Here is a 55,872-nt window from a genome sequence, read left to right as displayed (position 1 = left end):
TGAAACCCGCCGGCAGCGAAGAGCGCCATTGCGCCAGCACGCCGCGCAGCACGTCGCGGCGGAACGCAGCCTGCCAGAGCACCAGCGCGCCCGTCTGCATGATCAGGCCCGCGACCAGCGTCACGCTGGCGCGCGTGGCGAACGAACCGCTGTCCAGCGCCACGATGGCGCCGCGAAAGGCCACCGCCGACAAGGCGAAGAAAGCCCCGGAAGCGATGCCCAGCAGCGCCGGCCGCCAGTTGCTGCCCGCCCCCGCGCCAGGCTTCCACGACATGGCCACCACGCCCGCCGTCGCCACCAGGACCGCGCAGGCGCCCATGAGCGAAAGCGGGTCGCCCAGCACCACCACGGCGAAGATGGCGACCAGCACCGGCTCGGTCTTCACATAGACCGTGCTGAGCGCGAAGTTGCGCAGTTGCATGGTGGCCAGCATCAGCACGGTCGCCAGGATCTGCGCCGCGGCGGCGGCCGCCGAATACAGCAGGAAACGGCTGTCCAGGTGCGGCAGGGAGTCGCCTCCCACCGCCAGCACCCCGGCTAGGAACACCAGGGCGAACGGCAGGCCGTACAGGAAGCGGACTTGCGCCGCCCCGAGCGTGCCCAGCGTTTCAGTCAGCCGGTGCTGCATGGTGTTGCGCGCCGTTTGCGCGGCGGCGGCGATGAGCGTGGCGGGAATCCAGAGCAGCGAGATGTCCAAGGGCGTGGCCTGCGATCGATCAGCCGGCGATGATACCGCGCCGCCCTACCCTTCGCCCCGGTTGCGTTCGGCCAGGTAACGGCCGGGCGGCTTGCCCATGGCCTTCCTGAACATCGTGATGAAGGCGCTGACCGACTCGTAGCCCAGGTCCATCGCCACGCGCTGCACTGCCATGCCGGCGGACAGGCGCTGCAGCGCGACGATGACGTGCAGTTGCTGGCGCCAGCGGCCGAAACTCATGCCCGTCTCCGCCTTGATCAACCGGGCCAGGCTGCGCTCGCTCATCGCCACCTGCTGCGCCCACTCGGCCACGGTGTTGCGGTTCGCGGGGTCGGACGCCAGCGCGTCGGCGATGCGGCGCAGGCGGCTGTGCGCGGGCACGGGCAGGTGCAGTTGCTCGGTGGGCATGCGCCCCAGTTGTTCCAGCAGCACGCCCACCAGGCGGTGGGTCGGCCCGTCGGGCGGATAGTCGGTGGAGTCGGCCGCCAGGTACAGGATCAGTTCGCGCAACAGCGGCGAAATCGACAGCGTGCAGCACACTTCGGGCAACGGGGCCGTGTCCGGCTCGACGAACAGCAGGCAGACCTGGCCATGCTGCGACACCCTGTTGCTGTGCGCCATGCCGGGAGGAATCCAGACCGCGCATTGCGGCGGCACCATCCACAGGCCGGTGGGCACATGGCAGGTGACCGAACCCCGCAGCGCCAGGATCAACTGGCCCTTGCGATGCCGGTGCACCGGCTGTTCGCTGCGGCGCTGCTGCGCCGTCAGGTGCACCGCCACCACGGGCGCGACCGTGGCGTCCGGATCGAACTCGGCGAAGGCGGCTTCGAATGCTGGCATGGCGAACGTTTGGCAGATTTTGGCAATTTAATGTCATCTTATCCAAAGACAGACAGGCGCAAAATGCCTACAGTCCATGGGTATCGTTTCCGATTGCCGCCCCATGCTCCCGCTTTCCGCTTCGCATTCCGTGTCTCGCCAAGCCTGGCTCATCGCCGGCATCCTGCTGATCGCCTCCAACCTGCGCGCGCCGGTCACCGGCGTGGCGCCCGTGCTGGACATGATACGGACCAGCCTGGACCTGACCGCCGCCCAGGCGGGCCTGCTCACCACCCTGCCCCTGCTGGCCTTCGCCGCCGGATCGCCCATCGCGGCCCTGGCTGCCCGCCGGCACGGCCTGGAACGCACGCTGATGGCGGCGCTGCTGACCCTGGTGGCGGGCCTGTGCCTGCGGTCCTCCGGCGCGGTCTGGGCCCTGTTCGCCGGGACCCTGCTGATCGGCGGTGCCATCGCCTTCGGCAACGTGCTGCTGCCCAGCCTGCTCAAGCGCGATTTCCCCGGACGCATCGCCAGCCTGACCTCCGCCTATGCGCTGACGATGGGCGTGGCCTCGGGCCTCGCCTCGATGATCGCGGTGCCGCTGGCGCTCTGGTCCGCCGGCCCGGGGTGGCCGCTGGCCCTGCTCGCCCCCATCGTGATCGCCATCGCCAGCGCCCTCGTCTGGCTGCCTCAACTGCGCACCCCGGCTCCGGTCGCGGCGCCCGCCGGTCCCACCCAGGCCCGCCCCCGGCCGGTGTGGAAATCGGCGCTGGCGTGGCAGATCACGCTGTTCCTCGGCCTGAACTCGCTGGTGTATTACATCGTTTCCAGCTGGCTGCCCTCCATGCTGCACGACGCCGGCTACCCGCCGGGCTCGACCGGATCGGTCCATGGCATGTTGCAGATCGCCTCGGCCGTCGTCGGCCTGCCGCTGCTCGCGCTGGTGCGCCGCGTGCGCGACCAGCGCTGGCTGGCGGTCGGCTGCACGGGACTGTCCATCGCGGCCCTGCTGGGCCTGCTGGTCGCTCCATCGTGGGCCGCGGCGTGGGCCATCCTGTATGGCTGCGGCGGCGGCGCGTCCATCATCCTGGGGCTGGCATTCGTCAGCCTGCGTGTCGGCAACGCACAGCAGGCGGCCGCGCTGTCCGGCATGGCCCAGGCCGTGGGCTATTTGCTGGCCGCGGGCGGTCCCACCGCCATCGGCGCGGTACACGACCTCACGGGCGGATGGACGGTCGCGCTGCTGATCTGCCTGGTCTTTGCCTGCGCCCAGGCCGTGTTCGGCCTGTACGCCGGACGGCACCGCCAACTGGCCTAGGGCCCGAGACACATAACAGCTTTGATGGCCCGACGATAGGCGGGCCCGGCTCCTCCTTCTAAAGTGTGGCGTGAAAAGAACCACAACAGAGGAGATGTCCATGGGTTTTCATCGACGACGCGCCTGCCTGGCGCTGACGCAGGCGGCGCTCCTGCTGGCCGTGGCCGGCGGCGCGGGGGCGGCCGGATTTCCCGATCGCGCGCTGCGGCTCGTCGTTCCGTTTCCCGCCGGAGGCGCCGCCGACATCATGGCACGCGGCCTGGCCCAGCAACTGACGGAGCAACTGGGCCAGCAGGTGGTGATCGAAAACCGCGGCGGCGCGGGCGGCACGACGGCTGCCGAGGCCGTCGCCCACGCGGCCCCGGACGGCTACACGCTGTTCTTCGCCACCATGGGCACGCAGGCCATCAACCCCTCGCTGTACCCCAAGCTGCGCTACGACCCCATCAAGGATTTCGAATACGTCAGCCTGACCCACACCACGCCGCGCGTGCTGGTCGTCCATCCCTCGGTGCCGGCGAAGACCGTGGAAGAACTGATCGCGCTGGCGAAGGCGCAGCCTGGCGCGCTGACCTACGGCTCGGCCGGCAACGGCAGCTCCAGCCACCTGTCGGGCGCGTTGTTCGCATCGATGGCGGATGTGCGGCTGCTGCACGTTCCCTACAAGGGCAGCGCTCCGCTGCTGAACGACGTGCTGGCGGGACGGGTGTCCATGACCTTCGATTCGTACGCGGTGTATGCCGAGCACATACGCAGCGGCAAGGTACGCGCGCTGGGCGTCACCAGCCTCAAGCGCATGAGCGCGCTGCCCGACGTGCCGGCGATCGCCGAAGCCGGCCTGCCCGGCTACGACGTCTCGAACTGGCTCGGGCTGCTGGCCCCCCGGGGCACGCCGGCAGCGGTAGTGGACCGGTTGCACGGCGCCGTGGTCCGCGGCATGGCGGACGAGTCCGCGCGGCGCCGGCTGGCGGGCATGGGAATAGAAGCGACCTCCAGCACGCCGGCCGAATTCGTCGACATGGTCAGGGCCGAGATTCCCAAGTGGGAAGCCGTGGTGAAGAAATCCGGCGCGACGGTCGACTAGGGGCTGCCCAGCGGCTCAGGCGCCCCAGCCCACCGCGCGCATCGTCACGCCCATGTCCGCGGTGGCGCCCGGCGCGATTTCCAGCACGTCGTCCCAGACCCGGGCCGTCTCGATGCACAACATGTCGCGCCAGGCATCGGGACGGAACTGCGACAGGCGCAGCGATTTGTCCACCCAGGGGTTCCAGACCACGGCCGAACGCGAGCCCGCCGCGTGGATCTGGATGCTGCGCCGCCAGCCCGGATCGCGGATCTGTATCGGTCCGGACAGGCCGGTATAGATGCGGTCGGTTTCCCCCCGGATGGCCAGCGGCCCCTCCTGCACCTGCGAGCTCCAGCCCCTCAAGGTATCGACGTAGGCCGCGCCGTCCAACCCTTCGATCGCCACGTCGCGTGCGTCGCTCACGGCGAAATAGGTATGCAGCGCCTGGCTCAGGGCCAAGGTGTCCGGACCCAGGTTGCGGGTGGACAGGGTCAGCGTGAGCGCATCGCCCAGGCGGATATCCAGCGCCACGGCGGCCGGGTGGTTCCAGCCGCCGTGGCCGGCCGGCAGGTCCAGCCGCAGCCGCAGGCACGCGGCGTCGCCATCGACCCGCGCCCCGTCTTCCTGCCAGTCCAGCGCGCGTACGAAACCATGCGCCGGCGCGTCGGCGCCGGGCGCCAGCATCGCGCGGACCGCCTCGGGATTGCGGTCGAACTGGCCGAACCACGGCCAGCAGACGGGAATCCCGCCACGCAGCGACGAGCCGGTCCGGAATTCGGCCTGGTCGCTCAGCCATACCACCGGCGGCTGTCCGGTGGGTGCGTAGTACAGGACCTGCGCGCCCTGGCGCGCCACCAGCGCCTCGCCATGGGGAGAAACCAGGCGCCAGCACGGCAGGCTTTTGACGGTCGTGGCGACGACGGCCGCCGGACGGTGTGCGCTCATGCCTTCAATCCTCGTGCTTGTCGTGGGTGGCCGCGGCGCCCAGCTTCCAGTAGCCGGCCGCCTTGATCCATTCCTTGGGTAGCTGCCAGTTCTCGACCAAGACCTGGCGCACCCGCTTGGCCACGCCGGACTCGGCCGCGACCCAGGCGTACCAGTCGCCCTGCGGCTTGCCCAGCCCCGCCACGGCCTGCGCCAGCAGCTCGGGGCTGCCGGGCGCCACGCCGTCGCGATGGACCCAGCGGACGTCCACGTCGGCCCGCGTGTCGAACGACTGCTCCTCGGCTGCGTCGGCCACTTCGGCCACGACCACGGCGCGCGCGCCCGCGGGCAGTTCTTCCAGCCGGCGGGCGATGGCCGGCAGCGCGGTTTCGTCGCCCACCAGCAGATAGCCGTCGAACTCCCCTTCCATCACGAAGGAGCCGCGGGGACCGCCCACGCCCAGGTACTGCCCGGCTTCGGCGCGTGCCGCCCATTCGGCGGCGGGGCCGTCGCCATGCAGCGCGAACTCGATGTCGAGCTCGCCCGCCTGGGCGTCGTAGCGGCGCGGCGTGTAGTCGCGCGCCGCCGGACGGGGCTGGCCCTCGGGAAACACCATGCCGTTGGGCCCCGGCGTGGGCACCACCGGCCGCTGCTGGCCGGGCGCGGGAAAGAACAGCTTGACGTGATCGTCGTGCGCGGCGCTGGAGAAGCCGGCCAGGTCGTCGCCCTCCAGCGTCACCCGCAACAGGCGCGGCGTGACCTTGCGCACCGCGCGCACGCGCAGCAGGCGGAACTTCAGTTCGTGACGGACGCGGCGCACCGCGCGTTCGGTTTTTTCCATGATGGATCTTTCCAGAATGAGGTTGGAGGAGCGCCTACTTGCCCAGGATCTCGGCGGTGGCGCGTCTCAGGATGGCGGCGATGCGGATGGCCTCGCCGCCCTCACAGGCGCCTGCCTGGAGCAGCGCCTGCTTCAGGCCGTAGCGCGCCAGCATGAGGTCCTCGGGCGTGCCCGGCGCGATGGTGTCCAGGCCGTCCTCGCCTTCGAACACGCGGCGCACCTGCGCCATGCGGGCGCCCACCTTGGCGAGCTCGGCCAGGATGCGCTCGGCCTGCCCGCGATGGCGCGCCAGATGGGCGCTGCCTTCCTCGGTCAGGCGATAGCGCTTCTTCGTGCCTTCCACGGAGACCACCGCGTGGCCCACGTCCTCGAGGTAGGCCAACGCCGGATACACCATGCCCGAACTGGGGTTGTAGAAACCCGACGAGCGCTCGGCCAGTTGCTTGATCAGTTCGTAGCCGTGGCTGGGCTGCTCTTCCAGCAGCGCCAGCAGGATGAGCTGCAGGTCTTCGGCGGCGAGCTTGCGCCCCATGCGCATGCCCATGCCGCGTCCGCCAGGAGAAATCTCATTGCGTTGCATGACCGCCTCCAGCCCATTGCGGGCGGAATGGAATATCTAAAAACATATCTTTCGACATATCTTAAGACATAAAAAACAGGATGCCAAGACGGGAAACGCAGCTTGTGGGCTTATCCACCACTTCTGTGGACAAGCTTGGGGATAGCATGACGGGAGCGCGGCCGGAACCGCGTGGCGACAGGCTTGGAAACACTTGGCACAAAAGGCGGGCACCGGGCGCCCGCCTGGCCCAAAGGACATCATGCAGATAGACATCGTCAACGCGGAGGCCACCGTCTTCTCGGGCGAAGGCAACTACGTGCAGCTTCCCGGCAAGGACGGATCGCTGGGGATCCTGCCCGGCCACATCCCCCTGCTGACACTGCTCAAGGAAGGAATGATCACCATCCGGCGCGCCGAAGGCGATGAATACGTCTACGTGTCGGGCGGCCTGGCCGAAGTCATGCCTCGCGGCATCACGGTCCTGGCCGACACCGCCGTGCGCACCACGGGGCTGGACGATGCGCGGGCCGAGCAGGCGCGCGCCGCGGCGCGCGAGCGCATGCACGACCGCCTGGACGCCATGCGCTATGCCGCCGCGCGCGCCGAGCTCGTGACCAGCCTGGAATTGAAACGCGGCCGCTGAGCCGCCTCAGTCGGAAATGCTGGGCGCCCAGAAAACCTGGGCGATGGCGGGATTGCGGCCCAGCTTCTCGGTGACGCGGTCCAGGTCGCTGCCGTGGATGGAGGTGGCCATCAGCGTGGCCTTGATCTCGATCTCCTCGTCGCCGAAGGGCACGACCTCCAGGTCGGCCAGCGGATAGTTCGCCTCTTCCAGTTCGGCCTCCAGCGCCGTCAACGCGGCGCTGCGATGGGCCGTGCCGGTGATCACGTGGATGATGCTCGTCACCTCGGAGGACAGCACGTCCACCGGCTGACGATTGAAGGTATTGACCACCGGCCGCAGCAGCGTGTTGGCGGCCAGCACGAAGATCGTGGCCAGCACGGCCTCGGCGATGAGATCCGCACCCGCGCAGGCGCCGATCGCGGCCGATCCCCAGAGCGTGGCGGCGGTGTTCAGGCCGCGCACGTTGCCCTCTTCCCGCATGATGACCCCGGCCCCCAGGAACCCGACGCCCGAGACCACGTACGAGGCCACCCGCGCCGCGCCGTCCGAGCCCGCGATGCGCATGGCCATGTCGACGAAGATGGCGGCGCCCAGAGCCACCAGCACGTTGGTCCGCAATCCGGCGGTACGCTGCCGGTACTGTCGCTCCAGCCCGACCAGGGCCCCCAGGATGAACGCGCTCGTCAGGCTGACGAGCGTGTCGAGCAGATCCAGCGTCTGGATGTTGGCGATTGCCTTCATGGGACCTCGTGGGTTGTTCTTGTCGTCGACCGGAACGGGCCGGTGCCGCGCGTCCGGCCTTCGCAGGATAGCGCGGCCCCGCCGGCGTTTTTATTGCAGTTGTTCGTAATGCACACGCTGGATGTCGGGATGGCGTCCCAGGCCCAGGGCCACCGAGTTCAACGCGCCGCGCAGGTGCGGCGCGCATTGCAGCGTGACCGACATCCGGTGGATGTCGTCGCCGGACGCGGCGCTGGCCACGCGCATCTGCGAGATGCGCAGGTCGCGGGCCGACAATTCGGCGTGCAGGTGCTGGCGCAGCCTGTCCAGCCTCGGGCTGGCGCTGAACACCGTCAGGCGATAGGACTGGAGCTGCTTGCGCGGGGGGCGCGCGGCCTTGCCGCCCCATGCACTCAGGATATGGGCGAAACGCATGTTGACCTCCTGGCAGACAGGAAGACGGACCATGCCGCTCGGCATACGCGGGGAAGCTGCCCGGAGGCAGGAAAAAAGATGGGAGCCCTGGCAAAGGGACGACCGCATCCTGGCTTGGCAGGACGCGGCAGACAAATCTGCGGACCTGCTAAGCGGCGTTTGCCGGAACGGCTGAACTACTGCCGTCGTTATCCACGACTTGCCTCAAGAAAGATTGGAATCCTTCGATTTTAGCCCAGTCGCGGCCTAGGGACAACCCTAGGCGTCAAACGCTTTGCCTGCTTCAACCGCCTTCGGCATGCCGCGGAAACTGTTGGTAGACCATGCGTACCCAGTCCTGGATGTAGCGTTCGTAGTGCGCCGCGTCGTGTTGCCAGAGATTGTTCAGGGCCATGCCGCGCACCAGATTCAAGGACAGGTTCAGCGCCAGTTGCGCCTGCTCGCCGGAAAAACCCGCCTTCCGGAACACCTCCAGCCAAAGCGTGTTGGTCGAGGAGCGGTAGCGCTCCATCACGGGCAGGATCTTGCTCATCAGGTCCGGGTCGGTCCGCGCCACCATGATGACCTCGATCGCGGCGATGAACGGCCAGTCGAAGTAGACGCTCCAGCAGTCCTTGATGAAGCCCTCGATGGGGCGCTCGATCGCCTCGGGCGTATGGGCCTCGCGCTGGCCGCGGCGTATGGATTCCTCGTAGATCTCGGCCGTCGCGGCCACCACCAGTTCGGCCTTGGTCGCGTAGTGGTGCATCAGGGCGCCGTTGGACATGCCGGCGCAACGCGCCACTTCCTTGGTGGTCAGGCCGTTGTAGCCCGAGCGCATCAACACCTCTATCGTCGCCGCCAGCAGGCGCTCGCGCGCGTCGCGGCTGCGGTTTGCCTGCGTGCGCCGCGGGCGCGCGCGCGCCGGTTCGGTCTCGGGCGTGGGGGACATCGTCTGTGGGCGGTTGGGTGGCATCGCTCCCGGGCATCCTCGATACGGCCAAGGCCGCATCTTAGCCTCCCCTGCCGGCCGCGAGGCAGGCCTAGGGTTTTCCGCCACTTACAAACCGATCACTCTGTTTGTATAAATCTCCCCACGAAGCCATTCAAGACGAACGCAAAAGGAGACACCCATGTCCTTCGTGAAGAACGCCTGGTACGTGGCCTGTTGGAGCGACGAGGTCAAGGCCGGTGAACTGTTCACCCGCACCCTGCTGGACGAGCGGGTCGTGTTCTACCGCCGGCCGGACGGCACGCCGGTGGCGCTGCGCGACCGCTGCCCCCATCGCTTCATCCCGCTCAGCATGGGTAGGCTCCGTGACGACGTGGTCGAGTGCGCCTACCACGGCCTGCAATTCGACAGCAGCGGCGCCTGCGTCAGGAATCCTCACGGCGACGGCAGGATCCCCGCCGCGGCCCGCGTGCAGGCCTACACGGTGCACGACCGCCACGGCATGCTGTGGATCTGGATGGGCGAGGCCGCCGCCGACCCCGCGCTGATCCCCGACTACGGCATGCTGGACGAAGGCTCGGGCTATCGCACCAGCCGCGGCCGGCTGCACATCAACGCCAACTACGAACTGATGGGCGAGAACCTGCTCGACCTGAGCCACATCAGCTTCCTGCACGAAGGCCTGCTGGGCAGCCCCGAGCAGGTCCATGCCAAGCAGGAAGTCGTCCAGGACGGCGACCGCCTGCAATGCAACCGCTGGATGCCCAACGTATCGGTGCCCGGCGTCTTCGACATGCTGTTCCGCCGCGACGGCCAGCCGGTGGACATGTGGACCAACATGCGCTGGGATCCGCCCGGCTGCTTCCTGCTGGACACCGGCGTGCACGCGCCGGGGGAGTCGCGCGAACGCGGCGCCTGGTACTACGGCATCCACATCCTGACCCCGGAGACCGCCCGCACCACGCACTATCACTTCGCCGCCGCTCGCCCGCCCGGCCCCGAGCTGGATCCCGAGACCAACGCCCGGCTGGCGGAAATGCGCCGCATCGCGTTCGAGGACCAGGACAAGCCCATCATCGACGCGCAGCAGGATGCCCTGGGCGAGAACGATTTCTGGGACATGAAGCCCGTGCTGCTGAACGTGGACCTCGGGCCGGTGCGCATGCGCCATACGCTCGAACGCCTGCGCAAGGCCGAAGCCGCGGCCGCCCAGGCGCGCTGACCCGTTTTTTGCCGGCCGCGGCGACGTATCGCGGCCGCCTTCCCCGGCAGGCCCGCCCTGCCCCACCACCAGGAGACAGACATCATGCACCACCGCTTGCGCAGCGTGGCGGCCGCGGCCGCCCTGATCACGGCCTGTGGCGCCGCCCACGCCCAGGCGCCGATCAAGATCGGCTTCATGGGGGAACTGACCGGCCCGCAGGCCGCCGTGGGGCAGGACCAGCTCGACGGCTTCATGCTGCTGGTCGAACGCAACGGCGGCAAGCTGGGCGGCCATCCGGTCGAGATCCTGCGCGAGGACACCCAGCTCAAGCCCGACGTGGCCAACCAGGCCGCGCGGCGCCTGGTGGAGCGCGAGAAGGTGTCCATCGTCACCGGCATCTCGTTCTCGAACGTCATGCTGGCCGTGCACAAGTACCTGACCGACCGCGAGGTCTTCGTGATCGGCTCGAACGCGGGCCCCTCGCAGATCGCCGGGCCGCGGTGCTCGCCCTACCAGTTCATCACCTCCTGGCAAGGCGACCAGGCGTCCGAAGCGGTGGGCCAGTACGCTGCCGACAAGGGCTACAAGCGCGTCGTCGTCCTGGCCCCCAACTACCAGGCCGGGAAGGACACGGTGGCCGGCTTCAAGCGCTACTACAAGGCGCCGCTGGCCGACGAGGTCTATACCTCCTTGCAGCAGCTCGACTTCTCCACCGAACTGGCTCAGGCCGCCGCCCGCCAGCCCGATGCGGTATTCGCGTTCTTCCCCGGCGGCCTGGGCGTCAGCTTCGCCAAGCAGTATGCGCAGTCCGGCCTGCAGAAGACGCCGCTGCTGTCGACCTTCACCATCGACGCCATCTCGCTGCCGGTGCTGGGCGAATCCGCGCAGGGCATGATCAGCGGCGGCTTCTGGGCGCCCGATTTCGACAATGCCTCGAGCCGCCGTTTCGTCCAGGCGTTCGAGCAGCGCTACAAGCGCATCCCCTCGAACTACGCGGCCCAGAGCTATGATGCGGCGCTGCTGCTGGACGCCGCCATCGCCCGGGTCCAGGGCCGGGTAAGCGACAAGCCCGCCTTCATGGCGGCCTTGAAGCAAGCCGATTTTCCTTCGGTGCGAGGCGAGTTCCGCTTCAACAACAACCACTTCCCCTTGCAGGACATGCACGTGCTGCAGGCGGTCAAGGACGAACAGGGACGCATGACCCTCAAGACGCTGGCCACTCCCTTCCACAAGCAGCCCGACGCCTACCACCGGCAGTGCCCGTTGTCCTGACGCCCGGCGGCCGGCGTCCCGGGGATGTCGCGGCAAACCAACATTCACCCAAAAACGACAGCAACGGCAAGCCCGGCCGCCTAGACTATGCGAACTCTGGCGGCCGTCCCCCGGCCGCGGGCTGCCCGCGGGCCCGCATCGGCGCCCAGCGGCGTTGTAGAACCTGCGGGATCCGACATTGAAATCTCAGCTTTTTGCCCGCCTGGCCGGCGCCCTCGGCCTGTGCGCGGTGTTTGCCGCCTCCGCGGCACCTCCCCCCGTGATCGTCCTGAACTCGCTGGATGCCTCGGTCAGCATCCTCGATCCCTCGACCTACGCGGAGTTGCGGCGCGTTCCCACCGGCAAGGAACCCCACCACCTGTACCTGACGCCTGACGAGAAATCGCTGCTGGTGGCCAATGCCGGCAGCGACTCGCTCACTTTCTTCGATCCCGCCACCGGCAACGTGCAGCGCACGCTGACCGGCATCGTCGACCCCTACCAGCTCCGTTTCTCGCCCGACATGAAGTGGTTCGTGACCGCGGCGAACCGGCTCGACCACATCGACATCTACCAGTGGAACGGACAGGCCGGATCGGCCGACCCCAAGCTGGTCAAGCGCATCCCCGCCGGCCGTACGCCCAGCCACCTGACGATAGACAGCAAGAGCCGCAACCTGTACGTGTCGCTGCAGGACAGCGACCAGTTGATCGCCATCGACCTGGCCACGCAGACGCCGCTGTGGACCATTCCTTTGGGCAAGACGCCCGCCGACGTCTACATCACCAGCGACGACCGCTACCTGCTGGTCGCCCTGACGGGCGACAGCTACGTCGAGGTCTATGACCTGGCGGCCTCGCCCGCCAAGCTCGTCAAGCGCATCCCCACGGCGGCCGGCGCGCACGCCTTCCGGGCCCAGGGCGACGGACGGCACCTGTTCGTCAGCAACCGCGTGGCCAACACCATCAGCCGCATCGACCTGCAGACCCTGGCGGTGGTCGACGCCTATCCCGCCCCCGGCGGCCCGGACTGCATGGAAGTGCTGGCCGACGGCAAGACCCTGCTGGTCACCTCGCGCTGGGCCAAGAAGCTCACCGTCATCGACACGGCCACCCGCAAGGTCGTGCACCAGACCAAGGTGGGCCGCTCGCCCCATGGCGTCTGGACCCTGTCCCATGCGCCGCGCCAGTAGCCTGGCGCGCGCGGGCGCGGCCGCCCTGCTGCTGGCTGCCGCTGGCGCCCAGGCCGCGGAATGCGCCCGCCCGGTCTACCTGACCTTCGACACCGGACACATGGGCGTCGCCCCGCTGGTGGCCGAGGTGCTCGACCGCCAGCAGGTCAAGGCCAGCTTCTTCCTGGCCAACGAAAAGACCCGCGACGGCGGCACCAGCCTGGACGACCGCTGGGCGCCCTGGTGGAAGGCCATGGCGGCGCGCGGACACGTCTTCGGCTCGCACACCTACGACCATGTGTACTGGCTCGCCAACCTGCCGGGCGGCGGCTTTCGCGTCAAGCCGACCTTCGGCCCGCAGGCCGGACGGGTCCAGGCCATGAGCGTCGAGGCCTATTGCGCCGAACTGGACCGCAGCGCCGCGCGGTTCAAGGAAATGACCGGGCAGTCCATGCTGCCGCTGTTCCGCGCCCCCGGCGGCAAGACCTCGGCCGCCCTGCTCCGGGCCGCCGAAGACCGCTGCGGCTATCGCCACGTGGGCTGGGCCGACGCCGGCTTCCTGGGCGACGAGCTGCCCAGCGACAAATACCCCAACGCCGCGCTGCTGGCGCGCGCCTTGCGCAACATCCGTCCCGGCGATATCTTGATGGCGCACCTGGGCATCTGGTCCCGTCAGGACCCCTGGGCGCCGGCCGTGCTGGAACCGCTCATCACCGGGCTCAGGCAGAAGGGTTACTGCTTCGCCACGCTGGCCGACCATCCGCAATACCGGGCCTGGCTGGCCACGCATCACGTCCATGGAACTCCTTAGCGATCTTTTTTCCGGCATGCAGCAGTGGCTGTTCGAGACGCTCGTCCAGCCCCTGCTCTTTCACCTCGGTCTCGGCAGCATCCTCGAGGACGCCTACGACGGCACCATGTGGCTGCTGCTCGGCGTCGTGCAACTGATCATCATGCTGGCCGTGTTCGGTCCCCTGCAACGCTGGCGTCCCGTCGAAAAAATCGTCGACCGGACCTCGGTGCGGCTGGACATCCTGTACACCGCCATCCACTCGCTGGGCCTGTTCCGGCTGGTGCTGTTCTTCACGACCCAGCCGCTGGCCGACCACGTGTTCGGCCAGCTGCACGTGCTGGGATTCTCGCCCTTCCATCTCGACGAGATCTGGCCCGGGGTGACCGACCGCGCCTGGGTCAGCCTGATCCTGTACCTGCTGATCTTCGATTTCGTCGACTACGCCTTCCACCGCGCCGAGCATCGCTTCCAGTGGTTGTGGGCGCTGCACGCCGTCCACCACAGCCAGCGCCAGATGACCATGTGGTCCGACAATCGCAACCACCTGCTCAGCGACCTGCTGCGCGACGCGATGGTCGTGCTGGTCTCGCACCTGGTGGGCGTGCCGCCCGGACAATTCGTCATGGTCGTGATCATCACCCGGCTGGTCGAGAGCCTCTCGCACGCCAACCTGCGGACCGGCTTCGGCCGCATCGGCCAATATCTGGTAGTGGGGCCGAAATTCCACCGGCACCACCACGCCATCGAACCTCCGTCCCTGCCCGGCCGGCCCGAGGCCAACTACAACTTCGGCGTCCTGTTCCCGATCTGGGACATCCTGCTGCGCACCGCGCGCTTCGACGGCAACTACGGGCCGACCGGCATCAGCGACCAGCTTCCCGAGCACGGCGGCCGCGACTACGGCCGCGGCTTCCTGGCCCAGCAATGGCTGGGGCTCAAGCGGCTGCTGGGCGGCGCGCCCGGCCGGAGCTGAACGGGCCGACGATATAATCCCGGTTTCCAACGAGGACTTCCTAATGCTTGAACAGAACGCCTTCTCCCGTGAAGACCTGCTGCGCTGCGCGCGCGGCGAATTGTTCGGGAAAGGCAATGCGCAACTGCCGGCCCCCAACATGCTGATGATGGACCGTATCACGCACATCTCGGACCAGGGCGGCAAGTACGGCAAGGGCCAGGTGATCGCCGAACTGGACATCCATCCCGACCTCTGGTTCTTCGCCTGCCATTTCGAGGGCGACCCGGTCATGCCGGGATGCCTGGGCCTGGACGCCATGTGGCAACTGGTGGGCTTCTTCCTGGGCTGGCAGGGCAACCCCGGCCGGGGCCGCGCACTGGGCTCGGGCGAAGTGAAGTTCGTCGGGCAGGTGCTGCCGACCGCCAAGAAGGTGACCTACACCATCGACATCAAGCGCACCATCAACCGCACGCTGGTGCTGGGCATCGCCGACGGCACCATGAGCGTGGACGGCCGCGAAATCTACACCGCCGAGGGACTGCGCGTAGGCCTGTTCACTTCCACCGATTCGTTCTGACCGCACGGCCCGGAGCGCCCCTGCGCTCGGGCCGGCATTCCCCGGGGAGACTTTCCATGCTGTACGACGTTCGCACCTACACGTGCCGGCCCGGCACGATCAAGAAACAGCTCGAGCTCTACCAGGAACTGGGCTTCGAGGCGCAGCGCAAGCACCTGGGCGACCCGGTGCTGTACCTGCAGACCGAGACCGGCAACGTCAACAGCTTCACCCACATCTGGGCCTACCGCGACGCCGCCGACCGCATGGCGCGCCGCGCCGCGCTGCAACAGGATCCGGACTGGCAGGTCTACCTGAAGAAAAGCGTGGAGATGGGCAACCTGGTCTCGCAAGAGAACCACTTGATGGTGCCCACCCCTTTCTTCAAACCGTAGAGCTAGAGCCCCCCCCTACGCCCTTCGGGCGCCCCCCAGGGGGCGGCACTGGCGGACCGGCAAAGCCGGATCCGCTGTGCCCTGGGTCTGGGACGACAGCGAATACAAAACGGCCTTGCATCAGATGCGAGGCCGTTCTCGTTTGCGCTGACAAGAGGCAAGAACGCCAGTCCCCGCCAGCCCGTTGGTACCCCAGGATGCGGTGGATCCGGCTCCGCCGGTCCACCCGCATCGCCCCCTGGGGGGCGCCCGAAGGGCGTAGGGGGGGACCTCTACCTCTACCCCGATCGCTCGCGGAAGGTTTTTACGCTGCCTTCCGCGTCGACCTCTTCCAGGCGGACCTTGAATCCCCATAGCCGGGCCAGGTGCTTCATCACCTGGTCGGCATCCTCGGCCTGCAAGGGCCTCCCCCGCATCGTCACGTGGCGCAGGACCAGGGACCGGTCGGAATCCCGGTTGTAGCGCACCACCTGGATGTCCGGCACCTGCATGTCGCGGTTGTGCTGGTCCGCCAGCAGCCGGCGCACCCGCCGGTAGCCGTCGTCATCGTGGATGGCCTCGACTTCCAGCTTGGGGTTGGACTCGTGGTCGGCGATCGCGAAGAAGCGGAACTCGCGGATCAGGCGCGGCGACAGGAACTGCGCGATGAAAGACTCGTCCTTGAAGTTGCGCATCGCGAAGTCCAGCGTCTTCAGCCAATCGCTCCCGGCGATGTCGGGGAACCACTTCCTGTCCTCGGGCGTGGGGTTCTCGCAAATGCGGCGGATGTCCTGCATCATCGCGAAGCCCAGGGCATACGGGTTGATGCCGCCGTAGCCGCGCTGGTCGAAGCCGCGCTGCGCCACCACGTTGGTGTGGCTTTGCAGGAACTCGATCATGAAGCCGTCGTTGACCAGCCCCTTCTCGTGCATGCGGTTCAGCAGCGTGTAGTGCCAGAAGGTCGCCCATCCCTCGTTCATGACCTTGGTCTGGGTCTGCGGATAGAAGTACTGGGACAGCTTGCGGACGATGCGCACCAGTTCCTTCTGCCAGGGCTCCAGCGAAGGCGAGTATTTCTCGATGAAATACAGGATGTTCTCTTCCGGCTCCGGCGGGAACACCGCCGGCTTGCCCTCGCGCTCGACGTGGTCGCGCGTGGGCACGGTGCGCCACAGGTCGTTGTACTGCTGGCGCGCATACTCCTCGCGCTCGGCCTGGCGCTGCATCTCTTCCCGGTAGGAAATGGGATGCGGCCGCCGGTAGCGGTCCACGCCGTGGGCCATCAGCGCGTGGCAGGAATCCAGCGTGGCCTCGACGGCGCTGATGCCGTATTTTTCCTCGCAGTCCATGACGTACTTGCGGGCGAACACCAGGTAGTCCAGCACGCCGTCGGCCTCGGTCCACTGCCGGAACAGGTAGTTGCCCTTGAAGAAGGAATTGTGGCCGTAGCAGGCGTGCGCGATCACCAGCGCCTGCATGGCCATGGAATTCTCTTCCATCAGGTAGGCGATGCAAGGGTTCGAGTTGATGACGATCTCGTAGGCCAACCCCTGCACGCCACGCCGGTAGGCCTGCTCGTTGCGGATGAACTCCTTGCCGTAGGACCAGTGGGGATATCCGATAGGCAGGCCGACCGAGGCGTACGCGTCCAGCATCTGCTCGGAAGTGATGACCTCGATCTGGCTCGGATAGGTGTCCAGCCCGAACTCCCGGGCCACCTCGCCGATGGCTTCGTCATAGCGCTGGATCAGCTCGAAGGTCCATTCCGAGGTGGTCGAGATGGGCTGGACCGCCCGGGCGGGCGGCGCTTCGCGCGGCGGATGGACGGCGCTCATGCGGTCTCCTTCCTGAACAGGTCGTGCAGCACGCCGAATATCTCGCGCCGCTCGCGTATGCGCCGCATCGCGAAGTGCGGCGCCGTCTCGCGCTCGTACTCGGCCCACAGGCTGCTCTTGCGCATCTCGTCCACGTCGGGAATCTCGATATAGGCGTAGTAGCGCGTGAGCGGCAGCAGGTGTTCGGACAGGAAGCGGGCGCTCTTGGCCGCGTCCGCGCCGAAGGAATCGCCGTCGGTGGCCTGCGCCGCGTAGACATTCCAGGTGGCGGGCGAGTAGCGCTCGGTCACGATCTCGTGCATCAGCTCCAGGGCCGAGAGCACCACCGTGCCCCCGCTCTTGGGATCGTGGAAGAAGGTCTGCTCGTCCACCTCTTCCGCGTTGTCCGTGTGGCGCACGAACACCAGGTCGACGCGTTCGTACTTGCGCGACAGGAACAGGTACAGCAGCGTGAAGAAGCGCTTGGCGAGGTCCTTCTTGTTCTCGTCCATGGACCCCGAGACGTCCATCAGGCAGAACATCACCGCGCGCGCCACCGGCGAGGGTTCGACCACGCGATGCCGGTAGCGCAGGTCCAGCGAATCGAGGAACGGCACGCGCGCCAGCCGGGACCGGTGCACGTCGATCTCGGCGCGCAGGGCATCGAGCTCGTCTTCCGGGGCACCCGCCTCTTCCGACTCCTCCAGCTTCTGCTGCGCCTCCTGCAGCCCCAGCCGCGACCCGCCGCTGAGCGCGATGCGCCGCGACAGCGAGGTCTTGAGCGTGCGGCCCACGCTCAGCGTGCTGGGGGACCCCGTGGTGGTGTAGCCCGCGCGCCGCCACTTCTGCTGGTTGATCTCGCCCAGCTGGGTACGGACCAGGTGGGGAAGCTCCATGTCCTCGAAGAAGAGGTTCAGGAACTCCTCCCGCGACAGGCTGAACGTGAACGGATCCACCGAGTCGCCCTCGCCCGGCTCGGAAGGATCGCCATCGTCGCCGCTCCGGGGCCGGTCGATCTTGTCGCCCTTGGCGAATTCCCGGTTGCCGGGATGGACGATCTCGCGATCCCCGCCCCTGCCGTAGCGGAAGCTGGGTTCGGAGATGTCCTTGGCCGGAAGGTTGATTTCGCCGCCCTGGTCCATCTCTTCGATGGACCGTTCCTGGACCAGCTCGCGTACTGCCTTGCGTATCTGGTCCTTGTACCGCCTGATGAAGCGCTCCCGGTTGACAGCGCTCTTGTTACGGCCGTTGAGCCGCCGATCGATGAGTGAATTCATATTCACCTAGCTCACGAAGACTTCCTCACCCGCAAGTACCACTCGCACAGCAAGCGTACTTGCTTTTCGGTATAGCCTTTCTCGACCATCCGTTCGACAAAGCTCTCGTGCTTGCGCTTGTCCTCGACCGAGGCCTTGGCGTTGAACGAAATGACCGGGAGCAGATCCTCGGTGTTGGAGAACATCTTCTTCTCGATCACCTCGCGCAGCTTCTCGTAGCTGGTCCACGCGGGATTGCGGCCGCCGTTGTTGGCGCGGGCGCGCAGCACGAAGTTCACGATCTCGTTGCGGAAATCCTTGGGATTCGCGATGCCCGCCGGTTTCTCGATCTTCTCGAGTTCGGCGTTGAGCGCCGCGCGGTCGAAGCTCTCGCCCGTTTCCGGGTCGCGGAACTCCTCGTCCTGGATCCAGCAGTCGGCGAACGTGACGTAGCGGTCGAAGATGTTCTGTCCGTACTCCGAATACGACTCCAGGTACGCCGTCTGGATTTCCTTGCCGATGAATTCCGCGTAGCGCGGCGCCAGGTAGCCCTTGATGTGCTCCAGGTAGCGCCGGCGGATCTCGTCGGGATAGTCCTCGCGGCCGATGCGCTGCTCCAGCACGTACATCAGGTGCACCGGATTGGCGGCGATCTCGGTCTGGTCGTAGTTGAAGACGCTGGACAGTATCTTGTAGGCGAAGCGCGTCGAGACGCCCGTCATGCCCTCGTCGGTGCCGGCGTAGTCCTTGTATTCCTGCAGGACCTTGGCCTTGGGATCGACGTCCTTCAGGCTCTCGCCGTCATAGACCCGCAGCTTCGAATAGATGCTGGAGTTCTCGGGTTCCTTCAGCCGGGTCAGCACCGAAAACTGCGCCATCATGTCCAGCGTGCCCGGCGCGCATGGCGCCTCGGCCAGCGAACTGTTCTGCAGCAGCTTGCGGTAGATCTTGACCTCTTCCGACACCTGCAGGCAGTACGGCACCTTGACGATGTAGATACGGTCCAGGAACGCCTCGTTGTGCTTGTTGTTGCGGAAGGTCTGCCATTCGGACTCGTTGGAATGCGCAAGGATGATCCCGTTGAACGGGATGGCCGAAAACCCTTCGGTGCCCTTGAAGTTGCCTTCCTGGGTCGCCGTCAGCAAGGGATGCAGCATCTTGATGGGTGCCTTGAACATTTCAACGAATTCGAGCATGCCCTGGTTGGCCAGGCACAGCCCTCCCGAATAGCTGTAGGCATCGGGATCGTCTTGCGAGTAGCGGTCCAGCTTGCGGATATCCACCTTGCCGACCAGCGAGGAGATGTCCTGGTTGTTCTCGTCGCCCGGCTCGGTCTTGGCGATGGCAAGTTGCCGCAGCACCGAAGGCTGGAGCCGGACCACGCGGAACTGCGAGATGTCGCCGTCGAATTCGCGCAGCCGCTTGATGGCCCAAGGCGACATGATGCCGGTCAGGTAGCGGCGGGGTATGCCGTATTCCTTCTCGAGCTGGTCGCCGAAGCGGTCGGGGTGGAACAGGCCCAGCGGCGACTCGTTGACGGGCGAGCCCTTGAGCGCGTAGATGGGGTGCGCTTCCATCAGCGCCTTCAGGCGCTCGGCGATAGACGACTTGCCGCCGCCGACCGGTCCCAGCAGATAGAGGATTTGCTTGCGTTCTTCCAGCCCCTGGGCCGCGTGCTTGAAGAACGCCACGATCTGGTCGATCACGTCCTCCATCCCGAAGAATTCCTTGAAGGCGGGATAGCGCCGGATCATGCGATTGGAAAACAGGCGCGACAACCGCGGATCGTTGCGCGTATCGACCAGCTCGGGCTCGCCTATCGCGGCAAGCATGCGCTCGGCCGCACTGGCGTAGACCATGGGATCCCGGCGGGCGAGGTCCAGGTACTCCTCGAGAGAAAGTTCGGTTTCCTGCGTCTTGGCGTATTGAGACTTGAACCCTTCGACGATGTTCAGCACGGACAACCTCCAACAGCGAGTGAATGAGAACTGCCTACACGACTCTGTTGTTGTTAGTGCCGGTCGAGCCGGCTTCCGGTTCTTTCCTGCCGGATGAACTTCCTGCCATGCCCGGGGCCGATCGAAACCAGCAACTCCCGATCCTGCCTCGACATGTCCGATCTATTGCGAAACGCTCCTTGGGCGACCTCCTTGCAAACATCATACGGCGCATCCACACGGACGACTCGCTTTCTGTTGCGCACGCACGATATTTTTTTGACGCATCTCCTAGGGGTATACACTCCTAAGGCTGTGAACCGATGGGCAGAGTTCCGCAAACTGCGCGCCACGTTTCATCCCTTTCGATCGTCGCAACCCTATGCAAAATAAAATGCGGCGCACCTTTCCTACACCCTCGAAAATTTGCTATACTTTTTTTCTTTCGGGGCGTAGCGCAGCCTGGTAGCGCACTTGCATGGGGTGCAAGGGGTCGCGAGTTCGAATCCCGCCGCCCCGACCATATACAAGTTCTTGACCTGTATTTGTCGGAACCGAAGAAAAAGAGCCCGGTGGCCACAAGCTGCCGGGCTTTTTGTTTTGCCGATTTGTTTCCAGTCAATGCGAACGGAATCGTCCAGGAAAATGTGAAACTACCGTGATCCTGCATGGCATCCGACATTGCATTATTTTTTACAAAAACAATCAATAATTCCCGGGCGATTCGTCCGACCAATAACCCTCCTTTTGTCAGGGCCACGTCCGCCAGGCCGTCGCCCACGGCGTTGTAGTGCCCACTAGGGACATCCGCGCCCGGAGGCGGCGCTAGCGCGCGCCCGCCGCCCGCAGCGGCAACGCGGTCTTGTAGCGCACCTGCTTGAGCGCGAAGCTGGAGCGGATCTTCTCGACCTGGGCGATGGGCGACAACTGCTCCAGGATGAAGCTCTCGAGCGCCTGGATGTCCGGCACGGCCACCCGCAGCAGGTAGTCGGCATCCCCCGTCATCAGGTAGCACTCCATGACTTCCTCGCGGGCGCAGATGGCATCCTCGAATACCTGCAGCGCCTTGCGGTTCTGCTGCTTCAGACTGATCGAGATGAACACGTTCAGGTGCAGCCCCAGTTGCTGCGGGTCGAGCAAGGCGACGTACTGGCGGATCAGGCCGGCGGCCTCCAGCGCCTTGACCCGGGTCAGGCACGGGGATGGCGACAGATGCACCCGGCGCGCCAGTTCCACGTTGGAGATGCTGGCATCGGCCTGGAGCTCGGCCAGGATTCGCCGGTCGATGTCATCGAGATCGATCATGCTTGATTTCTTCCCCTTGAAAGAATTTTCTGCCGCTTATCCCGCTTATTCAAAGAATTTTCGGGGAAAAATTCCGGACCTTCAAGCGTAGAATTTTTCATGAAAAGACGAGGAGAGGCAGGCATGTACGACGAATCCCGGCACCTGGCGCGGCTGGACGGCCCGCGAGCCGACCCCGACCCCATGGAGACCGCCGAATGGCGGGACGCCCTGCTGTCGCTGCTGGAGACGAACGGACCTGAACGCGTACGGCAGATCCTCGACATGCTGGCGCAGGCGGCTGGCGATTCGGCGGTCGGGTGGCGACCGCCGCGCCATACCCCTTACGTCAACACCATCCCCGTCGAGGCACAGCCCCCCTTCCCCGGCGATCTCGCCACCGAAGAGCGGCTGGCCGCGCTGATGCGCTGGAACGCGCTGGCCATGGTGGTCCGCGCCAACCTCGCCCATGGCGAACTGGGCGGGCATATCGCCAGCTATGCCAGTGCCGCCGATCTGTTCGAGGTCGGCTTCAACCACTTCTTCCGCGGCGGCCCGGCCGGCCAGGCGGACCTGGTGTTCTGCCAGCCCCATTCGGCGCCGGGCATCTATGCCCGGGCCTTCCTGGAAGGCCGGCTGCAGGAAGCCGACCTGGCGCACTACCGGCAGGAGATCACCGCGCGGGCGCACGGGGCGCTCGGCCTGTCCAGCTACCCGCACCCCTGGCTCATGCCCGATTTCTGGCAGTTTCCCACCGGCTCCATGGGCATCGGCCCCATCAACGCCATCTACCAGGCGCGTTTCATGCGCTACCTTGCTCACCGCGGCCTGCTGGACACCGCCGGCCGGAAGGTCTGGGGCATCTTCGGCGACGGCGAGATGGACGAGCCCGAAAGCATGTCGGCGCTGACGCTGGCGGCGCGCGAGGGGCTCGACAATCTCGTCTGGGTGGTGAACTGCAATCTCCAGCGGCTGGACGGTCCGGTGCGCGGCAACGGCCGCATCGTCGACGAGCTGGAATCCCTGTTCGCGGGCGCCGGCTGGAACGTGATCAAGCTGCTATGGGGGTCGGACTGGGATGGCCTGTTCGCGCGCGACACCGGCGGCGCCCTGCGGCGGGTCTTCTCGCAGACGGTGGACGGGCAATTGCAGACTTTCGCCGCCAAGGACGGCCGCTTCAACCGCGATCATTTCTTCGGCCAGGACCCGCAACTGGCCCGGCTGGCGCAGGGCCTGACGGACGAGGAGATCGACCGCCTGCGGCGCGGTGGCCACGATCTGGTGAAGATCCATGCCGCCTATCACGCGGCCGCGCGCAGCACGGGGCGCCCCACCGTCATCCTGGCGCAGACCAAGAAAGGCTACGGCATGGGCGAGGCAGGCCAGGGCAAGATGACCACCCACCAGCAAAAAAAGCTGGACCGCGACGCCCTGATCGCCTTCCGCGACCGATTCTCGCTGCCACTGAGCGACGATCAGGCCGCATCGCTGGACTTCCTGCACCCCGGCGAAGACAGCGCCGAGATCCGCTATCTGCATGCCCGGCGCGGCGAACTCGGCGGCCCCGTGCCGGCCCGATCGCCGCAGGCCGATCCGGTGCCGGTGCCCCCGCTGGAACGCTACGCCGGTTTTGCCCTTCAGGCGGACGGCAAGGAAATGTCCACCACAATGGCATTCGTGCGCCTGTTGTCCAGCCTGCTCAAGGACAGCCGGCTGGGCCCGCGCGTCGTGCCCATCGTCGCCGACGAAGCGCGCACCTTCGGCATGGCGGCGCTGTTCCGGCAGATCGGCATCTACTCCAGCGTCGGCCAGCGCTACGAACCCGAGGACATCGGTTCGGTACTGAGCTATCGCGAGGCGCTGGACGGCCAGATCCTGGAGGAAGGCATCAGCGAGGCCGGCGCGATCAGTTCCTGGACGGCGGCCGCCACCAGCTATGCCGTGCACGGCACGGCGATGCTGCCCTTCTACATCTACTACTCGATGTTCGGCTTCCAGCGCGTGGGCGACCTGATCTGGGCCGCCGCCGACCAGCGTGCCCGCGGCTTCCTGCTGGGCGCCACGGCCGGCCGCACCACGCTGGGCGGCGAAGGGCTGCAGCACCAGGACGGCTCCAGCCTGGTCGCGGCGGCCGCCGTCCCCAACTGCCGCGCCTACGATCCCGCGTCCGCCGCCGAAGTCGCTGTCATCATCGACCACGGCATGCGGGCCATGCTCGAAACACAGGAAGACGTCTTCTACTACCTGACGCTGGGCAACGAGAACGCTCCCCAGCCCAGCCTGCCGGCCGAGGCCCGCGAGGGCGTGATCAAGGGGCTTTATCGGTACGGCGTGCACGGCCGGGGCGAGCCCGCCGTGCGTCTCTTGGGGTCGGGCGCCATCCTGCGCGAAGCCATCGCCGCCGGCGAGCTGTTGGCCGACGACTGGGGCATCGCCAGCGAGACCTGGAGCGCGACCAGCTACGCGGAACTGGCACGGGACGCGCGCGCGGCCGAGCGCTGGAACCGCCTGCATCCCGAGCAGCCCGCGCGCCGCAGCCACGTCGAACACTGCCTGGCGGGGAGCGCCCCCGTGGTGGCAGCGAGCGACTACGTGCGCGCCTGGCCGTCGCTGATCGCGCCCCATTGCCCCGCGCGCATGACGGTGCTCGGAACGGACGGCTTCGGCCGCAGCGATACCCGCGGCGCCCTGCGCCAGTTCTTCGAGGTCGATCGTTTCCACATCGTCCTGGCCGCGCTGCATGCGCTGGCCGACGCCGGCTCATGCCCTCGCGAACGGTGCGCGCAGGCCATCGCACGCTACCCGATACGGACCGATCCGCGTCCGGCGTGGGAGGCCTGACGCGCCGGAGATACACCGGCCCAAGCCGGACCGCGCCATTGTTTGCCTCGCCGTTCGCCGCCGTAATATTCTTTGCGGACGATGGAGCGGTCGCAAGAACGAGAATGGAAAAACTGGCCCTTAGCATTGCCCACGACCTGTACGGCGGCGTCCTTGGGCAAGAGGGATGGCATGCGGCGCTCAAGCGTATCCGGAACCTGACGGGAGCCGAATCGGCCTGCACGGTCATCCTGGACCGGCGCGCCCCGGCCGCCGCGGTCGGCGACCACAGCGGCGGGGACGAGCGGGCGTTCGACGAGTACACCAATCGCTACAGCCGCTACGACCCGGCGGAAAACGTGCGCCATCGGCTGCAACTGGGCAACTGGTACATCGACTGGCAGTGGTTCACCCGCCACGCCCTCGACCGTGATCCCTTCTATCAGGAATTCATGCGGCCGTATGGGCTGCGCTCCGTGCATGCCCTTCCCATCCTGAAGAACGGCGTGGCCGAATGCTGCCTTTCACTGCAATTCCCTTTGTCGCAGCCCGACACCGATGAGCCGTCCAAATCCCCGCTGCTGCGCCTGCTCGCTCCACACCTGCAACAGGCCGCGACGTTGCGCCATGAATTCCTGAACTTGCAGCAACGGGCCGAGCTGGCGCAGCAACTGCTCGACGATTTCAGCTTCCCGCTGCTGGCCACCGACGCGCAGGGCCGCGTGTATCTTTCCAACCGGGCCGGCGCGACCTGGCTTTCCCTGCCCGGCAATCCTTTCGGCGCCTCGGGCCTGAAGCCATCGCGGGCCGGGGCGGGTTCCCGGCTTGCCGAGGCGCTCGTGGCTGCCTGTACCCGGCGGACCCGGCTGGCCACCGGCGCCCATGTCGAGTTCGGCACGCCACCGATCCGCTACGCGGTAGTGGCCATGCCGCTGCCAGAACCGATGTCGTTCCCGCTGTCCACGTACGAGCCCCTGGCACTGGTAAAGGTCCATACCCACGATGCCACCCCCATCAGCGCGCATCGCCTGCTGCATGCGCTGTTCGGCATCCCGCACGCGGAATACCGGCTGTTGCTGTTGTTGATGCAGGGACACCACGTCAAGGAGTGCGCGCAGCAGTTGGGCGTCTCCCAGGAGACGACCAGGACCCAGCTCAAGTCGCTGTTCCGCCGGACCCAGACCTCGCGCCAGAGCCAGCTCATCGACCTGGTGCGCAAGCTGACCTACGGCCACATGGACTGAAACGCGTTATCGCGCCAGGCTGGTCTCGCGGGCGGACTGCAACAGGCTGGCGATGTCGGCCAGCTCGGCCCGGATGGCCTGCAGCTCGGGCTCCTCGATGGACACCAGCGCCACCTGGGGCGCCTCGTCCACGTGTCCGCGCGACTCGTCCAGGCGGTTGCGGGCGCCGCTGATGGTGAAGCCCTGCTCGTACAACAGTTCGCGGATGCGGCGGATCAGCAGCACTTCGTGGTGCTGGTAGTAACGGCGGTTGCCCCGTCGCTTGATGGGCTTGAGCTGGGTGAATTCCTGTTCCCAGTAGCGCAGCACGTGAGGCTTGACGCCACAGAGTTCGCTGACCTCGCCTATCGTGAAATAGCGCTTGGCGGGAATGGGCGGAAGAACGACGGGTGGCTCGATGCGCGCCATAGGACCTCTCAGGACGGATTCTGTTCGCGCAGCGCGACCTGTTCGACCATGCTCTTGAGCTTCTGGCTCGCATGGAAGGTGACGACGCGACGGGCGGCGATGGGGATTTCCTCGCCCGTCTTGGGATTGCGTCCGGGCCGCTGCGGCTTGTTGCGCACCTGGAAGTTGCCGAAACCCGATAGCTTGACCATGTCGCCGCGTTCGAGCGCGTCGCGGATTTCCTCGAAGAAGGTCTCGACCATGTCCTTGGCTTCACGCTTGTTCAGGCCGACCCGCTCGAACAGCAGGTCGGCCAGTTCGGCCTTGGTCAGGGTACGCGTATCGAGCCCGCCCTGCGGCAGGTCGGACTCGGGATCGGCGTCGAGGGAGTCCGGGGAAGCGTAGCTATCGGAAACGAGAGAATGCATAGACACGGATGGGAAGCGGTATCAAACCCTCAGCCGCGCGCCGTGCTCGGACTCGAGCGCGGCGCGGATACGGGCCAGGCACGCCTCGACTCGGGCGTCGTCCAGGGTTACCGAAGTATCCTGTAGCCAGAACCGGAAGGCAAGGCTTTTTTCCTTTTCTAACAAGGACTTATCCCGCCAAACGTCGAAAATCCGTGCATCCTGGACGACCGCCAGTTCGGGCTCCCTGGCCACCAGATGGCGCACCGTATCCAGCATCTGCTGTGCCGTCACCGCCTCGGCCACCCACAGCGCCAGATCGCGGATCACCACCGGCTGGCGCGAGATCTCTCGCAGCGACGGCAGCGGACGGACGGCGATGCGGTCGGCGTCCAGTTCGAACACCACCGGGGCGTGCGGCAGTTCCGCGCGTTGCAGCCAGCGCGGGTGCAGCTCGCCTATCCAGCCCACCGTCTCGCCGTCGATGACGATACGGGCGCTGCGGCCGGGATGCAGGGCCGGATGCGCATCGGGCACGAAGCGCGGCGCCTGGGTGGAACCGCCGGCCAGCAGGGCCTCCACGTCGGCCTTCACGTCGTAGAAATCGACCTGCCTGGTCTGCGTCCCCCACTGCTCTTCCACCGCCGGCCCGTAGGCCAGGCCGGCAAGGCGCATGGGCTGGTTCACGCCAGCCACCGCCAGCGGACCGTCGGCCACGGCCGCGTCGCGCCAGAAGACCCGGCCCAGTTCGAACACCCGCACACGGCTGGTCTTGCGGTTCACGTTGTATTGGGCGTTGGCCACCAAGCCGCCGATCAGGCTGCTGCGCATGACCGACAACTGGCTCGCGATCGGATTGAGCAGGCGGACGGGGTCCGTGTTGCCCGCGTAGTCGCGCTCCCAATCGGCCTCCACGAAGCTGAAGTTGATCACCTCCTGGTAGTCCAGGTCGGCCATCGTGTGGCGCAGCGCGTGGAAGGTGTGGCGCTCTTCCGGCACGGCGCGTACCGCGGCCCGCGCCAGCGGCGGCAGGTCGGGAATGCGCTCGAAGCCGTGGACGCGCGCGACTTCCTCGATCAGGTCTTCCTCGATCTCGATGTCGAAGCGGAACGACGGCGGCGTCACGACGAAGGCGCCGGGCTCGCGCACGAAGGGCAGCCCCAGGCGGGTGAAGATGCCGGCGATCTCGTCTTCCGGCACGTCCACGCCCAGGACCTTGTGGCAACGCGCCACGCGCAGGCGCACGGGCTTGCGCTCGGGCAGGTTGACCACCTGGTCGTCGACCGGGCCGGCTTGGCCGCCGCACACCTGCACGATCAGGCTGGTCAGGTATTCCAGGTCGGCGGGAATGTTGGCGTAGTCCACGCCGCGCTCGAAGCGATGGCTGGCGTCGGTGCTGAAGTTGTAGCGGCGCGCGCGGCCGGCGATGCTGGCGGGCCACCAGAAGGCGGCCTCGAGATAGATGTCGCGGGTCTGGGTGGACACCGAGGTGGCCTCGCCGCCCATGATCCCGGCCAGGCACTCGGGGCCGTTGTCGTCGGCGATCACGCCGACCTGCCCGTCCACCTCGACGGTCTGGCCATTCAGCAGCAGCACCTGCTCGCCCGGCTGCCCCCACCGCACGTGCAGGCCGCCGCGCACCTTGGCCAGGTCGAACACGTGGCTGGGACGGCCCAGTTCCAGCATGACATAGTTGGAAATGTCGACCAGCGCGGAAATCGAGCGCTGGCCGGCGCGCTCGAGGCGCCGCTTGATCCACTCCGGCGTGGGAACGGACGCATCCACGCCGCGGATGACCCGCCCTACGTAGCGCCCGCACAGATCCGGGGCATGCACGGTCACCGGCACGCGGTCGTCGATGGCGACCGCCACCGGATCCAGCTTCGGCGCGGCCAGCGGCGCGCCGGTCAGGGCCGAGACCTCGCGCGCCACGCCCAGCACCGACAGGCAATCGGCCTTGTTGGGAGTGAGCTTGAGCGTGAAGACCGTGTCGTCCAATTGCAGCCATTCGCGCACGGACATGCCGACCGTGGCATCCGCGCCCAGGTCCAGCAGGCCCGCGTGGTCCTGCGACAGGCCCAGTTCGCGCGCCGAGCACAGCATGCCCGAGGACTCCACGCCACGCATCTTGGCCACGCCTATCTTGATGTCGCCGGGCAGACGGGCGCCCACGGTGGCCAGCGGCACCTTCATGCCGACCGCCACATTGGGTGCGCCGCACACGATCTGCAAGGGCTCGCCCTGCCCCGCGTCGACCTTGCACACGCGCAGCTTGTCGGCGTTCGGATGCGGCTCGAGCGCCAGCACCTGCGCCACCACCACGCCGCTGAAGGCGGGCGCCACCGGCTCGGCTTCTTCGACCTCGAGACCGGCCATGGTCAATTGATGAGCCAGCTCGTCGGTCGAAATGGCGGGATTCGTCAGGGCCCGCAACCAGGATTCGGGAAATTGCATGTCTGTAAGTTCCCCCCTGCGCGCTTCGCGCGCCTCCCAGGGGCGCGCGCCAGCGCGCAGGGGGGCACCTCCCTTAATTGAATTGTCTGAGGAAACGCAGGTCGCCTTCGAAGAACTGGCGCAGGTCGTTCACGCCGTAGCGCAGCATCGTCAGCCGTTCCAGCCCGGAGCCGAAGGCAAAGCCGATGTAGCGTTCCGGATCCAGGCCGAAGTTGCGCACCACGGCAGGATGCACCTGGCCCGATCCGGAGATCTCCAGCCAGCGGCCCTTGTTGGGGCCGGAAGTGAACATCATGTCGATCTCGGCCGACGGTTCCGTGAACGGGAAGAACGACGGGCGGAAGCGCAGCACCAGGTCATCGGTCTCGAAGAAGGCGCGCAGGAAATCGGTGTAGACGCCCTTCAGGTCGGCGAACGAGATGTTCTCGTCTATCCACAGGCCCTCCACCTGGTGGAACATGGGCGAATGCGTGGCGTCGCTGTCCACGCGGTAGGTCCGCCCGGGGGCGATCACCTTGATGGGCGGCTGGTGGGCGCGCGCGTAGCGCACCTGCATCGGGCTGGTGTGCGTGCGCAGCAGCAGCGGCAGGCCCTTGTCGTCCTTCATGTCGACGTAGAACGTATCCTGCATCGACCGGGCCGGGTGGTTCTCGGGATTGTTCAGCGCCGTGAAGTTGGTCCAGTCGTTCTCGATTTCCGGGCCGTCGGCCACGTCGAAGCCGATGGAGCGGAAGATCTGCTCGATCCGTTCCCAGGTGCGGATCACCGGGTGAATGCCGCCCCGGCCACGGCCGCGGCCGGGCAGCGTGACGTCGATGGTTTCCTCCGCCAGGCGCGCATTCAGCCTGGCATCGGCCAAGGCCTGCCGGCGCTCGTTCAGCAGCCCCTCGATCCGGCCCTTGGCCTCGTTGATGCGCGCCCCCTCGGTGCGCTTCTGTTCCGGCGTCAGGCTGGCCAACCCCTTGAGCAGCGCCGTCAAGGCGCCCTGCTTACCCAGGAACCGGGCCTTTTCGTTCTCCAGCGCGTTGGGGTCGGACGCGGCCGCGAAGGCCTCCCCGGCTTGGCGTATCAGATCGTCCAGATTCTGGGACATGGCGGATTCGTATCAATAAGGGAAAAAATGGGTCGCCACAAACACGAACGGGGCTTCAAGAGAAGCCCCGTTCGGGTGTTGCACTCGTGGCTCGCGACGCGCGCCCGGACATGGCCGGCGTTCCGGCCACGCCCCGCGTACGTCGCTAGCGAGCTCAGGCGGCCAGGGCGTTCTTGACTTGCTGCACGATCGCGGCAAAGCCGGCCTTGTCGCGCACAGCCAGGTCGGCCAGCACCTTGCGGTCTAGGTCGATCGCGGCCTTCTTCAGGCCGGCGATGAACACGCTGTACGACACGCCATGCTCGCGCACGGCGGCATTGATACGCGTGATCCACAGCGCGCGGAAGGTGCGCTTCTTGGCGCGGCGGTCGCGATAGGCGTACTGGCCGGCGCGCATGACCGCCTGCTTGGCGACGCGGAAGACGTTGCCGCGGCGGCCACGGTATCCCTTGGCGGCGCTGATGACTTTCTTGTGACGGGCCCGGGCGGTTACCCCACGTTTGACTCTAGGCATTTGAAAACTCCAATATCAGCGGGTTGGGATCAGGCAAACGGCATCATTGCCCGCACGGATTTCACATCGGCCTCGTGGACCGCGGTGGAACCGCGCAACTGACGCTTGTTCTTGGTGGTTTTCTTCGTGAGGATGTGGCGCTTGAACGCCTGGCCCCGCTTGATGGAACCGCTACCGCGGACCTTAAAGCGCTTGGCGGCGCTTTTCTTGGTCTTCATCTTAGGCATGACTGCTTCCTGTACGTTTACATGCTCACGGGTGCCGGCGATATCCTGCCGGACTTGACGACCCGCATTCACTTGTTTTACCTGCTCCGGGTCCCTGCGGCGCACCGCCGGCGCGGGTTCTACCCCGCCTGGCGGATTTGAAGGCGTCGCTAGGAGGCCGGATTGCCCGGTGCCAGGAATTTCGCACCGGGATTCGCCGGGATGCCCCCACGAAGGGTACGGCCATCCCGGAAAACCAATGATTATACCGCGTTATTCGCCGGCTGCGCCCTTGCCCGCCGGCAGGGCCTTTTTCTTGGGGGCCAGCACCATCACCATCTGGCGGCCTTCCAGCTTGGGCATCGCCTCGACGGCGCTGATCTCCACCAGGTCGTCGCGCACGCGCTCCAGCACGCGCATCCCCAATTCCTGGTGAGCCATCTCGCGGCCACGGAAGCGCAGCGTGACCTTGGCCTTGTCGCCCTCTTCCAGGAACCGGCGCAGATTACGCAGCTTGACCTGGTAATCGCCTTCGTCGGTGCCGGGACGGAACTTGACTTCCTTGACCTGGATGATCTTCTGCTTGAGCTTGGCTTCGTGCTGCCGCTTTTGCTCCTGGTACTTGAACTTGCCGTAGTCCATCAGGCGGCAGACCGGGGGCTGCGCGTTCGGGGCAATTTCTACCAGGTCAACATCATTCTGTTCGGAAAGCCTAACTGCTTCGGCCAGCTTGACGATGCCAAGCTGTTCGCCGTCGACCCCAATCAGGCGCACCTCAGGTGCGGTAATTTCACCATTGATGCGATTCGGCTTGTCGGTAGCGATGTCTAAAACTCCTGAATTTGATTGAAACGGCCGCGTGCGGCGGGTTGCCCCGCCGCCAGCACGAGCCGTGCCCGGCCCCCGGAACGGCCAACCACGCGATCAGGACGGATTGGCCGGGGCTTCCGGGTTGCGGCGCTCGGCCACGTCGGCAGCGAGCCGCGACGAGAACACATCGATCGGGAGAACCCCCAGGTCGATGCCGCCGCGGGCGCGTACGGCCACCGATGCAGCTTGCCGTTCTTTTTCCCCCACCACGAGGATATAGGGAATTTTTTGCAAGCTGTGCTCACGGATTTTATAGGTGATCTTTTCACCACGCAAATCCGATTCCACTCTAAACCCTTGTTTTTTCAGGGTTTGCGCGACACTTTGGGCGTATTCGGCCGTGGATTCCGAAATATTGCAGACGACGGCCTGGACCGGCGCCAGCCAGGGCGGCATGGCGCCGCCGAAATTCTCGATCAGCATGCCGATGAAGCGCTCCATCGAGCCCAGGATGGCCCGGTGCAGCATGACGGGCGTCACGCGCTGGTCGTGCTGGTCCACGTACTCGGCGCCCAGGCGGCCGGGCATGGAGAAGTCCACCTGGATCGTGCCGCACTGCCAGTGGCGGCCGATGGCGTCCTTCAGCGTGTATTCGATCTTCGGGCCGTAGAAGGCGCCGTCACCCGGGCTGATCTCGTACTCGCAGCCGGAGCGGCGCAGGCTTTCGATCAGCGCCTGCTCGGCCTTGTCCCACACCTCGTCCGACCCGATCCGGCTCTCCGGCCGCGTGGCGATCTTGTACAGGATGTCGGTGAAGCCGAAGTCGCGGTAGACGCGCTGCAGCTGCGCCGTGAAGGCCACGCACTCGTCCAGGATCTGGTCCTCGGTACAGAAGATGTGGCCGTCATCCTGCGTGAAGCCGCGCACGCGCATCATCCCGTGCAGCGCTCCCGAAGGTTCGTTGCGGTGGCACTGGCCGAATTCGCCGTAGCGCAGCGGCAGGTCGCGATAGGAATGCAGGTTGGCGCGGAAGATCTGCACGTGGCCCGGGCAGTTCATGGGCTTGAGCGCGTAGTAGCGGTTCTCGGACTCCGTCGTGAACATGTTGTCGCGATAATTGTCCCAGTGTCCCGTCTTTTCCCACAGCGAACGGTCCAGGATCTGTGGCGCCTTGACCTCCTGGTAGCCGCTGTCGCGGTAGACGCCGCGCACGTATTGCTCGACCTGCTGCCAGATCGTCCAGCCCTTGGGGTGCCAGAACACCAGGCCCGGCGCCTCGTCCTGGAAGTGGAACAGGTCCAGCTCGCGGCCCAGCTTGCGGTGGTCGCGCTTCTCGGCCTCTTCCAGCATCGTCAGGTAGGCGTCCTGGTCTTCCTTCTTCGCCCAGGCCGTGCCGTAGATGCGCTGGAGCATCTCGTTCTTGCTGTCGCCGCGCCAATAGGCGCCGGCCACCTTCATCAGCTTGAACACCTTGAGCTTGCCGGTGGACGGCACGTGCGGGCCGCGGCACAGGTCGATGAAATCGCCCTCGCGGTACAGCGAGATCGTCTGGTTGTCCGGGATGGAGGCGATGATCTCGGCCTTGTACTTCTCGCCTATCGAATTGAAGAACGCCACCGCGTCGTCGCGTTTCCATTCCTCGCGGGTGACGACCTCGTCCTTCTTGGCCAGCTCCAGCATCTTGTTCTCGATGGCGGCCAGGTCCTCGGGCGTGAACGGCCGCGAGTACGAGAAATCGTAGTAGAAGCCGTTGTCGATGACCGGGCCGATCGTGACCTGGGCCTCGGGGAACAGCGACTTGACCGCGTAGGCCAGCAGGTGCGCCGTCGAATGGCGGATCAGGTCCAGCCCGTCGGCGTCCTTGCCCGTGACGATGGCCAGGCGGGCATCGCGGTCTATCGTGTGGCTGGTGTCGACCAGGGTGGGCTCGCTGCCTTCGTAGGTGATCCGGCCGGCCAGGGCGGCCTTGGCCAGCCCGGCACCGATGGACGCGGCGACGTCCGCCACCGTGACGGGGGCCGGGAACTCACGCTGGGAACCATCGGGCAGCGTTACCTTGATCATTGAAGCGACCTCGTAAGAGATGAAGAAAAACCCTTGGGCGAACCTGAAACAAAAAAAACGCGGCACCGGGCCGCGTTTCTTGCTTTCTGCAGGATCCCGGGCCCAGGGGGCCCGGCGGAACGGACGATGCGATCCAGGAAACCAACGCGGCTAGCCGGCGATGTTCCCCGAGGTAGTTCGATCGAGCATGGAAGCGATGCGCATGCCGTTGTCCGTTCGTGTTGCAGCAAGGGTCTACGTTGCCTGGGATTTTAGCACAGCGCCCCCTTGCGGCCCAGCGTGGAACTGCCCGCGCGGACGCAGGAAGAAGCCGTTGAGGCGCTGTTCCAGCACATGGGCGATCCAGCCCGAGGTCCGGCCCATGGCCCACAGCGCGCTGGCGGCGCCGGGCGGCAAGTCCCAGGCCGCGCAGGCCGCCACCAGGCCGAGCTCGATCCGAGGCGGCACGCCCACCCTGGCGTGGACCTCGTCCAGGAAGCGCAGCAGCGTCGCGGCGCGGCGGCCGGGGCGCGGGTGTTCGCGCGCCATGCGGATCAGCAGTGCCGCGCGCGGATCCCCCTGGGGATAGGATTCGATGCCGAAGGCCGACGAGCGCGCGCGGTCGCGCACCACTCGCGCCACCCAGGCATCGAGCTGGCCGCGCGTCCGCACGCCCGCCAGCGTGTCCTCGATGCGGTCGCAGCCGCCGGCCAGGCCCGTGCCGGACAGGGCCGCCAGCGCCGCCCCCACGCAGGCGTGGAGCTCCGCGCCGACCGAGGCCGCGATGCGCGCGCTGAACGTAGGCGGCGATAGCTCGTGATCCGCGCTCAGGATCAGCATCGCGTTCAGCGCCCGCAGCAGATCCGCAGCAGGCTCCTTCCCCATCGCCTCGGCCAGGTGCTGGGCCAGCGGCTTGGCCCCGGCCGGCGTCCGGCAGCGGCGCGGGTCCGAGAGCAGGCCGCAGCAGCCGGCGAACGCCAGCACGAGCTGCCGCGCCGCCGGGACCACCCCGCCGCCGCGCACCTCCTCGTCCACCGAGCCGCCACCCAGGGCCAGCGCCGCCGCCTGGAACACCCGGACCATGCGCGGCGTCTCGCCGGCCTGCGGCGCCAATGCCTCCAGCGCGCGGCGGGCTCCATCCGGCAGCGGCTGGGCCGGCCAGATACTGGCCCCCTCGGGCAGCACCCCCGTCCAAAGCAGCTCGGCCACGTTCTCGAACGCCCCGGGATATTCGACCAGCTCGGCCGCCAGGCGCCCCCTGTAGCGCGGCCCGGCCGGCGTGATTTCGGTGATGCCGGTATCGATCACCGGCTGCCCCCAGCGCAGCGCCGTCGCCGCCACCGCGCCGTGGCCCATCCTTGCCTGGCTGCGCGTGCGCAGCCCCTCGACCTCGTCGCGCAGGTAAAGGCGGGTCTTGCGGCCGGGCTGCGCGACCGGATGCAGCAGGCCGCGGCTGACATAGGTGTACAGCGTGGCAGCCTTGACCTGCAGCAGGCGGCACGCTTCCTTGGAATCGACGAAGCCGCCGGCCTGCCAGGGCTGTCCGGCCGCGCCGTTCTCTGATGGATCCATGGTGGTGAGGGGAGCTTCGGACACCCGTCGAATCGGCAATACATCGATTATGCAATCGAGATTGATTCGACGTAAATCGATCCATACACTCCGCTGCACATACCATTGCCGGCGGCACGCCAGCGCCGGCGCAGACAGGAGACTCACCATGACCCCGCGCATGCCCCGCCCCCGCCGGGCCTTCCTGGCCTTCGCCCTGGCAGCGGCCCTGGCCGCGTCGGCCCACGCCCAGCCCGGCGCCTATCCGTCCCGTCCCATCACCATCGTCGTGCCGTTCCAGGCCGGAGGCGGCGCCGACACCGTGGCCCGCCTGCTGGCCACGCACATCGCCGGCCAGTTCAACGGACAAAGCGTCATCGTCGACAACCGCGCCGGCGCCTCGGGCAACATCGGCGCCAACTACGTCGCGCGCGCCGCCGCCGACGGCTACACGCTGCTGCTGACCAACAGCACCATCACGATCAACGCCGCGCTGAACTTCACCCAGGGCTACGACGTCAGGAAAGACCTGCGGCCCATCGCCCAGCTCGTGTCCTCGCCGGTCGCGGTCGGGGTCAATAGCAGCTATCCCGCCCGCACCGTGGCGGAACTCGTCAGCCACCTGCGCGCGAACCCCGGCAAGGCCAACTACTCGTCCTGCGGCAACGGCTCGCCCCAGCACTTCGCCGGCGAGGCCTTCAACCAGGGCGCCAAGGTCGACATGGTGCACGTGCCCTACAACGGCTGCGCCCCGGCCGTCAGCGACGCGCTGGGCAACCAGGTACCCATCCTGTTCAGCACCATCCCCAACATGGCGCCCCATGCCAAGACCGGCAAGCTGCGCATGCTGGGCGTCGCCTCGGCCAAGCGCCTGTCGTTCATGCCCGACGTGCCGGCCATCGCGGAAACCCCGGAGTTCAAGGACCTGGACATCAGCGTCTGGTTCGGACTGTTCGCGCCCGCGGCCACGCCGGCCGACGTGCGCGGCCGCATCGAGCAGGCGGTGATGGCCACGCTCAAGGACCCCAAGCTGCGCCAGGACTTCCAGTCGCGCTACTACGAAGTCGACGCCCTGGGCGCCGACGGCATGGCCCGGCAGGTGGACAAGGACCTGTCCATGTACGGGCAACTGGCCAGGCGGGCCAACATCAAGCTGGAATAGCCGCGCCGCCGCCCCTCTTCTCTTTTACTTCTCTCGTCAGGTATCGCCATGTCCACCCCTACCCCGACCGCCGGCTCGCTGCAGCAAGTGATCGACGATCTCGTCGTCGCCAACCGCGTACTGGCCAAGTACAACGTGCTGGACGGCTTCGGCCACGTCAGCGTCCGCCATCCCGAACGGCCCGGCCATTTCCTGCTGTCGCGCTCGCTCGCGCCGGAACTGGTCACCGCCGCCGACATCATGGAATTCGACGCCGAATCCGAGCCCGTGGCCGGCGAAACACGCACGCCCTATCTCGAACGCTACATCCATGGCGAGATCTATCGCGCCCGGCCCGACGTGAACGCGGTGGTCCACAGCCATTCGCCTTCGGTCATCCCCTTCGCCAGTTCGTCGGTGCGGCTGCGGCCCATCTATCACATGGCCGGCTTCCTGTCGGGCGGCGCGCCGGTGTTCGACATCCGCTGCTGTTTCGGCGCGACCGACCTGCTGGTGCGTAACCGCGAACACGGCAAGGAGCTGGCCAAGACCCTGGGCCGGCAGAACATCTCGCTGATGCGCGGCCACGGCTTCGTCACCGTCGGCAGCGACGTGCGCATCGCGGTCTATCGCGCGATGTACACCGAAAGCAACGCGGCCCTGCAACAGAAGGCCATCGGGCTGGGCGGCGAGATCACCTACCTGGACGAAGAGGAAGCCTTGAAGGCCGACACCATGATGGCCGGCGTGATGTTCCGCCCCTGGGAGCTGTGGAAGAAAAAGGCGATGGAAGGCTGAGTCCCGGCCGGGCGGCGCATACCGCCCGACCGGAATCCCTTCGCCTAGGCCAGCGTCGGGAACGGCAGGCTGCGCAGCCGCTTGCCGCTGAGCCTGGCCACCGCGTTGGCCACCGCCGGAGCCACCGGCGGCAAGCCCACCTCGCCCATGCCGCCCGGCGCATTGTCGGTCGGCATCACCTTCACCTGCACCGCAGGCGCCTGGTTGGCCCGCAGGAGCGTGTAGGTATCGAGGTTGTGCTGCTGCACCTGCCCGCCCTTGTAGACCAGGCGCTCGCCCAGCGCCGCCGACAGGCCGAACAGCGCCGCGCCCTCGACCTGGGCCCGGATGTTGGCCGGACTGATCGCATGGCCGCAATCGACCGCGGCCCAGATGCGATGCACCACCGGGCGGCCTTCTTGCAGCGACACCTCGGCCACCATCGCGATGAAGGTGTTCCAGGCATCCGAGAAAGCCAGGCCCAGCGCGCGGCCGGCCTCCCGATCGCGGCCCCAGCCGGCCATCGTGGCGGCCTCGCGCAGCACCGCCTGCGCGCGCGGCTGGCCGGCGGTCAGGTCCAGCCTGTACTGCAGCGGATCCTTGCCCGAGGCCGTGGCGATCTCGTCGATCAGGGACTCCATGGAGAACTTCGTGTAGCCGGCTCCCACCGCCCGCCAGAAGCTGACGTCCACGCCGCGCTGTTCGCGGCCGTGCTCGATCAACTGATCGGCGATACCGTAGACGCCGTCGGCGCCTTCCATGACGGGCGAATCCCGCCCACCCGACTTTTCGTAGGCGGCGGCCGCCGTCCGCGCCATGATGCTCTCGGACACCAGGCGATGGCGCCAGCCGATGATGCGCCCCTGCGCGTCGACGCCCGCCACCAGGTGCTGGGCCGTCATCGGGCGCGGCCGAGCCCGCAGGAAATCGTCCTCGCGGGTCCAGATGACCTGGATGGGCACGCCGGGCATGGCCTTGGCCAGCAGCGCCGCATGCAGGCTGTAGTCGGCCTCGGCGCGCCGGCCGTAGCCGCCGCCCAGCAGCGTGATGTGGACCGTGATGTTCTCGGGTTTGTAGCCCGCGCCCGCGGCCACGATGCCGATCACGCCCGACGGCGACTGCGACGGCACCCAGATCTCGATGGCGTCGCCCTGCGCGCGCGCCGTGCAGTTCATGGGTTCCATGGTCACGTGGGCGACATGGTCGGTCGTATAGGTGGCGCGGAAGACACGCGCCGCCCCGGCGATCTTCGCCGCCGCGTCGCCGTGCTTGTGCCAGACCGCGCCCGCTTCGTCCAGGCGTTCGGCGCGCGCGACGAATTCCGCCAGCGCGGCCTCGCTATCGTAGGACCGGCCCTTGGCCTGCTCGCTCCACTTCACCTCCAGCAGCTCGCGCGCCTTCCGGGCCGTGGCGAACGAGTCCGCCACCACCGCCACCCCGCCCGGCAGGCGGACCACTTTCCGGACCCCGGGCACCGCCAGCGCAGCCGCATCCTTGACCTCCAGCGGCTGCTCGCCCTGCACCGGCGTATGCAGCACCGCGGCCCACAGCATGCCGGGCAGGCGCACGTCGATGCCGAAGCGGGCACCGCCGCCGGACTTGTCCGGCACGTCCACCCGCGGCAGCTCCTTGCCTATCAGGGTGAAGGCGGACATGGGCTTGAGCATGCTCTTGTCCACCTTGGGCAGCGTCTGCGGCGCGCGCGCCCCCTCGACCAGTTGGCCGTAGGTCATGCGGCGGCCGCTGGGGCCGTGGACCAGGGTGCTGCGCTCGGCGCGGATCTCGGCGGCGGGCACTCCCCATTTGTCGGCGGCCGCCTGCGCCAGCACCAGCCGGGCCTGCAGGCCGGCCAGGCGCAGCGCCTCGTAATAGCCCTTCACCGTGCGCGAGGAGCCCGTCACCATCGCACCGCCGAAACCGGGATTGCCGAACCGCCGGGGATCGGCGGGCGCCTGCTCGACCCGGACGGTGCTCCAGTCCAGCTCCATTTCCTCGGCCAGGATCAGCGGAATCGCCGTCATCGTGCCCTGCCCCATTTCCGAGGCGGGCGAATAGACCACGGCGCTATTGTCCGGCGACAGCGCGACCCATGCCACCGGGCTGAAACGGACGGTGGCGGCTGCCGCCTCGGGCAGCAGGCCAGCCAGGCCGCCGCGCGCGGCGCCCCAGCCTCCCAGCACGATACCGACCGCGGCGGCGCCCGAGCCGGCGATGAAGGCGCGGCGCGTGAGCTTGTTCGTTTCCATGGCGCCTCCTATGCCGCGGGTTTCTGGGCGACGCTGACCACCGCGTCGGCGATCTGGTTGTAGGTGCCGCAGCGGCACAGATTGCCCGCCATGCCTTCCAGCACCTGTTCGCGCGACATCGGCCCGTCCGCGCCCGCCAGCATGCCGGCGGCGGTCATCATCTGTCCCGACTGGCAGTAGCCGCACTGGGGCACCTGGTGCGCGATCCACGCCTGGCGCAGCGCCTGGCCGGCACGGGTCTCCATCACCCCCTCGATCGTGGTGACCGACGCGCCCTTCACGGCCGCCGCCGGCAGCACGCAGGAACGCGTGGCCTGGCCGTTGAAATGCACGGTACAGGCGCCGCATTGCGCCATGCCGCAGCCAAACTTGGTACCGGTCAGTTGGAAATCTTCCCGCAGCACCCACAGCAGGGGCTTGTCGTCGGCGACGTCGGCCGACACCTGCTTGCCATTGAGCATGAATTCGATCACGGACTCCTCCTTGGATGTTCCTGGCTACGCTGGGCCAGGCGGCGCGGCCGGGTTTCTGCGAGCGGCCGCTTCGGTCCCATGCTAGCGGATAGGTGGCGTAAATTCCACGATTTTTGAACGTGCTCATCTTCATCAATAGCGCGGCCGCTATGACCCGTCGCTCGATCATCGACGTGAATCTCCGACGTCAATGCCTCTATTCAAAAATACAAAATTTTGTATAATTCATGCATGGTAAATCCCAAATCCGTCGAGTTCCGAGGCAGTGCCCTTGACGACCTCCGCGCGTTTCCGCTTGGACCTAGACGCGAGGCCGGCCATCAACTTGATCAGGTACAGAATGGCCAGGAGCCGGACGACTGGAAACCCATGCCCACCGTGGGCCAAGGTGTAAGGGAGATCCGGATTCGTGACGCAGCAGGAGCGTTCCGGATCATATACATTGCCAAGTTCGCTGATGCCGTTTATGTCCTTCACTGCTTCCAGAAGAAGACAGAAAAAACCAGCAAGGCGGACTTGGAATTGGCGTCCAAGCGTTACCGCGATTTGTTGAAGGAACTAAGGCTATGAGCAATCAACGCTTTACCAGCGTCTGGGATGCGATCGAGGACACCCCGGAAGAAGCGGAGAACATGAAGTTGCGCTCGGTCCTCATGACAGCGCTGAAGAACCACATCGCCCGCACCGAGATGAGCCAGCAGCAGGCCGCGAAGCTCTTCGGTGTAACCCAGCCGCGGGTCTCTGATCTGATGCGTGGCAAGATCAACCTGTTTGGCCTCGATGCTCTGGTGAACATGGCGACGGCCGCCGGGCTGCACATCGAGATGCGGATCCTGGAATCCACCTGACCCCAAAACAGAAAGGCCCGGCACGAAAATTCGTACCGGGCCCCTGGAATCTGGTAGGCGCGATTGGATTCGAACCAACGACCCCCACCATGTCAAGGTGGTGCTCTAACCAACTGAGCTACGCGCCTGCTGTTTGTGCAGCGAAGAATTAAATTCTACATGGTTTTTTTCATGAGTGTCAAACAGTGATCGCCTCACGCGCTGCCGCACAACAGCCGGGTCAACGTACGCGACTCTTGCGACACCAGCGCAGCGATTTCATCGACCTGTTCTTTCCCCAGGCGGGCGCTGGGACCGAAAACCACGATCGCCCCAGCGACCTTGCCCGGTTTATCGAAAAAGGGAGCGGCGATCGACACCGCGCCGCGTAGCAGTTCTTCCTTGCTGACGGCATAACCATGGCTGCGAACGAACTCCAGCTCCGCGCGATAGGCATCGAAGTCCACGTCCACCCCTGCCAGATAGTCCTTCAGCTCCTGCGGCGTCATCTCCATATGCGCCAGGATCGCATGGCCGCTCGCGCCGAAAACCAGGCGTTCCCGGTGTCCGATCCCGCGCTTGAAACTCAGCGCGTGTGCACTCGGAAACTCGGCGATGCACAGGCGGTAGTCGCCCTGCCGCACGAATAACGCCACCGTCTCGCCCGTCAGCTTCCAGACGTTGCGCAGTACCGGCTCGGCCAACTCGGCCAGATTCAGCGACGCCGTCCAGACATGGGACAAGTGCGCAACGGCGGGGCCCAGGTTGAACTTCTGCGGATCGCCCGAGGAGACCAGAAAACCGCTGTCTTCGAGCGTGTAGAGCAGGCGGTAAAGCGTTGGCCGGCTCAGGTCGACCCGGTCGAGCAATTCGGTTGCCGTCAGCTCCGGATCCTGCACGGTGAAGGCCTTCAGGATGTCCAGCGCTCGGCTGACCGCGCGGACACTTTCGTTCTGGCTCGTGGATGCCGGTTTTCTTTTTATTCCCATTATTCGATGTTCCCCCGCTCGTTCGCGGATACTTGTTTTGTCCTCTGTACGGACAATTATCTCAGAAATTGACAGTTCCAATAATTGTCCATAAGATAAATATTGAGTCCGTTATATGGACAAAAAGGAGACGAAATGAGTAGATTGGAAGGACGGGTAGCCATCGTCACCGGCGGCGGACACGGCATCGGCAAGGCCTATGCCCACCGCCTGGCGCAGGAGGGCGCGGCGATCGTCGTTGCCGAACTGGATGGCGAGGCAGGTTCGGCCGTCGCGCAGGAATTGGTCGCCGGCGGCCACCGAGCCCTGGCGATCCAGACCGACGTTTCCAACCCGGACAGCGTGAAGCGCATGGCCGCCTCGGCGGTCGAGCATTTCGGCAAGATCGACATCCTGGTCAACAACGCGGCCATCTTCGCCACGGTGCCGATGTCGCGCGCGGCCTTCGACCAGATCAGCATCGAAGAATGGGACCGCATGATGAGCGTCAACCTGAAAGGCGCCTGGCTCGCCAGTCTCGCGGTCATCCCCCACATGCGGGAACGGAGCTACGGCAAGATCATCAACATCAGCTCCAGCACCGCCATCAAGGGTTCGCCCGGCCGCATCCACTACGTGGCATCGAAAGCCGGCGTCCTGGGTTTCACCAAGACGCTCGCCAACGAAGTCGGCGCCCACAACATCTGCGTCAACTGCGTGGCTCCGGGCAGCACGCTCTCGGAAGAAAGTCCCGACGCGGGCACGCTCAAGATGCGCAACGACGCCGCCTCCGTACGCGCCCTGAAACGGGTCCAGGCCCCCCAGGACCTGACCGGCGCCGTCGTGTTCTTCGCCTCACCGGACAGCGACTTCATCACCGGCCAGACCCTGGTCGTCGATGGCGGCAACTGCCTGCACTGAACCCGCGCAGACGGGGCCCCGGCGGGCCGGTCTTCGCGCAGCACCCGCCGACTCGACCACGGAAAGGAGACAAACGTGAAGAAATTGCTTGGTTTCATCCTGCATGCCGCGCTGCTATCGGCGCTGGTTCCCTCGCACGCCCAGGAACCCCCCTCGAAAATCCTTACCATCGTCGTGCCCACCACACCGGGCACGGGCAGCGACATCGCCGCACGGCTGATGGCGCCCAAGCTGTCGCAAGCCCTCGGCCAGGCGGTCGTCGTCGAGAACCGCACCGGCGCCAGCGGCACGATAGGCATCGGCGCGGTCGCCAAGGCGGCACCAGACGGCAACACCATCCTGTTCGTGCCGAACACGATGGCCATGATCAGCTCGCTCTACACCAACCTGACCTGGGATCCGGTCCACGATTTCGCGCCGGTGGTCCGCATCGGCAAGATGCTGGTCGCGGCCGTGGTCAACCCGGCCCTGCCGGTGGAAACGATCGGCGATTTCGTCGCGCTCGCCAAGAAGAAACCCGGCCAGCTCAACTACGGCACTCCCGGGACCGGCACTCCCCATCACTTGCGCACCGAACAGCTCCGGCAGATCACCGACATGGACGTCGTGCACATTCCTTACAAAGGCTCCGCGGGCGCTGTCACCGACCTGATCGGCGGCCAGGTCCAGTTCGCCCTGTTCCCCCTGCATTCCGTCCTGTCGATGACCGCCTCGGGCAAGCTCAAGATGCTCGCAACGACGGGAGACACACGTTCGCAGTGGACTCCCAACGTCCCCACCTTCCGCGAAAGCGGCATCGCCGGCCTCAACAATTACGACTGGCTCGGCGTATTCGTCCCCCGCGCGACGCCCCAGAAAACCGTGGACCGGCTCAGCCGGAAACTGCTCGCACTGCTCGACGATCCCGACATCAGGAAGGAACTGCTCGCGCGGGGCATCATCCCGACGCCTGGCGGGCCGAGCGAGCTTGCAACGCTGCTCTCGTCGGAGCTCGACGAATGGCGGCACGTCATCAAGACGGCCCACATCTCCGCCGAGTAACGGCAATGCACAGCGATCATCCGCGGCCCCGCCGCGATTCCAAAGGAGCTTAGACATGAGCGCCACACAGCGTCTCCCATCATCATCGTCCGCCGGTCCCGAGATACACCCGCTCTCGCCGGCGCTGGGCGCCCGGGTCCAAGGCGTCGACGCCTCCCGCCCCCTGCCGGCCGCAACGCTGAAGCGGCTGCTCGAGGCCTGGCACGCCCACGGGGTGCTCTACCTGCCCAACCAATCGCTCGACGAACTCGAGCAGGTCCGGTTCGGCGAAAACTTCGGCGAACTGGCCACGACGCAGGGGGAATACGCGATCAGCAAGGGCCATCCCGCCATCATGTACATCACCAACGAGAAACAGGACGGCCAGTACATCGGCGCCCTGCCCGACGGCGAAATGTTCTTCCACTCCGACATGTGCTACGTCGAGAAGCCGTCGATGGCGACCATGCTGTATGCCATGTCCATCCCGAAAACAGGCGGCAACACGCTGTTCGCCAACATGTACAAGGCGTTCGATGCGCTTCCCGCCGCCACCCGCCAGCACCTGGCCGGGCTCAAGGCCGTCAACAGCTACGAGCCGGGGACCAGCGCGCCGACGGCAGCAATGCGCCTGAGCAGTTCGCGGGCGTCGGACCAGGTCCGCTCCTATGCCCAGCCCGTCGTGTGCACGCACCCCGTCACGGGCCGGAAGGCGCTTTACGTCAACCGCCTCATGACCGAATACATCGTCGGCATGCCCCGGGAGGAAAGCGACGCGCTGCTCGAGTCGCTGTTCGACCACCAGGAACAACCCGAATTCATCTACGAACATACCTGGACGCCGGGCGACCTGCTGATCTGGGACAACCGCTGCATGCTGCACGCCCGCGGCGACTTCGACGCCAGCGAACTGCGCAAGCTGCGCCGCATCACAGTCAAGGGCGAGAGGATTTCCTGATGACCCAAGCACTTACCGCCCCTCCCCTGCCCAAGCGGCTCGCGCTCTACTATGGGGGCAAGTGGCACGAACCGGCCGGCGGTTATCGTCCCACGTTCAATCCCGCGACCGGAGAAATCCTGGCCCAGGCGCCGGAAGCCAACGCCGAGGACATCGCCGCCGCCGCCGAGGCCGCCCACCAGGGTTTCCTCGCCTGGTCCCGGCTGCCGGCGGCCGAGCGCGGCGCGCGGCTGCGCGAAATCGCGCGGCGGGTCCGCGACCACGCGGACGAACTCGCCCATCTCGATGCCGCCAATTGCGGTAACCCGATCCAGCGCATGCGGCCGGACGCCCTGAACGCCGCGGCGCAGATCGACTATTACGCCGGCCTGGTCCACGAGCTCAAGGGCGAGACCATACCGACCGCGGATCGGGGACTGAACTACAGCATGCGCGAACCGCTGGGCGTGGTGGCGCGCATCGTCGCCTACAACCACCCCCTGATGTTTCTTGCCGGCAAGATGGCGCCCGTCCTGGCGGCGGGAAACAGCGTGATCATGAAAGCGCCGGATCAAGCGCCGCTATCGGCCCTGCGCTTTGCCGAGATCATCGACGGCATCCTGCCGCCGGGGACCTTGAACATCGTCACCGGCGGCAGCGACTGCGGCGAAGCCCTGGTGCTTCATCCGACGGTCAGGAAGGTTGCGCTGATCGGCTCGGCCGGCACCGGTGCCGCCATCCTGCGCAATGCCGCCGACAAGATCATGCCGGTCACGCTCGAGCTCGGCGGCAAGAACCCCCTGGTCGTCTGCCCCGACGCCGATCTGGAAACCGCCGTGCAGGGCGCGATCAACGGCATGAATTTCACCTGGGCGGGCCAGTCGTGCGGCTCCACCTCGCGGCTGTTCGTCCACGACTCCCTGTACGACGCCGTCCTCGAGCGCCTCTGCGCGCAGCTTCCCAAGCTGCATCGCTGCGGCCTGCCGACCGACCCCGCCACCACCATGGGCTGCCTGATTTCCGAGGCCCAGTTCGACAAAGTCATGTCCTACATACAGCTGGGCATTTCCGAAGATGCCCGCCTCGTCGCCGGCGGCAAGCGGCCGGACGACCCGGCGCTGGCCAAGGGCTGGTTCATCGAACCAACCGTTTTCGCCGACGTCACGCCGGCCATGCGGATCTTCCGCGAAGAAATCTTCGGGCCGGTGTTGTCGGTCATCAGATGGAGCGACGAAGACCAGCTCATCGCCGACGTCAACAGCGTCGACTACGGCTTGAGCGCATCGATCTACACCCGGGACCTGGCTCGCGCGCACCGCCTGGCGCAGCGCATCGAAGCGGGCTACATCTGGATCAACACCAGCAGCGCCCACTATCTGGGCGCCAACTTCGGCGGCTACAAGAAATCGGGGCTGGGGCGCGAAGAAGGCCTGGAGGAACTATTGTCCTACACCCAGGTCAAGAACGTGCACGTTGCCCTGTAGCACGCCGGGGCGCGCGCCCCGGCACCGCGTCACTCTTTGATGTTCGCATCCTTGACGATGCGCTGGTAGCGCGCCTGCTCTTTCTTGACGAAGTCGCCGAACTGCGCCGCGCTGCCGGTTCCCGGCGCCACGGACTGTTCGGCGAACTTGGTCTTGACCTCGGGCAATTGCAGCACCTGGTTCAATTCCGAATTCAACCTGGCCACCACGCTCGCCGGCGTGCGCGCAGGCGCGAACAGGCCGATCCAGGCCGTCATCGCCATGCCCTTCAGGGCCGGCAGCTCGCCGATGGCAGGCACGTCGGGCAGCGTGGGCAGGCGCTGAGCGGTGGTCACGGCCAGGCCCTTCACCTTCTTCGCAGCCACCAGCGGCACCGCCGAACCCGAGGCCAGGATGGCCAGGTCGACCTGATTGCCCAGCAGGTCGGTGGTGGCCTGGGCCCCGCCGCGGTACGGCACGTGGCGCAGGCGCACCTGGGCCTGCTGCTGGATGATCTCCATGGCAAGGTGCAGCACCGTGCCTATGCCCGAGGTGGCGTAGGTCAGCGTGTCGGGCTGGGCCTTGGCCATCTCCAGCACCTTGGCGAAGGAGTCCGCCGGCAGGCCCGGGCGGCCCATGATGACCATGGGCTGGGTCGCGATGAGTCCGATGGCGACCAGGTCGCGCGCGGTGTCGTACTTGACCGACTGGGGATTGACGTACTGCGCGATGGCCGCCGGGCTGTCCACGCCCAGCAACAGCGTGTAGCCGTCGGGCTCGGCCTGCGCCGCCCGGTAGGTGCCTATGGTTCCTCCCCCACCGCCGACGTTGTCGACGATGACCGACTGCCCCAGGCGTTCGCCCAGCTTCTGCGCCACCAGGCGCGCGATGCCGTCGGTGCTGCCGCCGGCCGTGAACGGCACGATCAGGCGAATGGGCTTGGCCGGCCAGGGTGTCTGGGCCTGCGCGGTGGCGGCGCATCCCAGCGCCACGGCCGAAACAAGGAAAGCACGTCGTATGGTGGTCATGGTCGTCAGGCAGCAGAGTGGGAGGGAGTGGCCGGGGTGCGGAAATGCTGCCGGTGCAAGTCGTCGAAGCGGCGATTCCAGTCGGCGCTCCAGGCCTTGCGCTGGCCCGCGTCCACCCAGGCGCCGGCCAGGCCGTTCAGCATGAAGTCGCGCAGGTCGGCGACGGGGAACTCGAAGTCCTCGACCATCATGGTCCAGGCCTTGGTCTGGGTGATGTTGTGCAGAGTGGGATCGTCGCTGTTGGGATGGATGCGCAGGCCCATCGCGCGCATCTTGCGAATGGGATGGTCCAGCGCCCACCGGTCCGGCGGCAGCGTGCGCAGGTAGTACGAATTGGCGGGCACGACCGCGAACACGATGCCCGATTCGACGCAGCGTCGCGCCAGTTCCGGCTGGTCGACGACCGTGTAGCCGTGGTCGATGCGATCGACCTTGAGCACGTCCAGCGCGGTCTGCACGTTGGTCCACGGCAGGCCGTACTCGCCGGCGTGGGCGGTGGTCTTGAGGCCCGCGCGGCGAGCGTCGGCGTAAGCCTGTTCGAACCACTCCGGCGGGCCGAGCGCCTCGCGGTAGTCGATGCCTATGCCCGGCACCTCGTCGCGCCGGGCCGCCACCATCCATTCGACCATTTCCACCGCGGCGGCGGGCGGTGCCTCGCGGTCGATGGCCGGCACCAGGCGCCCGACGATGCCCAGGTCGCGCTCGGCGTCGTGGATGGCGCGCACCATCGCGTCCTGGATGGCGGCATAGGAAAGGCCCGAGCCGCGCACCGAGCCCGTGGGATTCCAGAAGAACTCCGCGTACAGCACGTTGTGCGCGCGGGCATCCTCCAGGTATTCGCGGGTCACGCGGTAGAAATCGTCCAGCGTGCGCAGGCCGTAGTCCTCCAGCGCGCGCAGGCCGGGGATCGCGCCCTGGCGCTTCTCGCCGTGGGCATACAGGCCGTCGATCTGCTCGCTGGACAGCCCGCCCTTGCCGCCCGCCAGTTCGTGGAAGGTGGAACGGCGCAGCGCGCCCAGCAGGTGGCAGTGCAGCTCGGCCTTGGGCAGCGCGTGACAGAAGGCGCGCACGGCCTCGGTGGAAACTCGGGGTTCGGTCATGTCCGGCAACTCCATCCAGGCGGGGTCAATCCCCCGCGTACAGGTCCTTGTACAGGAAGGGATCGGGCTTGCGCGCCAGCATCGCGACCACGGTCGCGGCGATGCCTTCCTTGCGCCCCAGGAAACCCAGGGCCTCGTTGGTCTTGGCCTTGATGTTGACGCACGCCCCCGGCACGCCCAGGTCCTGGGCGATGTTGGCGGCCATGGCGGGCGCGTGGGGGCCGATCTTGGGCGCCTGGGCGTGGACCGTCGCGTCGACGTTGATGACCTGCCAGCCCGCTTCGCTTACCCGCTGCATCGCGGTGCGCAGCAGCAGCCGGCTGTCGGCGCCGGCATAGGCGGGATCGGTATCGGGAAAGTGGCGGCCGATGTCGCCCAGCCCCGCCGCGCCCAGGATGGCGTCGGTGACCGCGTGCAGCAGCACGTCGGCGTCGGAATGGCCCAGGAGGCCATGCGTATGCTCGATCCGGACCCCGCCTATGATCAGCGGCCGCCCTTCGACCAGGGCGTGCACGTCGTAGCCCTGTCCGATGCGGTAGGGATAGGTGGTGGGATCGATGTCCTTGTCTTTGTTCATGATGCGTCCAGCAGTTTTTCCATCAAGGCGAAATCCTGGGGCCAGGTCACCTTGAAATTCGACAGCGTGCCCGCCACCAGGCGGGGCGCCAGCCCCAGCGCCTCGACCGCGCTTGCCTCGTCCGTCACGGCCAGCCCGCGCACCGCGGCATGGGCCAGCGCGCGGCGCAACAGGCCGGCTCGGAACATCTGGGGCGTCTGGGCCTGCCACAGCCCTTCGCGCGGCACGGTGCCCGCCACGCGGGGCACGGCGCCGCCGCCCTGGGTCTTGATGGTATCGGCCACCGGCATGGCCACCAGCCCGCCGACCTCGTCGTCCAGGCAGGCGTCGATCAGCGCCCGCAACACCTCCGCCGGCAGGCCCGGACGCGCGGCATCGTGCACCAGGACCCAGTCGTCGGCCTCGGCCCCGCAGCGCGCCAGCGCATTGGTGACGGTCTCGGCGCGGGTGGCGCCGCCACACGGCAGGCAGGCCACGCGTGGCAATCCCTCCAGCGCGGCGCCCGCCAGGGTGTCGTCCGGGCCGACGGCCACCACCACCTGCCCGATGCGGTCGTCGCGCAACAGTGCCTGGACGGCATGGCGCAGCATGGGCCGGCCGCCCAGGAGCCGGTATTGCTTGGGCCGCACCGGCGCGGCGGCCGCCGGATCCGGCGCGGGATCGGCGGCGCGCGCCCCCACGCCACCGGCCGGCACGATGGCGATCAAACGGGAAATCGGTCTCATGGCTTCTATAATACGGAATTGCCGCCACGCCCGCGCCGGCCCCTGGGCGACGCTCTTTCCGCGAAACCGATGTCCCTCCCAGCCAGTACAGCCTCCACGTCTTCCCCTTCCGCCAGCACGCCCGCCGCCTGCCTGCCCTCGGCGTTGACGCAAGCCGTGCTGGCCGCGCTCAGGCCCGGCGAACGCTATGCCCAGCCCCGCCCGCCGGGAGCCGGCGATGCCTGGCTGCTGGCCGACCTGGCACGCCGCGCCGGCAAGCCGCTGGCGGTGCTGACGGCCGACCCGCTCGACGCCCAGCGCCTGGCCGAGGAAATCCGCCTGTTCTCGCCCGGCCTGCGGGTGCACCAGTTTCCCGACTGGGAAACCCTGCCCTACGACGCGTTCTCGCCCCACGAAGACCTGATCTCCGAGCGCCTGAAGGCCTTGCACGCCCTGCTGCGCCAGGACGTGGACGTCCTGACGATACCGGTCACGACCGCGCTGTACCGGCTGGCCCCGCCCGCGTTCCTGGCGGCCTACACGTTCTCGTTCAAGCAGGGCGACCGGCTGGACGAAGCCGCGCTGCGGGCGCAACTGACGCTGGCCAACTACACGCACGTCACCCAGGTGACCGCGCCCGGCGAATTCTGCATCCGCGGCAGCCTGATCGATCTCTTCCCCATGGGCTCGGCCCTGCCCTACCGGCTGGACCTGTTCGACGACACCATCGAGTCCATCCGCAGCTTCGACATCGACACCCAGCGCAGCCTGTATCCCGTCAAGGAGATCCAGATGCTGCCGGGGCGCGAGTTCCCGATGGACGAGGCCGCGCGCAACGAATTCCGCGCGCGCTTCCGCGAGGAATTCGAGGGCGACCCGTCGCGCGCCACGCCCTACAAGGACATCGGCAACGGCATCGCCTTCCCGGGCGTCGAATACTACCTGCCGCTGTTCTTCGACGAGACCGCGACGCTGTTCGACTACCTGGGCGAGCAGACCATCGCGGTCACGCTGGGCGACGCCGAGGACACCATCCGGCGCTTCCTGCAGGACACCTCCAGCCGCTATGAATTCCTCAAGAGCGACCGCGAGCGTCCCATCCTGCCCCCGTCCCGGATCTTCCTGGATACCGATGGCCTGTTCGGCCACCTGAAACGCTTCGCCCGCCTGGCCCTGGCGGGCGATCGCCCGCACCCCGCCTTCACCGCGCCGCCCGAGGTCGCCGTGCAACGCAAGGCCGAGGACCCGGTGGCGCGCCTGCGCGCGCTGGCGGCCCGGCAGGACCAGCGGGTGCTGCTGTGCGCCGAGTCCGCGGGCCGCCGCGAGACCATCGCCCAGATGCTGGCCGAGTTCGGGCTGGATCCCGAGCCGGTCGAATCCGTGCAGGACTTCCTGGGCCGCGCGTCGTCCTTCGCCATCGGCATCGCGCCGCTGTCCTCGGGCTTCGGCCTGGCCGACCCCAAGCTGCTGTTCCTGACCGAGAGCGACCTGTTCCCGGGCCACGCCGTCCGCCGCGGCAAGCGCGGGCAGGAGCGCGCCAGCAACGTCGAATCCATGGTGCGCGACCTGTCCGAGCTGCGCGTGGGCGACCCTGTCGTCCACGTCCAGCACGGCATCGGCCGCTACCAGGGCCTGGTCAGCATGGACATCGGCGAAGGGGAAATGGAATTCCTGCACCTGGAGTACGCCGGCGGCAGCACGCTGTACGTGCCGGTGTCGCAGCTGCACGTCATCGCCCGCTACAGCGGCGCCGATCCCGAGACCGCGCCGCTGCACCAGCTGGGCTCCGGCCAATGGGAAAAAGCCCGCCGCAAGGCCGCCGGCCAGGCCCGCGACGCCGCCGCCGAGCTGCTGAACCTCTATGCCCGCCGCGCGCTGCGCCAGGGCCATATGTTCAAGCTGCCCATGTCGGACTACGAGGCCTTCGCCGAATCCTTCGGCTTCGAGGAAACGCCGGACCAGGCCGCCGCCATCCAGGCCGTGATCCAGGACATGACCTCGGGCAAGCCCATGGACCGGCTGGTGTGCGGCGACGTGGGCTTCGGCAAGACCGAGGTGGCGCTGCGCGCCGCCTTCATCGCCGTGGCCAACAGCAAGCAGGTCGCGCTGCTGTGCCCGACCACCCTGCTGGCCGAGCAGCACGCCCAGAACTTCGCCGACCGCTTCGCCGACTGGCCGGTCCGGGTGGTCGAGCTGTCCCGCTTCAAGTCGGCCAAGGACATCAGCGCCTCCATCGAGCAGATCAACGACGGCCGGGTCGACATCGTCATCGGCACGCACAAGCTGCTCTCGGACAAGGTCAGGTTCAAGAACCTCGGCCTGGTCATCATCGACGAGGAGCATCGCTTCGGCGTGCGCCAGAAGGAAGCGCTCAAGGCGCTGCGCGCCGAGGTCGACGTGCTGACGCTGACCGCCACGCCCATTCCCCGTACGCTGGGCATGTCGCTGGAAGGCATACGCGACTTCTCGGTCATCGCCACCGCGCCGCAGAAGCGGCTGGCGATCAAGACCTTCGTGCGGCGCGAGGATGGCAGCACCATACGCGAAGCCCTGCTGCGCGAACTCAAGCGCGGCGGACAGGTGTACTTCCTGCACAACGAGGTCGAGACCATCCACAACCGCCGCGCCAAGCTCGAGGAACTGGTGCCCGAGGCGCGCATCGCGGTCGCGCACGGGCAGATGCCCGAGCGCGAGCTGGAGCAGGTCATGAAGGCCTTCTACCAGCAGAAATACAACGTGCTGCTTTGCACCACCATCATCGAGACCGGCATCGACGTGCCCACGGCCAACACCATCGTGCTGCATCGCGCCGACCGCTTCGGCCTGGCCCAGCTGCACCAGTTGCGCGGCCGCGTGGGGCGTTCCCATCACCAGGCCTACGCCTACCTGCTGACGCCCGGCGAGGACGCCATCACCAGCAACGCCAGGAAGCGCCTGGAGGCCATCCAGGCCATGGAGGAACTGGGCTCGGGCTTCTACCTGGCCATGCACGACCTGGAGATACGGGGCGTGGGCGAGGTGCTGGGCGAATCGCAATCGGGCAACATCCAGGAAGTCGGCTTCCAGATGTACACCGACATGCTGAACGAGGCGGTACGCGCCCTGAAGAACGGCCGCGAACCCGACCTGAACGCCCCCCTGTCGGCCACTACCGAGATCAACCTGCACGTGCCCGCCCTGCTGCCGCAGGACTATTGCGGCGACGTGCACGCGCGCCTGGCGATCTACAAGCGCCTGGCCAACTGCGAGGACGCCGCCGACATCGACACGATCCAGGAAGAGCTGATCGACCGTTTCGGCAAGCTGCCCGAGGCGGCGCGCGCCCTGATCGAGATCCACCGGCTGCGCCTGGCGGCCAAGTCGGTGGGCGTGATCAAGATCGACGCCAGCGAATCGGCCGCCGTGCTGCAATTCGAGCCCAATCCTCCCATCGATCCGATGCGCGTCATCGGCCTGGTCCAGAAGAACCGCCACATGCGGCTGTCGGGCCAGGACAAGCTGCGCATCGAGATCAAGGGCGCCGACCTGAAGGCACGCGTGGACGCCGTGCGCACGGTACTGCGCTCGCTGGTCTGAACCCGTTTCCCCTTCCCATCCCCTGCCCATGACCCATCTCGTTATCCAGGCCCCCGACCTTGCCCAGGCGGCCATCGAACACGTCTCGGCCCTGGCCCGCGCCCGGCGGATCGTCGAGCTCGCTCCCGGCGCCGTCCGCCTGACCGAGGCCGACGACACGCCCGCGGCGCGCGCCCAGGTCGCCGCCTACTGCCAGGAAGCCCGCGTGGACTGGGCCTACGTCGAGCCCGGCGCCCGGCTGGCCGACTGGAAGGTGCTGGCCATGGACATGGACTCGACCCTGATCAACATCGAGTGCATCGACGAGATCGCCGACATGGCCGGCCTCAAGCCGCAGGTGGCGGCCATCACCGAGGCTGCCATGCGGGGCGAGATCGCCGACTTCAGCGAAAGCCTGACCCGCCGCGTGGCGCTGCTCCAGGGACTGCCGCTGGAGGCGCTGGAACAGGTCTATGTGGAACGGCTGCGGCTGAACCCGGGCGCCGAGCGCCTGCTGCTGGCGGCGCAGCGGGTGGGCATCAAGACCCTGCTCGTGTCGGGAGGCTTCACCTGGTTCACCAGGCGGCTGCAGCAGCGGCTGCAGTTGAACGAGGCGCACGCCAACACGCTGGAAGTGGAGAATGGCCGGCTCACCGGCAAGGTGCAGGGCGCCATCCTGGACGCCGACGGCAAGGCCCGCCACCTGCGCGAATTCGCCCAGCGCCACGGCGCCCCGCTGTCGCGCGCGATCGCCGTGGGCGACGGCGCCAACGACCTGAAGATGCTGGGACTGGCCGGCCTGAGCGTGGCCTACCACGCCAAGCCGGTGGTGCGCGAGCAGACCAGCCGCGCGCTGAACGTCTGCGGACTGGACGGCATCCTGAACTGGTTCGAGGATACCCTGGGCTGATCCGCGGCCGCTTCTGTTGTAGTGTTACGGTCCAGCCCCATTTTCAGGATTTGCCCGCCATGTCACCACGCCCAGCCAAGGCCTCGGCGGATGCGCCCCGCACCCGCGATGCCGAGCGCACGCGCCAGATCATCCTGGAGGCCGCGACCGCCGAGTTCGCGTCGCTGGGCCTGGGCGGGGCCCGCATGGACCGCATCGCCGAACGCGCCAAGGTCGACAAGCGGCTGATCTACTACTACTTCAACAACAAGGACGACCTGTTCCTGGCCGTGATGGAACGCGCCTATGCCGCGATCCGCCAGGCCGAACGGGAATTGCACCTGGAGGCGCTCAACCCTCCCGACGCGGTGCGCAGGCTGGTCGAATTCACTTGGCACTACTACCTGGAAAACCCGGAGTTCCTGTGCCTGCTCAACAACGAGAACCTGCACCAGGCCACGCACCTGAAGCGTTCGTCCCAGGTGCGGGACATGCACTCGCCCTTCGTGCAGTGGCTGGCCGACATCCTGGAACGCGGCCAGGCGCAAGGCCTGTTCCGCGCCGGCGTCGATCCGGTGCAGCTCTATATCTCCATCGCCAGCGTGGCCTATTTCTATCTGTCCAACCAGTACACGCTGTCGGAGATCTTCGGCCGCGACCTGATGGCGCCCGCCGCGCTGGACGAGCGGCTGGCCCACATGGTCGATGTCATCCTGGGCTACCTGCGCCCCTGACTCCCCTGCCCTTCACCAGCGGCGTCCCGGTGGCCGCATAGACGTGCCGTACCACGTCCCGGGCGCCGTCGTCGAAGCGGCGCCGTGCGGGACGGTCGAAGAAGGCCGCCAGGGCCGGCTCCGCCGCCTGCTCCGGCGCGGCGAAATCGAAGATTTCCAGGTAGCGCCCGGGGTCGCGGACCTGGCGAAACAGCCGGTATCCGGTGCAGCCCGGAATCTCCGCGCTGGCCCGCCCCTGCTCCAGCCCGTCGGCCTCGGCCAGGGGACGCGGCGCACGGAAGGCACGCAGCAGCACGGCGCCAGGATCCGGATGCCCGCCATGCGCCACCGACGCCAGGCGGGCCAGGTTCTGCCGGATGCGGTCCTTGCCGAAGAAAGTCCATATCCGGCCCGACCACGGCGTCGGATGCGTCACCACGTGCTGGAAGCCGGGACTGTCCTCCACGCTTTCATCCCGCGTCTCATAAAGCGCCAGGAACTTGGGGAACGCGTCGTCGCAATAGTAGCGGCGCCCGCTGACGAACCCGTCCAGCCCGACCACCTGGGGTATGTGCTCCAATTCGTACCACGCATGGAACTCTTCTTCGCGATGCGGCGGCACGTGTAGCCAGACCGCGATCAAGCCGGTTGCCTGCATGATCATTCCATCCTGATGTTGGCATGGGTGATGACGCGCTGCCATCTCTGCAATTCGGTATCGACCAGCCTGGAGAAGGCCTCGGGACCGTCATTGGAGGGGTCGGCGCCCGCCGAAGCCAGCTGGGCCCGGACCTCGGGCAGCGCCAGCGCCTTGCGCAGTTCCGCGTTCAGCCGCTCGATTACCGGGCGCGGCGTGCCCGCCGGGGCGATCAGGCCGTACCAGGCCACGACCTCGGCCCCCGGCAGTCCGGCCTGCGCCACGGTGGGTACTCCCGGCAGCGCCGGCGAGGGTTCGGGCCCCGCCACCGCCAGCGCGCGCAACTGGCCCGACTTGATGAACGACAGCACCGGCGGCACGCCGCTGAACAGGATCTGCACGCGCTGGGCCAGCAGGTCGGTCAGCGCGTCCTGGTTGCCCTTGTAGGGCACGTGCACGATCTCGACCTGCGCCAGCGATTTGAACAGCTCTCCGGCCAGGTGGTTGGTGCTCCCCACGCCCGACGACGCGAAATTCAGGCCGCCCGGGTGCGCGCGGGCATAGGCGACCAGTTCCTGCAGGCTGCGCGCCGGCACCGAGGGATGCACCAGCAGCACGTTGGGACTGCTGGCGATCACGCCCACCATGGCCAGGTCCTTGCGGGTGTCGAACGGCATCTTCGACCCGTACAGCGCCGGGTTCACCGTCATCGGCCCCGTCGTCCCTATCCCTATCTGTCGCATCCCTGACGATTATATAGACTCCCGCCGCTACCCCCTGTTCATGGCTCGTGCCGTTTTGCAAGCCCTGATTGAGGAACATGAGCAAGCC

General features: G+C 67.0%; 53 protein-coding genes and 2 tRNA genes (1 of these 55 only partly in view). 24 read left to right on the top strand and 31 right to left on the bottom strand.

The window, feature by feature from the left end; translation table 11 throughout:
* Together ABD104_RS25250 and ABD104_RS25245 are read right to left on the bottom strand one after the other, a co-directional pair.
* Positions 1-697: the 5' portion of an EamA family transporter gene (locus tag ABD104_RS25250; protein WP_087840221.1), read on the bottom strand. Its footprint begins 212 nt before the window's first position; the window shows 697 of its 909 coding nt (coding positions 1-697); the start codon lies at positions 695-697; its stop codon lies off the left edge, out of view.
* A 45-nt stretch (positions 698-742) separates the two neighbouring features.
* The gene (locus ABD104_RS25245; protein WP_087840222.1) at positions 743-1,540 is read right to left on the bottom strand and encodes an AraC family transcriptional regulator; all 798 of its coding nucleotides are present in this window, start codon (positions 1,538-1,540) and stop codon (positions 743-745) included.
* Between the two features lie 130 nt (positions 1,541-1,670).
* On the opposite strand from ABD104_RS25245, the gene ABD104_RS25240 reads away from it, so the two are divergent.
* Together ABD104_RS25240 and ABD104_RS25235 are read left to right on the top strand one after the other, a co-directional pair.
* Positions 1,671-2,837 carry an MFS transporter gene (locus tag ABD104_RS25240; protein WP_243724353.1) on the top strand — a complete coding sequence of 389 codons (1,167 nt, stop codon included), beginning with the start codon at positions 1,671-1,673 and terminating at the stop codon, positions 2,835-2,837.
* 100 nt (positions 2,838-2,937) lie between these two features.
* Entirely contained in the window at positions 2,938-3,921 is a 984-nt protein-coding gene (locus tag ABD104_RS25235) for a Bug family tripartite tricarboxylate transporter substrate binding protein (protein ID WP_087840224.1), read from the top strand.
* Positions 3,922-3,936: 15 nt separating this feature from the next.
* Here the strand turns inward: ABD104_RS25235 and ABD104_RS25230 are convergent, their stop codons facing one another.
* Genes ABD104_RS25230 through ABD104_RS25220 form a run of 3 tightly spaced genes read right to left on the bottom strand, consistent with a single transcriptional unit; the run spans position 3,937 to position 6,248 of the window.
* Positions 3,937-4,848, bottom strand: coding sequence for a D-hexose-6-phosphate mutarotase (locus ABD104_RS25230; RefSeq protein ID WP_087840225.1), 912 nt, complete (start codon positions 4,846-4,848; stop codon positions 3,937-3,939).
* A gap of 4 nt (positions 4,849-4,852) precedes the next feature.
* Positions 4,853-5,668, bottom strand: coding sequence for a siderophore-interacting protein (locus tag ABD104_RS25225; protein WP_087840226.1), 816 nt, complete (start codon positions 5,666-5,668; stop codon positions 4,853-4,855).
* Positions 5,669-5,702: 34 nt separating this feature from the next.
* The gene (locus ABD104_RS25220) at positions 5,703-6,248 is read right to left on the bottom strand and encodes a PadR family transcriptional regulator (protein ID WP_087840227.1); all 546 of its coding nucleotides are present in this window, start codon (positions 6,246-6,248) and stop codon (positions 5,703-5,705) included.
* Between the two features lie 241 nt (positions 6,249-6,489).
* Between ABD104_RS25220 and atpC the strand changes: the two genes are divergently transcribed.
* Positions 6,490-6,873 (top strand): ATP synthase F1 subunit epsilon, encoded by a 384-nt coding sequence (gene atpC / locus ABD104_RS25215; protein WP_087840228.1) that lies wholly within the window; start codon positions 6,490-6,492, stop codon positions 6,871-6,873.
* Between the two features lie 6 nt (positions 6,874-6,879).
* Here the strand turns inward: atpC and ABD104_RS25210 are convergent, their stop codons facing one another.
* From ABD104_RS25210 to ABD104_RS25200, 3 genes are all read right to left on the bottom strand, one after another.
* Positions 6,880-7,596 (bottom strand): MgtC/SapB family protein, encoded by a 717-nt coding sequence (locus ABD104_RS25210; RefSeq protein WP_087840229.1) that lies wholly within the window; start codon positions 7,594-7,596, stop codon positions 6,880-6,882.
* 90 nt (positions 7,597-7,686) lie between these two features.
* Positions 7,687-8,010 carry a hypothetical protein gene (locus ABD104_RS25205; protein ID WP_343928423.1) on the bottom strand — a complete coding sequence of 108 codons (324 nt, stop codon included), beginning with the start codon at positions 8,008-8,010 and terminating at the stop codon, positions 7,687-7,689.
* A gap of 283 nt (positions 8,011-8,293) precedes the next feature.
* Positions 8,294-8,965, bottom strand: coding sequence for a TetR/AcrR family transcriptional regulator (locus ABD104_RS25200; protein ID WP_087840231.1), 672 nt, complete (start codon positions 8,963-8,965; stop codon positions 8,294-8,296).
* Between the two features lie 157 nt (positions 8,966-9,122).
* On the opposite strand from ABD104_RS25200, the gene ABD104_RS25195 reads away from it, so the two are divergent.
* The 7 genes from ABD104_RS25195 to ABD104_RS25165 all read left to right on the top strand — a co-directional run bounded on the left by ABD104_RS25195 (position 9,123) and on the right by ABD104_RS25165 (position 15,266).
* A complete protein-coding gene (locus ABD104_RS25195; RefSeq protein ID WP_279814972.1) occupies positions 9,123-10,163 on the top strand; it encodes an aromatic ring-hydroxylating oxygenase subunit alpha in 1,041 nt (346 codons plus the stop codon).
* 84 nt (positions 10,164-10,247) lie between these two features.
* Positions 10,248-11,417: an ABC transporter substrate-binding protein gene (locus ABD104_RS25190; RefSeq protein WP_343928422.1), complete on the top strand. Its 1,170-nt coding sequence runs from the start codon at positions 10,248-10,250 to the stop codon at positions 11,415-11,417.
* A gap of 178 nt (positions 11,418-11,595) precedes the next feature.
* Positions 11,596-12,588 carry a YVTN family beta-propeller repeat protein gene (locus tag ABD104_RS25185; protein WP_371695222.1) on the top strand — a complete coding sequence of 331 codons (993 nt, stop codon included), beginning with the start codon at positions 11,596-11,598 and terminating at the stop codon, positions 12,586-12,588.
* Positions 12,572-13,378 (top strand): polysaccharide deacetylase family protein, encoded by an 807-nt coding sequence (locus tag ABD104_RS25180; RefSeq protein WP_087840234.1) that lies wholly within the window; start codon positions 12,572-12,574, stop codon positions 13,376-13,378. The genes ABD104_RS25185 and ABD104_RS25180 overlap by 17 nt, the downstream gene beginning before the upstream one ends.
* Positions 13,365-14,333 (top strand): sterol desaturase family protein, encoded by a 969-nt coding sequence (locus ABD104_RS25175; protein WP_087840235.1) that lies wholly within the window; start codon positions 13,365-13,367, stop codon positions 14,331-14,333. The genes ABD104_RS25180 and ABD104_RS25175 overlap by 14 nt, the downstream gene beginning before the upstream one ends.
* 43 nt (positions 14,334-14,376) lie before the next feature.
* Complete coding sequence (gene fabA, locus ABD104_RS25170) at positions 14,377-14,892, top strand: 3-hydroxyacyl-[acyl-carrier-protein] dehydratase FabA (RefSeq protein WP_087840236.1); 516 nt, start codon at positions 14,377-14,379, stop codon at positions 14,890-14,892.
* Positions 14,893-14,948: 56 nt separating this feature from the next.
* Entirely contained in the window at positions 14,949-15,266 is a 318-nt protein-coding gene (locus tag ABD104_RS25165) for an NIPSNAP family protein (RefSeq protein ID WP_087840237.1), read from the top strand.
* 278 nt (positions 15,267-15,544) lie between these two features.
* Here the strand turns inward: ABD104_RS25165 and ABD104_RS25160 are convergent, their stop codons facing one another.
* From ABD104_RS25160 to ABD104_RS25150, 3 genes are read right to left on the bottom strand one after another with little or no spacing between them, the layout of a single operon-like run.
* Positions 15,545-17,080 carry a SpoVR family protein gene (locus tag ABD104_RS25160; protein WP_087840238.1) on the bottom strand — a complete coding sequence of 512 codons (1,536 nt, stop codon included), beginning with the start codon at positions 17,078-17,080 and terminating at the stop codon, positions 15,545-15,547.
* Positions 17,077-18,336 (bottom strand): YeaH/YhbH family protein, encoded by a 1,260-nt coding sequence (locus ABD104_RS25155; RefSeq protein WP_343928421.1) that lies wholly within the window; start codon positions 18,334-18,336, stop codon positions 17,077-17,079. Before ABD104_RS25155 ends, ABD104_RS25160 begins: the two co-directional genes overlap by 4 nt.
* Before the next feature lie 11 nt (positions 18,337-18,347).
* Positions 18,348-20,270 (bottom strand): PrkA family serine protein kinase, encoded by a 1,923-nt coding sequence (locus ABD104_RS25150; RefSeq protein ID WP_279815091.1) that lies wholly within the window; start codon positions 20,268-20,270, stop codon positions 18,348-18,350.
* 428 nt (positions 20,271-20,698) lie between these two features.
* On the opposite strand from ABD104_RS25150, the gene ABD104_RS25145 reads away from it, so the two are divergent.
* Positions 20,699-20,775, top strand: a tRNA-Pro gene (locus ABD104_RS25145).
* Positions 20,776-21,077: 302 nt separating this feature from the next.
* On the opposite strand, the gene ABD104_RS25140 is transcribed toward ABD104_RS25145, so the two are convergent.
* Positions 21,078-21,554 carry an Lrp/AsnC family transcriptional regulator gene (locus tag ABD104_RS25140; protein WP_087840296.1) on the bottom strand — a complete coding sequence of 159 codons (477 nt, stop codon included), beginning with the start codon at positions 21,552-21,554 and terminating at the stop codon, positions 21,078-21,080.
* A gap of 126 nt (positions 21,555-21,680) precedes the next feature.
* Between ABD104_RS25140 and mdeB the strand changes: the two genes are divergently transcribed.
* Together mdeB and ABD104_RS25130 are read left to right on the top strand one after the other, a co-directional pair.
* A complete protein-coding gene (gene mdeB / locus ABD104_RS25135) occupies positions 21,681-24,377 on the top strand; it encodes an alpha-ketoglutarate dehydrogenase (protein ID WP_176400794.1) in 2,697 nt (898 codons plus the stop codon).
* 104 nt (positions 24,378-24,481) lie between these two features.
* A complete protein-coding gene (locus ABD104_RS25130; RefSeq protein ID WP_343928420.1) occupies positions 24,482-25,600 on the top strand; it encodes a helix-turn-helix transcriptional regulator in 1,119 nt (372 codons plus the stop codon).
* Positions 25,601-25,606: 6 nt separating this feature from the next.
* Here the strand turns inward: ABD104_RS25130 and ABD104_RS25125 are convergent, their stop codons facing one another.
* From ABD104_RS25125 to ABD104_RS25085, 9 genes are all read right to left on the bottom strand, one after another.
* The gene (locus ABD104_RS25125) at positions 25,607-26,008 is read right to left on the bottom strand and encodes a MerR family transcriptional regulator (RefSeq protein WP_087840242.1); all 402 of its coding nucleotides are present in this window, start codon (positions 26,006-26,008) and stop codon (positions 25,607-25,609) included.
* Between the two features lie 8 nt (positions 26,009-26,016).
* On the bottom strand, positions 26,017-26,415 hold the full coding sequence (locus ABD104_RS25120) for an integration host factor subunit alpha (RefSeq protein ID WP_279815093.1): 399 nt from the start codon (positions 26,413-26,415) through the stop codon (positions 26,017-26,019).
* A 21-nt stretch (positions 26,416-26,436) separates the two neighbouring features.
* Positions 26,437-28,848, bottom strand: coding sequence for a phenylalanine--tRNA ligase subunit beta (pheT, locus tag ABD104_RS25115; protein WP_087840243.1), 2,412 nt, complete (start codon positions 28,846-28,848; stop codon positions 26,437-26,439).
* Positions 28,849-28,921: 73 nt separating this feature from the next.
* On the bottom strand, positions 28,922-29,941 hold the full coding sequence (gene pheS / locus ABD104_RS25110; protein WP_087840244.1) for a phenylalanine--tRNA ligase subunit alpha: 1,020 nt from the start codon (positions 29,939-29,941) through the stop codon (positions 28,922-28,924).
* Positions 29,942-30,095: 154 nt separating this feature from the next.
* Positions 30,096-30,455, bottom strand: a complete 360-nt coding sequence (rplT, locus tag ABD104_RS25105) for a 50S ribosomal protein L20 (protein ID WP_087779861.1) — start codon at positions 30,453-30,455, stop codon at positions 30,096-30,098.
* Positions 30,456-30,484: 29 nt separating this feature from the next.
* Complete coding sequence (gene rpmI / locus ABD104_RS25100; RefSeq protein WP_087840245.1) at positions 30,485-30,682, bottom strand: 50S ribosomal protein L35; 198 nt, start codon at positions 30,680-30,682, stop codon at positions 30,485-30,487.
* Between the two features lie 252 nt (positions 30,683-30,934).
* Positions 30,935-31,486 (bottom strand): translation initiation factor IF-3, encoded by a 552-nt coding sequence (infC, locus tag ABD104_RS25095; RefSeq protein WP_087840246.1) that lies wholly within the window; start codon positions 31,484-31,486, stop codon positions 30,935-30,937.
* 99 nt (positions 31,487-31,585) lie between these two features.
* Positions 31,586-33,535 (bottom strand): threonine--tRNA ligase, encoded by a 1,950-nt coding sequence (gene thrS / locus ABD104_RS25090; RefSeq protein WP_279814988.1) that lies wholly within the window; start codon positions 33,533-33,535, stop codon positions 31,586-31,588.
* Positions 33,536-33,769: 234 nt separating this feature from the next.
* Positions 33,770-35,110, bottom strand: coding sequence for a citrate synthase (locus ABD104_RS25085; RefSeq protein ID WP_343928419.1), 1,341 nt, complete (start codon positions 35,108-35,110; stop codon positions 33,770-33,772).
* Positions 35,111-35,234: 124 nt separating this feature from the next.
* On the opposite strand from ABD104_RS25085, the gene ABD104_RS25080 reads away from it, so the two are divergent.
* The gene (locus ABD104_RS25080) at positions 35,235-36,227 is read left to right on the top strand and encodes a tripartite tricarboxylate transporter substrate binding protein (protein ID WP_243724354.1); all 993 of its coding nucleotides are present in this window, start codon (positions 35,235-35,237) and stop codon (positions 36,225-36,227) included.
* 48 nt (positions 36,228-36,275) lie between these two features.
* A complete protein-coding gene (locus ABD104_RS25075) occupies positions 36,276-37,004 on the top strand; it encodes a class II aldolase/adducin family protein (RefSeq protein ID WP_087840249.1) in 729 nt (242 codons plus the stop codon).
* 44 nt (positions 37,005-37,048) lie between these two features.
* Here ABD104_RS25075 and ABD104_RS25070 read toward each other — a convergent pair whose 3' ends face one another.
* Together ABD104_RS25070 and ABD104_RS25065 are read right to left on the bottom strand one after the other, a co-directional pair.
* A complete protein-coding gene (locus ABD104_RS25070) occupies positions 37,049-39,229 on the bottom strand; it encodes a xanthine dehydrogenase family protein molybdopterin-binding subunit (protein ID WP_343928418.1) in 2,181 nt (726 codons plus the stop codon).
* 8 nt (positions 39,230-39,237) lie between these two features.
* A complete protein-coding gene (locus tag ABD104_RS25065; protein ID WP_087840251.1) occupies positions 39,238-39,702 on the bottom strand; it encodes a (2Fe-2S)-binding protein in 465 nt (154 codons plus the stop codon).
* Positions 39,703-39,933: 231 nt separating this feature from the next.
* Between ABD104_RS25065 and ABD104_RS25060 the strand changes: the two genes are divergently transcribed.
* Positions 39,934-40,272 carry a type II toxin-antitoxin system RelE/ParE family toxin gene (locus ABD104_RS25060; protein ID WP_087840252.1) on the top strand — a complete coding sequence of 113 codons (339 nt, stop codon included), beginning with the start codon at positions 39,934-39,936 and terminating at the stop codon, positions 40,270-40,272.
* Entirely contained in the window at positions 40,269-40,550 is a 282-nt protein-coding gene (locus tag ABD104_RS25055; protein ID WP_087840253.1) for a helix-turn-helix domain-containing protein, read from the top strand. The genes ABD104_RS25060 and ABD104_RS25055 overlap by 4 nt, the downstream gene beginning before the upstream one ends.
* A gap of 51 nt (positions 40,551-40,601) precedes the next feature.
* Here ABD104_RS25055 and ABD104_RS25050 read toward each other — a convergent pair.
* Positions 40,602-40,678, bottom strand: a tRNA-Val gene (locus ABD104_RS25050).
* Between the two features lie 66 nt (positions 40,679-40,744).
* Positions 40,745-41,599, bottom strand: coding sequence for an IclR family transcriptional regulator (locus ABD104_RS25045; RefSeq protein WP_343928417.1), 855 nt, complete (start codon positions 41,597-41,599; stop codon positions 40,745-40,747).
* 54 nt (positions 41,600-41,653) lie between these two features.
* Between ABD104_RS25045 and ABD104_RS25040 the strand changes: the two genes are divergently transcribed.
* The 4 genes from ABD104_RS25040 (at position 41,654) to ABD104_RS25025 (ending at position 45,859) form a co-directional block, all read left to right on the top strand.
* Positions 41,654-42,418 carry an SDR family NAD(P)-dependent oxidoreductase gene (locus ABD104_RS25040; RefSeq protein ID WP_132978892.1) on the top strand — a complete coding sequence of 255 codons (765 nt, stop codon included), beginning with the start codon at positions 41,654-41,656 and terminating at the stop codon, positions 42,416-42,418.
* Between the two features lie 75 nt (positions 42,419-42,493).
* Positions 42,494-43,459, top strand: coding sequence for a Bug family tripartite tricarboxylate transporter substrate binding protein (locus ABD104_RS25035; protein WP_132978893.1), 966 nt, complete (start codon positions 42,494-42,496; stop codon positions 43,457-43,459).
* Positions 43,460-43,514: 55 nt separating this feature from the next.
* Positions 43,515-44,396 carry a TauD/TfdA dioxygenase family protein gene (locus tag ABD104_RS25030; RefSeq protein WP_132978894.1) on the top strand — a complete coding sequence of 294 codons (882 nt, stop codon included), beginning with the start codon at positions 43,515-43,517 and terminating at the stop codon, positions 44,394-44,396.
* Positions 44,396-45,859, top strand: a complete 1,464-nt coding sequence (locus ABD104_RS25025; RefSeq protein ID WP_132978895.1) for an aldehyde dehydrogenase family protein — start codon at positions 44,396-44,398, stop codon at positions 45,857-45,859. Before ABD104_RS25030 ends, ABD104_RS25025 begins: the two co-directional genes overlap by 1 nt.
* A gap of 29 nt (positions 45,860-45,888) precedes the next feature.
* Here ABD104_RS25025 and ABD104_RS25020 read toward each other — a convergent pair whose 3' ends face one another.
* From ABD104_RS25020 to ispD, 4 genes are read right to left on the bottom strand one after another with little or no spacing between them, the layout of a single operon-like run.
* Positions 45,889-46,866, bottom strand: a complete 978-nt coding sequence (locus ABD104_RS25020; protein ID WP_132978896.1) for a Bug family tripartite tricarboxylate transporter substrate binding protein — start codon at positions 46,864-46,866, stop codon at positions 45,889-45,891.
* Between the two features lie 5 nt (positions 46,867-46,871).
* Entirely contained in the window at positions 46,872-47,966 is a 1,095-nt protein-coding gene (locus tag ABD104_RS25015; protein WP_343928416.1) for an adenosine deaminase family protein, read from the bottom strand.
* Positions 47,967-47,991: 25 nt separating this feature from the next.
* Positions 47,992-48,543: a 2-C-methyl-D-erythritol 2,4-cyclodiphosphate synthase gene (ispF, locus tag ABD104_RS25010; protein ID WP_338618882.1), complete on the bottom strand. Its 552-nt coding sequence runs from the start codon at positions 48,541-48,543 to the stop codon at positions 47,992-47,994.
* Complete coding sequence (ispD, locus tag ABD104_RS25005; RefSeq protein ID WP_279815005.1) at positions 48,540-49,268, bottom strand: 2-C-methyl-D-erythritol 4-phosphate cytidylyltransferase; 729 nt, start codon at positions 49,266-49,268, stop codon at positions 48,540-48,542. Before ispD ends, ispF begins: the two co-directional genes overlap by 4 nt.
* A gap of 69 nt (positions 49,269-49,337) precedes the next feature.
* Here ispD and mfd point away from each other — a divergent pair, with 69 nt between their 5' ends.
* From mfd to ABD104_RS24990, 3 genes are read left to right on the top strand one after another with little or no spacing between them, the layout of a single operon-like run.
* Positions 49,338-52,823 carry a transcription-repair coupling factor gene (gene mfd / locus ABD104_RS25000; RefSeq protein WP_132978898.1) on the top strand — a complete coding sequence of 1,162 codons (3,486 nt, stop codon included), beginning with the start codon at positions 49,338-49,340 and terminating at the stop codon, positions 52,821-52,823.
* 22 nt (positions 52,824-52,845) lie between these two features.
* On the top strand, positions 52,846-53,712 hold the full coding sequence (gene serB, locus ABD104_RS24995) for a phosphoserine phosphatase SerB (RefSeq protein ID WP_343928427.1): 867 nt from the start codon (positions 52,846-52,848) through the stop codon (positions 53,710-53,712).
* Positions 53,713-53,771: 59 nt separating this feature from the next.
* A complete protein-coding gene (locus tag ABD104_RS24990; RefSeq protein ID WP_087840971.1) occupies positions 53,772-54,425 on the top strand; it encodes a TetR/AcrR family transcriptional regulator in 654 nt (217 codons plus the stop codon).
* Here the strand turns inward: ABD104_RS24990 and ABD104_RS24985 are convergent.
* Both ABD104_RS24985 and ABD104_RS24980 read right to left on the bottom strand, forming a co-directional pair.
* A complete protein-coding gene (locus tag ABD104_RS24985; protein ID WP_087840972.1) occupies positions 54,400-55,062 on the bottom strand; it encodes a DUF4286 family protein in 663 nt (220 codons plus the stop codon). The genes ABD104_RS24990 and ABD104_RS24985 overlap by 26 nt on opposite strands.
* A 2-nt stretch (positions 55,063-55,064) precedes the next feature.
* Positions 55,065-55,751 (bottom strand): tripartite tricarboxylate transporter substrate-binding protein, encoded by a 687-nt coding sequence (locus ABD104_RS24980; RefSeq protein WP_425543359.1) that lies wholly within the window; start codon positions 55,749-55,751, stop codon positions 55,065-55,067.
* Positions 55,752-55,872: the final 121 nt, after the last annotated feature.

The organism is Pigmentiphaga daeguensis (genome assembly GCF_039523035.1).
GTDB lineage: Bacteria > Pseudomonadota > Gammaproteobacteria > Burkholderiales > Burkholderiaceae_B > Pigmentiphaga > Pigmentiphaga daeguensis.
The sequence above is the reverse complement of the archived record's forward strand: the minus strand, read 5'-3'. Positions and strand labels throughout refer to the sequence as shown.

Bases quoted from the DNA above. Each gene is read 5' to 3' on its own strand.
- ABD104_RS25245 (WP_087840222.1), bottom strand. From the start codon at position 1,540: ATGCCAGCATTCGAAGCCGCCTTCGCCGAGTTCGATCCGGACGCCACG.
- ABD104_RS25235 (WP_087840224.1), top strand. From the start codon at position 2,938: ATGGGTTTTCATCGACGACGCGCCTGCCTGGCGCTGACGCAGGCGGCG.
- ABD104_RS25230 (WP_087840225.1), bottom strand. From the start codon at position 4,848: ATGAGCGCACACCGTCCGGCGGCCGTCGTCGCCACGACCGTCAAAAGC.
- ABD104_RS25225 (WP_087840226.1), bottom strand. From the start codon at position 5,668: ATGGAAAAAACCGAACGCGCGGTGCGCCGCGTCCGTCACGAACTGAAG.
- ABD104_RS25220 (WP_087840227.1), bottom strand. From the start codon at position 6,248: ATGCAACGCAATGAGATTTCTCCTGGCGGACGCGGCATGGGCATGCGC.
- atpC (WP_087840228.1), top strand. From the start codon at position 6,490: ATGCAGATAGACATCGTCAACGCGGAGGCCACCGTCTTCTCGGGCGAA.
- ABD104_RS25210 (WP_087840229.1), bottom strand. From the start codon at position 7,596: ATGAAGGCAATCGCCAACATCCAGACGCTGGATCTGCTCGACACGCTC.
- ABD104_RS25205 (WP_343928423.1), bottom strand. From the start codon at position 8,010: ATGCGTTTCGCCCATATCCTGAGTGCATGGGGCGGCAAGGCCGCGCGC.
- ABD104_RS25200 (WP_087840231.1), bottom strand. From the start codon at position 8,965: ATGCCACCCAACCGCCCACAGACGATGTCCCCCACGCCCGAGACCGAA.
- ABD104_RS25195 (WP_279814972.1), top strand. From the start codon at position 9,123: ATGTCCTTCGTGAAGAACGCCTGGTACGTGGCCTGTTGGAGCGACGAG.
- ABD104_RS25190 (WP_343928422.1), top strand. From the start codon at position 10,248: ATGCACCACCGCTTGCGCAGCGTGGCGGCCGCGGCCGCCCTGATCACG.
- ABD104_RS25180 (WP_087840234.1), top strand. From the start codon at position 12,572: ATGCGCCGCGCCAGTAGCCTGGCGCGCGCGGGCGCGGCCGCCCTGCTG.
- ABD104_RS25175 (WP_087840235.1), top strand. From the start codon at position 13,365: ATGGAACTCCTTAGCGATCTTTTTTCCGGCATGCAGCAGTGGCTGTTC.
- fabA (WP_087840236.1), top strand. From the start codon at position 14,377: ATGCTTGAACAGAACGCCTTCTCCCGTGAAGACCTGCTGCGCTGCGCG.
- ABD104_RS25165 (WP_087840237.1), top strand. From the start codon at position 14,949: ATGCTGTACGACGTTCGCACCTACACGTGCCGGCCCGGCACGATCAAG.
- ABD104_RS25160 (WP_087840238.1), bottom strand. From the start codon at position 17,080: ATGAGCGCCGTCCATCCGCCGCGCGAAGCGCCGCCCGCCCGGGCGGTC.
- ABD104_RS25155 (WP_343928421.1), bottom strand. From the start codon at position 18,336: ATGAATTCACTCATCGATCGGCGGCTCAACGGCCGTAACAAGAGCGCT.
- mdeB (WP_176400794.1), top strand. From the start codon at position 21,681: ATGTACGACGAATCCCGGCACCTGGCGCGGCTGGACGGCCCGCGAGCC.
- ABD104_RS25130 (WP_343928420.1), top strand. From the start codon at position 24,482: ATGGAAAAACTGGCCCTTAGCATTGCCCACGACCTGTACGGCGGCGTC.
- ABD104_RS25125 (WP_087840242.1), bottom strand. From the start codon at position 26,008: ATGGCGCGCATCGAGCCACCCGTCGTTCTTCCGCCCATTCCCGCCAAG.
- ABD104_RS25120 (WP_279815093.1), bottom strand. From the start codon at position 26,415: ATGCATTCTCTCGTTTCCGATAGCTACGCTTCCCCGGACTCCCTCGAC.
- pheT (WP_087840243.1), bottom strand. From the start codon at position 28,848: ATGCAATTTCCCGAATCCTGGTTGCGGGCCCTGACGAATCCCGCCATT.
- pheS (WP_087840244.1), bottom strand. From the start codon at position 29,941: ATGTCCCAGAATCTGGACGATCTGATACGCCAAGCCGGGGAGGCCTTC.
- rplT (WP_087779861.1), bottom strand. From the start codon at position 30,455: ATGCCTAGAGTCAAACGTGGGGTAACCGCCCGGGCCCGTCACAAGAAA.
- rpmI (WP_087840245.1), bottom strand. From the start codon at position 30,682: ATGCCTAAGATGAAGACCAAGAAAAGCGCCGCCAAGCGCTTTAAGGTC.
- thrS (WP_279814988.1), bottom strand. From the start codon at position 33,535: ATGATCAAGGTAACGCTGCCCGATGGTTCCCAGCGTGAGTTCCCGGCC.
- ABD104_RS25080 (WP_243724354.1), top strand. From the start codon at position 35,235: ATGACCCCGCGCATGCCCCGCCCCCGCCGGGCCTTCCTGGCCTTCGCC.
- ABD104_RS25075 (WP_087840249.1), top strand. From the start codon at position 36,276: ATGTCCACCCCTACCCCGACCGCCGGCTCGCTGCAGCAAGTGATCGAC.
- ABD104_RS25070 (WP_343928418.1), bottom strand. From the start codon at position 39,229: ATGGAAACGAACAAGCTCACGCGCCGCGCCTTCATCGCCGGCTCGGGC.
- ABD104_RS25060 (WP_087840252.1), top strand. From the start codon at position 39,934: ATGGTAAATCCCAAATCCGTCGAGTTCCGAGGCAGTGCCCTTGACGAC.
- ABD104_RS25055 (WP_087840253.1), top strand. From the start codon at position 40,269: ATGAGCAATCAACGCTTTACCAGCGTCTGGGATGCGATCGAGGACACC.
- ABD104_RS25040 (WP_132978892.1), top strand. From the start codon at position 41,654: ATGAGTAGATTGGAAGGACGGGTAGCCATCGTCACCGGCGGCGGACAC.
- ABD104_RS25030 (WP_132978894.1), top strand. From the start codon at position 43,515: ATGAGCGCCACACAGCGTCTCCCATCATCATCGTCCGCCGGTCCCGAG.
- ABD104_RS25025 (WP_132978895.1), top strand. From the start codon at position 44,396: ATGACCCAAGCACTTACCGCCCCTCCCCTGCCCAAGCGGCTCGCGCTC.
- ABD104_RS25020 (WP_132978896.1), bottom strand. From the start codon at position 46,866: ATGACCACCATACGACGTGCTTTCCTTGTTTCGGCCGTGGCGCTGGGA.
- ABD104_RS25015 (WP_343928416.1), bottom strand. From the start codon at position 47,966: ATGACCGAACCCCGAGTTTCCACCGAGGCCGTGCGCGCCTTCTGTCAC.
- ispF (WP_338618882.1), bottom strand. From the start codon at position 48,543: ATGAACAAAGACAAGGACATCGATCCCACCACCTATCCCTACCGCATC.
- ispD (WP_279815005.1), bottom strand. From the start codon at position 49,268: ATGAGACCGATTTCCCGTTTGATCGCCATCGTGCCGGCCGGTGGCGTG.
- mfd (WP_132978898.1), top strand. From the start codon at position 49,338: ATGTCCCTCCCAGCCAGTACAGCCTCCACGTCTTCCCCTTCCGCCAGC.
- ABD104_RS24990 (WP_087840971.1), top strand. From the start codon at position 53,772: ATGTCACCACGCCCAGCCAAGGCCTCGGCGGATGCGCCCCGCACCCGC.
- ABD104_RS24985 (WP_087840972.1), bottom strand. From the start codon at position 55,062: ATGCAGGCAACCGGCTTGATCGCGGTCTGGCTACACGTGCCGCCGCAT.
- ABD104_RS24980 (WP_425543359.1), bottom strand. From the start codon at position 55,751: ATGACGGTGAACCCGGCGCTGTACGGGTCGAAGATGCCGTTCGACACC.